A 50,077-nucleotide genomic window follows, 5' to 3' on the forward strand; every position below is an offset into this window, starting at 1 on the left:
TGGCGACATCTCAAAAGAAGAATACCAAACTGCTATTGCAACACCAGTCACTGATGGTTTGCAACCATTGACCGAAACGTCTAGCTATGATGATTACTTGGATAATTACATCAAGGAAGTCATCGAAGAAGTCAAAGACGAAACTGGTCAAGACATTTATTCAGCAGGTTTGAAGGTTTACACAAACGTAGATACCGATGTTCAAAAATACCTCTGGAATGTCTATAATACTGACTATTATGTGTCTTACCCTGACTCTGATTTGCAAGTGGCTTCAACCATTATCGATGTCAATACTGGTAAAGTCATTGCGCAACTTGGTGCACGAAACCAAGACACAACCGTTTCATTGGGAACCAACCAAGCCGTTCTTACCGATAGGGACTGGGGGTCAACCATGAAACCTATTACAGATTATGCCCCAGCTATTGAAGACGGTATTTACACAAGTACTGCTGCCACAACCAGCGATACCAAGTACTACTGGCCTGGCACTTCAACTCAGCTCTACAACTGGGACCGTCAATACTATGGCAACATGACTATTCAAACAGCCATTCAACAATCGCGTAACGTTCCTGCCGTGAGAGCCTTGGAAGCTGTTGGTTTGAATAATGCTAAGAAATTCCTAGAAGGTTTGGGCATTTACTACCCTCAACTTTACTATTCAAACGCCATTTCAAGTTCGACAAGTGACTCGAATGAAAAATACGGCGCAAGCAGTCTGAAAATGGCTGCTGCCTACGCTGCTTTTGCAAATGGTGGAACCTATTACAAACCACAATACGTCAACAAGATTGAATTTAACGATGGAACTAGCCAAACCTTTGAAACATCTGGTACACGTGCCATGAAGGAAACAACAGCCTACATGATGACGTCAATGCTGAAAACCGTTTTGACTTACGGTACTGGTACAACAGCTTCTATCCCTGGTTTATACCAAGCTGGTAAAACAGGAACATCAAACTATTCTGATGAAGAATTAGAAGAAATTGAACAAACAACTGGTATTTACAACAGTGCAGTTGGAACCATGGCACCTGATGAATTATTTGTTGGTTACACAACGCAATATTCGATGGCAGTGTGGACAGGTTACAAAGACCGTATGACTCCAATCTACGGTAGTAGGCTAAACGTTGCGGCCGAAGTTTACAAGGCTATGCAAAGTTACCTCAATGAAAAATACGGTAGCGGTAGCAAGAACTTCACGCAACCAAGTGGCGTTTACACAAGCGGTGGTTATGTTTACCTAAAAGGGGCAAACAATAATTCTTCTGCCTCATCTTCATTGTCATCTGTATATAGTAACCTCTACGGTTCTAATTCAAGTTCTTCAGAAGACCAAACATCAACAGAAGTTTCATCTTCAACAGATAGCTCTGATAACGATGATAATACTAGCGATAGTAATTCAACGAGTAACAATCCTTCTGTAAGCACCCCTGATGCAATAACAGATGCCAACAATAGCTATAACAATAACAACAGCTATACAACACCTAATAACAATACGACCAGCGATGCTAATAGCACAACAACAGATGTTGACAATGGTGCCAGAGCGCGTAGCAATAGCACGACAAGCCAAAACAACTCTGATAACACAGCGACAACTGGTCAATAATACTTATGCAAAAAGCCTGTAACTAAAAATGTTACAGGCTTTTTGATGACTTCAACATTTTGTGATAAAAAACTGGCTTGGAGAAATATCCAACGCCAGTTTTAATATTTTTACAAATCTGTTTGGCTAGCCAAGGCTCCCATTGGGTCCCAAGGTGCTAATACAGTTGGTTCAGCTTCATAAGCAGCAAGTTCCTCATCAGTTAAGAATTCTTTACGAACGACGATTTGGTAGGTAAATTCATCCATCCAAGCGTCTGAAGCAACGAAGTAACCTTTGTCACCAACTTTTTCTCCCCATGAATTTTCAACTTTCCATTTGAGAGGTTCGCCATTTTCAGCCAAATCCACACCAGTCAAGACCATAGCGTGAGTCATCAAGCTTTCGCTGTAATCCAAACGTCCTGCTTTGTCTTGTGTGAAGGAAATGTTCATAGCCGTATCAAAATCGTAAACATTTGTTGCTAAGATACCTTTTTGACGGTCTGAAATTTGACCGACATCAGAGCCAAACCAAACGGTTTCACCAGCTTGCATTTGAGCAATAGCCAATTCTTTGAAACGTGTCATATCAAGGTTGAGGTAACGTACCGCACGACTACCCACAACGTTACCAAGCATATCAACAGTGTAAGATTTGCTATAAGGTTTGTCTGCTGTTGGGGCATTGATAACAGAAACGTAATCTGATAGGTTCAAACCAACGTATTTTTTGAAGAATTCTTGTGGTGTAATGTTTTTATCAGAATGGTAGTTGTTGTCTTTGTCACGGTAAGCAAAGTCAAATGTGCGTGGTGGCAAACCGAGATTAACAGCCAAGAAATTGAAGATTTCTTGAAGTAAAGCTTCTTTTTGAGCTCTGATGCCTTCAGCACCGACACCTGCTGCAACAGCTTCACGCAAAATTTGAGCATCTTGACGCAACAATTTGTTCAAGTATTGGTTCAATTCACGGCTGTTGCTTGATGATACTGATTCTGGGTAAGCTGATTTTGGCACGACACCGTATTTTTCAAAAAGAGCCACCACCATATCCCATTGACCACCGTCTTGTTGGGGAACGTCTAGTAAGAATTTCACTTTACGGCTGCCAAGTTCTTGGTCTGCAGTCGCAATGACTTGTTCTAAGAACCAGTTTGATTTTTCGTATTTGTCCCAGAAGAATGTGTGGGCTTGAGAAAGCTCGAAATTATCCAAGTTAAGGTCTGAAATCAATTTGTGACGAAAGGTATTAAGCGCCGCAAACATCCAGCAACGACCTGATGCTTTTTGGTTAGCTACCTTATCTTTTGTCAAATCAATAGAAAAGACATGGTCGTTTTCCACTTGGCTTTGGCGTGTTTCAAGTGATTTCAACAATCCGTTGTGAGTGACAGCATTTTCAACAGCACGCAATTTGCTATTGTCTTGAAAATCAGCAAATAGTTTGTCTGTAAATGATGATGATAATTCTGACATATTTCCTCCTCCAAAATCAGTCAAGCAAGCACCTAGCCCTACTTAACCAAATTAATCACTATCTATTATAACGCTTAAGAGGCAGAATTCAAGCAATTATAGGGAATTCTGGCTTAAAAGCGGCAAAAAAGACCTTAGCGGTCTTTTTGAATCTGTTTTATTTCCAAAAATCATCAAAAACGGTGATTGGTAAATGGCGTTTGTGTTCGGTTTTACGCCACCAGTTTTCAATGGTTTCTTTGGCTTTTGGTGACACTTCTTTGCCTTCAAGGTAATCATCAATATCGTTGTAAGTCACACCAAGAGCCACTTCGTCAGCAATACCTGGGCGATTTTCTTCCAAATCAGCGGTTGGAATTTTTTCATAAATGGCTGGGTTAGCCCCTAATTCTGCCAATAATTGTTTGCCCTGGCGTTTGTTGAGGCGATAAAGCGGGATAACGTCAGCACCACCATCACCGAATTTGGTAAAGAATCCTGTGATGTTTTCTGCAGCGTGGTCTGTTCCGATAACCGCTCCGCTATTGGCACCAGCCACGGCATATTGGGTAATCATGCGTTGGCGAGCCTTGATATTTCCCTTATTAAAATCAGAAACTTCAATACCCGCTTCTTCAAGGGCTGCAACTTGCCCATCAACACCTGCTTTGATGTTCACTGCAATGCTGACGTCTGGCTTGATAAAAGCAAGGGCACGTTGGGCATCCTCTTCGTCTGCTTGCACGCCATATGGCAAACGCACTGCGATAAAGCGATAACTGTCGTCACCTGTTTCAGCACGGAGTTCTTCTACTGCGATTTGTGCCAAACGTCCTGCCAAACTAGAATCTTGCCCACCTGAAATTCCTAGCACATAGCTTTTTAAGAAACTATGCTTTTTCAAATAGTCTTTAAGAAAATCAACCGATACACGAATTTCTTCTTTTGGGTCAATGCTTGGTTTTACTTTTAATTCTGCAATAATCTCATCTTGTAAACTCACTTCACTTCTCCTTTTTGTTGGGCTTCCTTACGAATACGGTCAATCAAGTTCATCTTGTTTTCCCAGACATCTAATGACAAATCCACTGGGTAATCTTGCGGATTTAAGATACGTTTGTACTCATCCCACAATTTGTCAAATTCTTGGCGGGCATAGGTTTGAATATCTGAAAGATTAGGCAAGTCATACACCAATTTACCCTTGTCAAATACATCAACCAAAAGTGGCACTGCTTCAAAGTCTTTTACTGTTTTATTGATGTAAGTATAGGTTGGGTGGAACATGTAGATTTCATCCAAAGCATTCACATCTGTATCAGTAAAGGTGATGTAGTCCCCTTCGGTTTTTCCTTTTTCACGGCTGGTAATACGCCAAACTTGCTTCTTACCTGGGGTTGATACTTTTTCAGCGTTATTAGACAGTTTGATAGTGTCTTGCATCTCGCCGTTATCGTCTTCAATAGATACGATTTTGTAAACGGCCCCCATAGCTGGCTGGTCATAAGCCGTGATAAGCTTAGTACCAACTCCCCAAACATCAATTTTAGCTTTTTGCATTTTGAGGTTGAGGATGGTATTTTCATCCAAATCATTAGACGCGTAGATTTTGGCATCAGGATAACCAGCGTCATCTAGCTGTTCACGGACTTTCTTAGACAAATAAGCCATGTCCCCTGAGTCAATGCGAACACCTAGGAAATTAATCTTGTCACCCAGTTCATTGGCCACACGAATAGCAGCAGGAACACCAAGGCGAAGGGTATCGTAAGTATCTACAAGGAAAACACAATCCTTGTGCGTGCCAGCATAGGCCATGAAGGCTTCGTAATCATCTCCGTAAGCCTGCACCAAAGAATGCGCGTGCGTTCCTGAAACAGGAATGTCAAACAATTTACCAGCACGAACATTTGAAGTAGCATTGGCACCACCGATAACAGCTGCGCGGGTTCCCCAAATGGCAGCATCCATTTCTTGGGCACGACGCGTTCCAAATTCAAGCAAAGGTTCATCGTCAATCACCGAACGAATGCGAGAAGCCTTGGTCGCAATGAGGGTCTGAAAATTCACGATATTAAGCAAGGCTGTTTCTACTAATTGGCATTGTGCCAGTGGACCTTCCACCTGAACAATCGGCTCATTAGCAAAGACCAAATCCCCTTCTTGAGCCGAACGAATGCTCAATTCCAGCTTGAGATTTCTCAAATAATCAATGAAATCCGCAGCGTAACTCAAGCTTTCCAAATAAGCAATGTCGGTGTCGCTAAAGTGCAAGTTATTCAAGTATTCCACCATGCGTTGTAGCCCCGCAAAAACAGCGTAGCCACTAGCAAAAGGTTCTTTTCTAAAATAAATCTCAAAGACTGCATTTTTATTATGGATGCCCTTATCGAAATACACTTGCATCATGTTAATCTGATACAAGTCGGTATGGAGTGTTAAACTATCGTCTTGATACATCTGACTTTCCTCGCTTTTATTTTTGTTTGGACTCAGAAGGCTAAAAACCATCGCAGCTGCCAAAACAGTTAGTAATCTCTCATATTATAGCACAAATACAAGGGACTTGCTAAAATCTTTGTGAGTTTTCCTTCAAAGAATATTAAAAAGGATAGCCAAAAGCCATCCCTTTGTCAAATCTTAAGACATATTTTCAATGTACTGGTAAACACCTTGCCCAGCAATGGCACCATCACCAACAGCTGTGGCAATCTGACGCAAGTCTTTTTGGCGCACATCTCCAATGGCAAAAATACCAGGAATGCTTGTTCTCATGTGCTCATCTGTCAGCACCCAACCTGCTTCATCAGTAATGCCCAAGTCAGCCACCATGTGTGACACAGGGTCAACACCCACATAGATGAAAATACCGCCAAAATCATGTTCACTGATTTCGCCCGTTTTGACGTTTTCAATAGTCACGCCTGATACCTTCACGTCTGTTCCTTTGATTTCTTTCACAACCGAATCCCAAATAAAATGAACCTTGTCATTAGAAAAGGCACGGTCTTGCAAAATCTTTTGGGCACGCAAAGCATCACGACGATGAATAATGGTCACTGATTTGGCAAATTGAGTCAAGTAAACCGCTTCTTCAACGGCAGAATCACCGCCACCAACAACCAACAAATCTTGGTTGCGGAAAAAAGCACCGTCACACACCGCACAGTAAGAAACGCCGCGACTAGTGTATTCTTCCTCACCAGTCACACCAAGCGTGCGATGTTTGGCTCCTGTGGCTAAAATAACCGTCTTGGCTTCGTAGGTATTGTCATCCGTCACCACGCGCTTGACAGCACCAGCATCTTCCACACGTTGCACAATCCCGTAGATATTTTCCACTTCAAATTTTTCAAGCGGTGTGTACATGTTCATGGCTAATTCAGGCCCTGAAATGCGGTCATAACCTGGGTAGTTCTCAATGTCTGAGGTATTGTTCATCTGACCACCAGGTGCTCCTTGTTCGATAATACCAACTTTTATGTTAGACCTTGCGGCATAAAGCGCAGCTGTCATCCCAGCTGGTCCTGATCCGATAATGAGTGTATCATACATGCTTATACTCTCCTCAACTGTTTTCGTTTTTTCATTATATCAGTCAAGCAAGCCAATTTCAATCATTAGGCTCGCAACATTAAAATAATCGCCATAAACGCAAACGACAAAACGGGTACCGTCATTAAAATGATGGTCACCAAGTCATACAAAAAGGCTTGACGTTCTTTGGCTGTCTTATCCAAATGGCGAAAAACGCGCCACAAGGTCCATAAAATAGCCGCAACAATCGCAAAGACAAGCCCTGATAATAGTCCTTGTAGGTAAAAACCTAATATTTCTAAAAACATATCTTATCCTATCATTGTTTTCATTTGATAAAAAGAGCCAAAAGACTTCTGGCTCTCATTATAACAAAATTTAGGCTTTAAATGTACGTTTTTTGGTAGTTTGCGAAAAATTCTTTGGTGCGTTCTTCTTTAGGGTGTTTAAAGAGTTCCTCAGGTGTGCCTGATTCGATGATATGTCCCTTATCCAAGAAAAGCACATAATCAGCGACTTGATAGACAAAATTCATATCGTGACTGACCAAAATCATGGTTTGCCCATCCTTAGCCGCATTGGCAATGGATTTTTCCACTTCACCAACCAATTCTGGGTCCAAGGCTGATGTTGGTTCGTCCAGCAACAAGACATCAGGTTTCATGGCAAGTGCACGCGCCAAGCCAACCCGTTGTTTTTGCCCCCCTGATAATTGTTTGGGGTAATGGTTTTCACGGTCTGATAACCCAACCTTAGCCAGCTCTTCCTTGGCAATTTTGGTGGCTTGGTCATCAGGCATTTTCTTAACAATTTTAAGCCCTTCTTTGACGTTATCAAGTGCTGTGCGACGCTCAAAAAGGTTGAATTGTTGGAAAACCATCGCTAATTTGCGACGTAGGGTCAAGATTTCTTCTGTGCTAATCGTTTGAAAGTCAACCTTAAAATCATCGATTTGAATTGTGCCACTATCAGGCTTTTCTAGATAATTTAGGCTGCGTAAAAAGGTTGATTTTCCTGCTCCTGATGCTCCGACAATGGCAATCACCTCACCTTTTTGAATGGTGACATCAATACCATCTAAAACCTTTTGCCCTGAAAAAGTTTTGGTTAAATGACTGATTTTAATCATTAGCAATCACCTCTTGCGTTTCTAAACTGGTCTTAGGAGGCTCAATTGATAATTTCTTTTCAATAAGACGTCCTGTTTGTTCAATGATAATGCTGACTGCCCAGTAAACCAAAGCTACCGCAATATAGCGTTCAAAATAACGATAGTCCGAACCACCCAAGATTTGAGCTTGGGCAAACATTTCAATAATCCCAACGTTAAAAGCCAAAGATGTTTCTTTTGTCAAACCAATCAAGCTATTGATAAGGGTTGGTGTGGCAATCACGGCTGCATTAGGGATAATCACACGGCGGTAGACTTGAAGATTGGTCATCCCCAAACTCTTAGCCGCCTCAATTTCACCTGCATTAACCGCCTGAATGGCAGCACGAATGGTTTCGCTGGCATAGGCTGCATTATTTAAGGCAAAAGCCGTAATGGCAAAAACCGACGCTGGAATGGCATTGATATTCCAATCAAAACCGTACTTTTGATTTAAAAATTTCAAAAACAAGGGAATCCCATAATAACTCAACATCAATTGAACCAAGATAGGCGTCCCACGTAGGAAACTCACAACAACGGACTGAATGGGATACAAGATTTTGGTTTGATTGATTTTGACAATCGCAAAAAGCAAAGCGAGCAAAATACCAAAAACCGCACCGCCCAAGGTCAAGCCCAGCATGACTGGAACACGTTCAATGATAGATGGCATGGCATCAAAAACCGCACGCCAACTAAAGAGATGACCTTCTGGAATGTGTTCGAGTAAACGGTCATACCAAGATAAACCTGAAGCAAGTATCGTAAATGACATAACATTCTCCTTTCCATATCGTCATCAAAGCTTATCTTTTCTTAATGGATGAAAGCCTAGGTACTAATCAAGCCCTGACACATAGTCCCCACCAAAGTAAGTTTCGCTCAAGCTAGCCAAAGTCCCATCTTTTTTCAAAGTTTTAAGGCGTTTATTGACAAAGCTTTGGAGTTCTTTTCCTTCTTTGGTGTCCGCAAAGACAAGGTATTCTAAACCGTCTGTCTTGTCCCCAACTTGGTCGCTGAGTTTGGTCACCGTCACATCAAACCCTTGGTCCTTGGCAATGTACTCAGCTGAAATGGCATCGTATAAAATAAAGTCAATATTGCCATTTTCAACGCGTTGGACACGTGTGGTCACCCCAGTTGAGCTAGACACATAATTGATTTGAATAGGGGTTTTGTCAGGGTGATCAGTGTTCCATTTTTCAAGGATTTGCGCATAATTGGTTCCTGAAATGACTTCTGTGCTTTTACCTGATAAGTCGTCCAAACTGCTGTATTGTGTGCCTTTTTGACTGACAATAGCCGCATTTGAGCGAGAAATAGGGTCAGAGAACAGGTATTTTTGGGCACGTTGTTCATTGTAGTTAAAATCATTGGCCGCAATTTGGTAACGTCCCGCATCAATTCCTGTCAAAATGGAATCAAAAGGCGTTGTGACAAATTCGACTTGGTAGTCCTTTGAATCCTTGAAAATGGCCTTGACCACGTCAATATCGTAGCCTTTGTAGGTCTTTCCATCTTTGTAGGTAAAAGGAGCCGTATCAGAATCTGTTGCGACCTTAATCACCGTTTTACCGTCAGACTGGTTTTGTGATTGAGTTGAACAAGCCGACAAAACGGCTAGGAAAATTAGGGCTAGGGTGCTTAACAGCGTAACAGATTTCTTTTTCATAAGGCGTCCTCTTTTCTTTTAATCTGTTACAGTCTATCAAACTTAGAGCAACTTTCCCAATACATATTTTTTATAGCACTGATAAGAAAAAACTATCAAAACCATAAGCACAAAAATTGACAAAAAAAGACCTGAAACAAGCGTCGCAGATCTCTTTGAGGATTATATAATCATCGCAACAGATGATAGAGAATCATTTAGCTGGGAACAAGGTTTGGTTCCACCACATATCTTAGAAAGTTTGTTTTTTGGCTTTACGTTCTGCACGTCCTTTGGTACGGTTAGCCGCACGACGCTCACGTTTACGTTTTTCTTCAACTTTCCATTGGATTTTTTTCTTATAACCCGGTTTGATTTTTTTCTTTTTCTTCTTAACCAAACCAATCATTTCAGTATCTAATTTTTGATACGATTTTTCACGATTGGCACGGCGGTCTCGGTCATAGGTGTCTTGGAATTCGCCATTTTTAAGGACTTTTGGCACAAAGGTAATTCCCATTTTTTCCAATTCACGAATGTCTGAATCATCGCTTGGTTGGTAAAGGGTAATTGCAACGCCGCTTAGACCATTACGACCTGTACGCCCAACACGGTGCACAAAGAAGGACAAATCTTGCGGAATGGCATCATTGATAACATGACTAACCCCTTCAATATCAATACCACGCGCAGCCAAGTCAGTCGCCACCACATATTCATAAGCCATGTTTTTGATTTGGTTCATGGTACGCTTGCGTTCTCTTGGCGGAATGCCACCGTGGATTTTAGCCACTTTCAAACCATTTGATGCAAGATAGCTGTGCAACTCATCAACACGTTCCTTGGTATTGGCAAAAATCATCGCAATATAAGGACGAATGGCCTTGGTAATTGCCAAAATTTGCTCATTTTTAGCACGGCCCTTCGTTGAAATCAACCAGTTGTCAATGGTATCTGAAATCACCGTATGCGTTACGATTTTTTCCATCACAGGATTGGTCAAGTATTTCTTCAAAAATGGCTGTAATTTTTGCGGAATGGTCGCTGAAAAGACCAGAATTTGAACGTCTTTTGGCAAAGTCCCAGCAATCTTATCAACTGTATCCAAGAATCCCATGTCTAAGGTCATATCAGCCTCGTCGACAACAAAAGTGCGGGCCTTGTAGATTTTCAAATCGCCGGATTTAACCAAATCATAAATACGGCCTGGCGTTCCGATGACGATATGGGGTTGGCTGGTCTTGAGTCGCTCGATTTGTCTAGCCTTATCTGTCCCTCCAACATAGTTTGCCAAACGAACTGGTACCTCAGAATGCTTAGCAATTTGTTTAGCAGCTTGGTAAATTTGCGTGGCCAATTCACGGCTTGGGGCTGTAATAACTGCCTGAACGTCCTTACTTGTCGCATCTAATTGCTCAAAAATTGGCAATAAAAAGGTGTGGGTTTTCCCAGAACCTGTTTTTGATTCTCCCACCAAATCACGACCTAAGCGCACAACAGGAATTAACTTTTGTTGCACGGGTGTTGGGTTTTGAAAGGCTAATTCTTGAAGCGCCTCTCGAATAAAAGGTTTAAAATTAAAGTCGTTAAAAGACATTGCTACCTCGATTCTCCTTATTTCTTTTATCGTACATTCTTTTGGGCAAGCTGCTGAGCTATTCGCTCAAAAAGCACCGCCTCTATTTTCGTGAGTAAACACATGGACACCTTTTTATTATATCATTAAATGGCATATTAAGGCAAAATGACTCACTGGGATACAAAAAAGCCAAGAAAATATCTTGACTCAACTATTTTTAAAAGAGATAAAGGAAGGCTAGGGTGAGCAAGCTGCCGATAGCCCCAACGCTCCAAAGGAAGGCATCCACTCGCCATTCAGACCAGCGCTCCGCTTTTCCTGTCAATCCTCCCAATTCCAAATGGTGGTGGAAAGGCGTCATGCGGAAAATACGGCGACCTTCTCCATATTTTCGTTTGGTGTATTTGAAATAAGCCACTTGCAACATAACAGAGCTAGTTTCAAAGACATAGACAATACCAATAAGTAACAAAGTCCATTCTTGGCGAAGGGCAATGGAAATTGCTGCTAACATCGCTCCTAAAGCCAGACTTCCCACATCACCCATGAAAATTTTGGCTGGTTTGTGGTTAAAGACAAAGAAACCAAACAAAGCTCCAATCATGGTAATGATAATCAACAACACGTCAAATTGTTTTTGCACCACGGCAATCACACCGTAAGCTGCCAAACTAATGGCAACGGAAATAGAGGCCAAGCCATCAATACCATCAGTCAAATTAACCGCATTTGAAAAACCGACAATCCAAAAGAGAACAAAGAAAATGTAAAACCAACCAAGGTGAACATCAAACCCAAAGACATTCAGGTCATCGATACCACTTGAGCGAACGTGAACAAAATAGAAAATCAAACCACCGATGATTTGCAGGCTCATCTTTTGCCACGGAGTTAGTCCCTCATTGATTTGTCGAAAGATTTTGAGGAAATCATCAAGAAAACCGATAATTCCATAAATCAGAATGACCAGCAAAATCCCCGCCGTTGTCCACATGGCTGTACCAGATTCTTTTGCTACAAAAAAGCTAAAGAAGACAGTCACTAAAAGGGCAACGGTTAGAAAGACAGTTCCTCCCATAGTTGGGGTACCAGCTTTTGCCAAATGTTGCTTAACATCTTCGTGCATTTGCTGACCACCAATTTTTTTCAATTGGTAGAAACGAATGAAAGAAGGCATGGCAAGTATCGTTAAGACAAAGGATAGGATACCTGCGACAAAACTTAAAAACATCTTAATCTCCTAGAGTAATAGTAATTTTTTTAACACCTTTAATGTCGGTTTCTGAGGCGACACTTTGTTTGACGACCGTTCCAGAATCAGAGCCCTTAAACTTAATCTTGATACCTGACCAGTTCGAGAATTGTTCCACATTTTCTTTTGTCCAGCCGTACATATCAGGAACTTCTTTGAGGCTTCCTGTCCACAGTAAGATTTGTTCATTTTCAGATAAATTGCTGCCGACAGCTTTAGACATTTTCTTGATTTCGCTGCCAGTTCCCACAACAACTGGGTGAACAAGATTGTCACGGAGTTCTTGGGCGGTATCACCTGGGCTCTTGCCAATATAATCTTTGAGTTTATAAGTGGTTTCTGAGCTAGCACCTGTGACAGCTGTAGTCGTCAAGGTATCCTTCATCATCATGGCTCTTTCCAAAACAGGATTAACCACATCTTGCCAATAAAGGGCATTGAAGGCTTCTGACGGTTGTTGAAGGGTCACGTACATGATAAAATCAGGGTCTTCTGAAGGCACCATAGCAACAACAGAGTAGAGGTTGTCATTTGAGCCAGTCAAATACCCTCCACCTTCTTCAGCGGATGCTGCAATCTCAGCCGTTCCTGATTTAACCGCCACAGAATAATTCCCCACTTGGATAATTGGGCCACCAAGAGCTGCGCTATACAAGGTACCAAATTTCGGGTCTGTTCCGACGGTCACCATATAACCAAGTGTTTGATTGGCCGCATCTTCTGATACAGGATTTCCCACAACCTCAGTCGATGCCACACGGGCTGAATTATTATTTGGGTCATAAATTTGGCTGATGAATTTTGGCTCCAACATGACCCCATTGTTAGAAATCGCTGTGAAAGCACGTAACATTTGCACCTGTGTCACACCAATCCCTTGACCAAAGGCACTCATAGCAATTGTTACTTCATTGTCAGATGGTAAAATACCGCTAACCTCGTTGAGCATTCCAAAGCGAGTTGGGTAACCAAATCTAAAGCGAGTAAGATAAGTCAACCATTTGTCATTGCCCATTTTTTGTTCAAGACTAGTCATCGCAACGTTACTTGACCAAGCGAACCCTTGTGCATAGGTCAAGTATTGTACTGATGTATTTCCTTCATTGACGTTCCAGTCGTTGATAGTCGTATCGGCAATGGTAATCCCGTTGATGGTTGAAATCACTTCATTTGGTGAAAAGACCCCTTCATCAATGGCAGATGCCAAAGTCATTACTTTGATGGTTGAACCTGGCTCATAGTAGGTTTGATATAGGAGGTTGTTCCACGTTTTGAGGTTATCCACATTGTAGCCTTCAAGCGTTTGGGCATTGTAAGTTGGGCGTTGCGTTGTCGCTAAAATTTCACCTGTCTTGGCATTGACAACGGTTGCACTAGCATATTTCCCTTTGGCGTGTTCTTGGAAAATATCCATTTGCGATTCCAAATAAGATTGCAATGGCTCCGATAAAGTAGTATAAACGTCTTTCCCGTCAACCGCTTTTTTCACTTCTTTTTCCGTACCAAGAAGGAGGTTACCGTTTTTGTCTTTTTGGTAAATCACACTACCATCTGTCCCTGACAAAATGTTATTTAACGAAGCTTCAATACCAGACGTACCCACCAAACTAGAGGTTTTTCCGTCTTTATTTTCTTTTAATTGGGTCAAACCAATAAATTGAGAGGCAAAAACACCGTTTGGATAGAGGCGACCTGGCGTTGAATCAAAACCAATTCCCTTGATACCAGCTTCTTCCATGGCTTGAGCAATGGCTGACTTCTTGCTGTAAGTCAGGCCTGAGCCTGAACTACCAAAAGATACCTGGAACAAGCCTTTTTGGTTTAATTGTTCTAAGATTTTATCTTTATCAATGCCTAACTGCTCATTTAAAATCTCAGCTACCTTGTTGTACTGCGATTTTTTTACATAGAGCTTTTCACCTGTTGAAGACACATAAGATTTTGAAATAATCGCATAAACGCTATAAGTCGTTGAATCCTCAGCTAAGGCAACACCGTTGCGGTCATAAATGGTCCCACGCTTGGCTTGAACCGTGACTTCTTGCTGATAGACCTCAGAAGCTTCCTTGGATAAATTATGCCCAAACCGTGTGTCTGCTCCGATAATGATGGCGAAATTAATGATAAATATAAAAAAGAGAAAGATGGCCAGAAGCATCAGATTCTGCCCAACGTGCTCTCGATTTTTATTAGGCGTTCGTCTATCTCTTAGCACATAGCCTAAAAAACGATTTTTTAAGTTTCTCATAGACTACTCCACCTGCTTAATGTTATTTTGTTGGCTACTTAAACCTTCTTGCCCAGCAATTTTTTGAATGCGGTCGCGACTGGTCAATTCATTCACTTCCTGCTTGGCGTTGTTGTACTCCGTTTGAACATCACTAATCTGGCTGTTGAGATTGGTGATTTCCTGCTGCACTTCTAAATTGCGACTTTGTAGGTAAACAATACTAATCGCCATGATAATCGCAGTCAGGATAACAGTCCCGTAAAAGACTTTTTCGATGCGATTGAAGGTTCTCATTCGCTTTCTTAGAGCATTGGAGATCGCTATATTTCGATTATTGTTCGTCATGATTTTTGTGAACCTTTCTAGCCACTCTTAGTTTGGCTGAATGGGAGCGGTTGTTAGCTTGTAATTCTTCCTCACTTGGCAGGATTGGTTTGCGATTTACCAAAGCCAAAGTGGGCTGCATATCCTCAGGAATAAAAGGCAATCCTTTGGGAACTTCCACCGTTGAGGCTTCTTTGAACAATTGTTTGGTCAAGCGGTCCTCTAGCGAATGGAAGGTAATCACAGATATCCGACCGTCAACAGCCAACAAATCAATCGCTTGTTGAATGGATTCATCCGCCGCGCCTAGTTCGTCGTTTACTTCGATACGAATGGCTTGGAAAATTTGTTTGGCAGGATGTCCTTTTTTCTTCAATGCCTTAGCTGGTTTGGCTGACTTGATAATCTCTGCCAATTCAGTCGTTGTTTCAATCGGCTTCACTTGCCTTGCTTGCTCAATCTTACGGGCAATTTGTTTTGAAAATTTGTCTTCGCCATACTTAAAAAAAATACGAACTAAATCATGATAATCATAGGTATTGACCACATCATAAGCTGAGAGGTCTTGATCACGATTCATACGCATATCGAGCGGAGCATCTTTTTTATAAGAAAATCCACGTTGGCGTTCATCAAGCTGAGGGCTAGATACCCCTAAATCATATAAAATCCCATCAATTTCACTAACACCATGAGCGGCCAGCTGAGATTTTAAATGCCTAAAGTTGTCCTTGATGAAGGTCACTTGTCCTTTGTCAATATATGGTTTTAAACGAATGTGTGCATTATCAATAGCCGTTTGGTCTTGGTCAAACGCATAGAGGTGCCCTTTGGGACCTAGTTTTGAAAGCAAGTATTCACTATGTCCAGCACCACCCAGCGTGGCATCTACATAGATACCATCTGGCTTGACATCAAGCATATCAACGGTTTCGTGTAGAAGTACTGTTATATGATGAAAATCTTTTGTCATACCTTCCATTATAGCATAAAAAATGAAATGTCGATATAACAAGTTCCACCCTCGGGTATCCAACTGATGGGACAAACAAATAAGAGAAAACCAAACTGGCTTTCTCTTATTTCTTTCATTGTCTGATTTGCCCTTGACCGTTGATATAAAATTTGGTGCTGGTTAGGGCTTCTAGTCCCATTGGACCACGCGCATGCATTTTTTGGGTTGAAATACCAATTTCTGCTCCCAAGCCAAAGACAAAGCCATCAGTGAAACGGGTTGATGCATTGACATAAACGGCAGCTGCATCAACTTCGTCTTGGAAACGTTCCGCGTGCTCAAGGTCTTTTGTGATAATGGCTTCTGAGTGATGCGTCGTGTAGCGATTAACCCAATCAATGGCCTCATCAAGCGAGCCCACAACCTTGACAGACATCACATAATCCAAGAATTCTGTGGCATAGTCCTCTTCTGAAGCGGCTTCTGCATTTTGGAAAATGGCTAGTGCTTTGTCGTCAGCTCGGAAGGTCACAGGATGCACTTTGGCAATTTCCCTTTCCAATTGCGGCAAGAATTGATCGGCCACGGCTTCATGAACCAACAGACTTTCAGCGGCATTGCACACGCTTGGACGCTGGGTTTTCGCATTGATGACAATCTTAGTCGCCATATCAAGATCTGCCCAATCATCCACGTAAATGTGGACATTACCGACACCTGTTTCAATGACAGGCACTTTTGATTTTTCCTTAACCGTTTGAATGAGGCGAACCCCTCCACGTGGAATAAGCACGTCAATATAATCGACAGCCTGCATCAATTCCTCCGCAACAGCGTGACTGGTATCCTCAACCAACTGAACAGCATTAGCATCCACACCTGCTTGCGCTAGCGCTTTACGGATAACCGTAACAAGTGCTGTATTCGAATGAATGGCATCACGTCCACCGCGTAAAATAATGGCATTGCTGGTTTTAAAAGCTAGGCTAAACGCATCCACCGAAACATTTGGACGGCTTTCAAAAATCATCGCAATGACGCCCAAAGGCACGCGTTTTTGAACGATTTTCAAGCCATCAAGATTGGTGTAGCCACGGACCACCTGACCAATTGGGTCGGGTAGGTCAGCCACCTGACGAACCCCTTCAACAATCCCTTCAATGCGTTTGACATCCAGACGCAGACGGTCAACCATGACTGGCGAAATGCCATTGTCCTTGGCTTTGGCAACATCACGAACATTTTCAGCCAAAATAGCATCCGTTTCTGCTAACAAGGCATCTGCCACCTGACCCAAAATCTGATTTTTTTGCGCCGTACCAAGTTTTGCCAAACTTTGGCTAGCTACCTTTGCTTGTTGTCCCAATTCATCAATGTATCCCATCAAGCTCCTCCTTTACTTGACTTGTGAAAACCAGGTTCCTATCTGAGCCCCTTCTAGAACTTTCAAAATATCACGCGGATTTTCACCATTCATTAAAATCATTTGACTGTTTGCATCAAAAATCATTTGCGCACTCTTAATCTTGCTGAGCATTCCACCTGTTCCAAAACGGCTACCTGCACCACCTGCAGATTTGATAATCTCATCCGTGATTTCTGTCACTTGCTTACGAAGTTGTGCGTCATCATAGATATTTGGGTTTTTGTCGTACAAGCCGTCAATGTCTGACAACATAATCAACAAATCAGCCTTTGTCACCTTAGCAACGATAGCTGATAGACGGTCATTATCCCCAAATTTTGTTGTATGGTCCATCTCGTCCACACTGATGGCATCATTTTCATTCACAATCGGCACAATGCCCATGCTTAACAGCGTTTCAAAAGCATTGGTGAAATTCGCCAAACTTTCAGGATATTCCACCACATCACGCGTAATCAAGAGCTGACTCACTTTAGTCTGATAGTGTGCAAAAATCTGTGAATACAGACTCATCATCGCGACCTGACCAACACTTGATACAGCTTGTTGGCGAGCAATTACCGTCGGTCGTTTGTCCATGTTTAACACATTTAGTCCAAATCCCATGGCACCTGATGACACCAAAATCACATCTTTGCCCTTGTTCATCAAGCTTGAAATCACAAAGGCCAACTGGTCAAGCTTTTCCAGATTGATTTTGCCATTTGGCATGACAAGTGAACTTGTCCCAATTTTTATCACAATTCGATTAACAGTTTCAAAATTTCGTTTCATATGCCTTATTATACACTAAAAAAACAGTCCGAGGAACTGTTTTTTTTTCAGACGATAATACAAATCCGCTTAGAATATTACAAAAATGACGATTGGTTAGAGAGGGGGTCCCAAAAGAGGCGATAAATTATGAATTGATTAATGATACCTATAGCCAGTAAGAAAAGTGTCACGAGGCTATTTGCTAGAAACACATTGTTTAACAGTTGTCCGAGGTAAAGCGTAGCAGCAAACACAAGCATTCCCACAATCAGCGTCACAAAAACACTCACCATGGTCAGCCATTGCCCATAACGTCGGTTAAATAATTGCGTCACGTCCTGCCATTTTAAGTCTAACAGACGCACATCTCTTCGATAAAACCACTGTCCTTGTAGGAAAATGACTGCAAGCATTCCCACCAAAAGGCAAGCGTCAAAACAAGAGGCAATTTCAAGACAAAAAGGGAAATGACCAAGTAAGCAAGGGCAGGCACACTCGCTTGCAAGCTGACTAAAACAAGGTATTTCTGAACCAAAAAGCCTTTGAGATTGATAGGCAATGATTTGATAAAAATCAAGTCACTTCTTTCCAAAGACACGCCCACGCCGACAAAGGTATTTGCCGTGCAGGACAATCCCCCGAACATGGCACCAACCACTAAGGCCACACCAAAATAGTCACTGGAGAGCTGGGTAAAACTCACCCCACTGGTCAGAACAGGCGTGATAAAAATGGCTACATAAAATAAAGGCATGAGGTAGGTTTGTACCAAAAGCGTCGCACTTTGTAGCGTTGACAAGTGGTGGCGAACCATGACAGACGGCAAAGACCGATGCTTAATCCTTGTCTCTTTCTTTTTAGCAGAAGGCTTAGGAGCGTAAATAACTTCCCTAAAATAACTAGGTATCAGATAAGTCACAACTCCTACTGCTAAAAGCAGCATGATCAGCAAAGGCAACCAAAAATGCAAGAGAGCGAGTGTCTGAAAAGGTGCCTGAACCACATCATAAAACCCCCTAAAATACGGTAAGGATAGACGGTCTGATAAGATTCCTCCTTGCATAGTGTCTTGCGTATTAACCACGTTCATGTATAGGATAACACCCACACTTGCCACGGTTGAGATAGACATTAAAATGGTTGAAATTAGCTTGCGGTGGCGACTTCTGACAATGATTTTCCCAACCAAAGCATTCAAGTATAAGGTCAAAATGGTCGTCGATAAAAATAAAATGCTAAACATGAGTACAGTCAAGGGAATCGCCCAGATTATCCCCCTCAGTTGCTTGTAAGCGATAAATAACAAGGAAATGAGCGGGGTCAAAAAGACAGCCGTCATGCCAAAACTCGAAATGACCTTTGCCACATATAGCTCACTGGATTTTATCGGCAAGGGAGCATAAATCTTAGTGTCGTTACTTTCATAAAAAATACCGTAAAGGGCTGAAAAGCCGCTAAATAAAGACACGATCATGAAAATACCAATATAAGCCGAAAAATAACCAGGATAATGCCGAAAATCAATACCTGTGTAGAGGTAAATGTAAATGGCTGAAAACACCAAACATAAAATTCCTTGTTGCTGCATTAAGCTCTTATAGGCTGAAAAGTGCTTATTGGCACGACGTTCTTTTTTGCGTTTGGCTGCCGTAACCGACTGTGGATTAGAATAGAGGATATTGATTTTAATCAATTCCCAAATCGTTGACCAGTTCATAACCTCACCTCTATTCTTTTATCTGATGTCCTGCTAATTCAAGGTAAATGGTTTCCAAATCCTTGTTGGGATACTTAGCTTTTAAGTCTGCTAAACTCCCTATAAAAATCAATTGCCCGTGCTTTAAGATGCCAATGCGGTCACACAATTGCTCTGCCACAGCAAGAACGTGGGTCGAAAAGAGGACAATATTGCCCTCACGCGCGTGCGCCTGCATCATTTCCTTTAAATCAAAAGAAGCTTGGGGGTCTAGACCTGTCAATGGCTCATCAAGCACCCAAAGGTCAGGATTAGAGATAAGTGCCCCAATAACCACCACTTTTTGGCGCATTCCGTGCGAAAAACTGTCAATCAAGTCATCCGCTTGCTGAGCAATGTCAAACAATTGGGCCAAGTGTGCTATCCGCTCATCCGCAACAGACAGCTCAACCCCATATACCTTTGCCAAAAAGTACCAATATTCCCGCGCCGTCAAATTCAAAAAGATATCGGGCGAATCTGGCACATAACCGATGCGTTTTTTAATGGCATCACGATTTTCTGACAGAGGCAAGCCATCCACTTAAATCTCACCACGACTGGCATCAATAATGGACGTCAAAATACTGATTGCCGTCCATTATTGATGCTAGCTGGTCAATTGTATATCGGTCATTTATGATTTTCCTTTCCTTATCAAAATAGCAAAAAAAGGAAATGAGCACGAAACCACCCTTCAATGATTTCTTGACCCATTCCCTCATGATTTATCGCATTTAACCTTATGTCTATCTTAAAAAGATTCGTAAAGGCTCACAGCGTTGTCCACAGTAAAGCCATATTCTTCAAAAATCTTAGCACCTGGTGCTGATGCTCCCCAAGTATCGATAGTCAATGTTTTTCCGTTAAGACCAACATATTTGCCCCAACCAAAGCTTGAGCCAGCTTCGATTGCCAAACGTTTTGTAACAGCAGCTGGAAGAATGCTTTCTTTGTAAGCAGCATCTTGTTCGTCAAAGAGATTTTGTGCTGGCATTGAAACCACGCGCACATGAACCCCTTTGTCTGCCAAAGCAGCTTGCGCATCAAGCGCCAATTTCACTTCTGAACCTGTTGCGATAAGAATACCGTCAAGGTCACCTTTTGCTTCAGAAATGATGTAAGCTCCCTTGTTGACACCTTCTTCAGCCATTTCCTTAGTGCCTTCAAGGACAGGAAGGTTTTGACGTGTCAAGACAAGCATTGTTGGACGGTCTGTTTCTGCCAAAGCACGTTTCCAAGCAGCGTTAGTTTCATTACCATCAGCTGGACGGATAACGTTCAAGTTTGGCATTGAGCGGACACTTGCCAATTGTTCAACGGGCTCGTGTGTTGGACCATCTTCACCAACCGCAATAGAATCGTGGGTCATCACGTAGATGGTTGGCAATTGTTGAAGAGCTGCCATGCGGACGGCTGGAAGCAAGTAGTTTGAAAAGACGAAGAATGTTCCGCCATAAACACGTGTTCCACCGTGCAAGGCAATCCCGTTCATAGCAGCAGCCATGGCAAATTCACGAACCCCAAACCAGATGTTGCGACCGATGTAATTATCAGGTTGGAAATCTGTTTCCTTAGCAACCATGGTATTGTTTGAAGCCGAGAGGTCAGCTGAACCACCCCAGAATGATGGCACTTGGGCAGAAATTTGTTGGATTGCTTGTTGGCTAGACACACGGCTAGCTTGGTTAGAATCCAAGTTAAAGGCTTTAAGATCAACGTTTACAGGTTGGTTGGCAAAGGCTTTTTTGTATTCAGCTGCTAATTCTGGATAAGCCATTTCGTATTCACGGAATTTGGTTTGCCAAGCATTTTCAGCAGCTTCTCCGCGGAATTTAATACCAACTTCAAAGCGTTTTGCGACTTCTTCAGGAACGGTGAATTCAGGGTAATCCCAGCCGTAAGCTTTTTTAGCGTAAGCAATACCTTCAGCGCCAAGTGGAGCGCCGTGAACAGCTGATGTCCCTTGTTTTTCAGCACCGTAACCGATGATGGTTTTCACTTCAATGATAGATGGTTTTTCAGTTTCAGCTTTTGCATCTGCCAAGGCTTTAGCAATAGCTTCCAAATCGTTACCATCTTTCACCAAGATATGTTGCCAACCAAAAGATTCAAATTTTTCTTTGATGTCTTCTGTGAAGGCTTTTGACGTTGAACCATCTAGTGAAATGTCATTTGAATCGTAAAGAAGGATCAATTTGCCTAGTTTCAAATGCCCAGCAAGGCTAGCAGCTTCTTGGCTGACCCCTTCCATAAGACACCCATCACCATTTAATGCGTATGTATAATGATCAACGATATTAAATCCTGGTTTGTTAAATTTAGCGGCTAAATGCACTTCTGCCATAGCCATTCCGACAGCATTTGCAATCCCTTGTCCAAGAGGTCCAGTCGTTGCTTCAACACCATCTGTATGGTTGACTTCTGGGTGACCTGGTGTTTTTGAGCCCCACTGACGGAAGTTTTTCAAGTCATCCATGCTAACCTTGTAGCCTGATAGATGAAGAAGACTATATAAAAGGGCAGAACCATGTCCTGCAGAGAGCACAAAACGATCGCGGTTAGACCAAGAACGGCTAGTCTTTGGATTAACATTCATTACATGATTCCAAAGGACATAAGCCATCGGAGCAGCTCCCATTGGAAGGCCTGGGTGACCTGAATTAGCTGCTTGAATAGCATCAATCGAAAGCGTACGGACAGTGTTGACTGCCAACTGATCAATAGCATCAAATGTCATGAGTGAAACCTTTCTTTTTTAAGGACTTAAACTATAATTGTTCGGATTCTATTATATCATATCTCTTGAAAATTTTTAACTAGTAGTCTTAAAAAGCTCAGTTATTTCAAAATAACCAAGCTTCCTTTTTATGAATTTGGGTCGTCAAGGCTTCTGCCGTGCAAGCCACGTTCACGTTGCAATTGACGGAGTTTTTCAGGTGTCACGTCGTTTCCTTCCTCGTCAACTAATTTGATACCAGAGATGTGGTGAAGGAGTGAGCGGCGGTAACCTTCGATGTATTCTTTACGCAATTCAGCTTGTTCAACTTTTTCTTCACCAGTCAAACCAACTGTTTTTTTCTTGCGTGCGAGTTCATTGATACGTTCAATTTTCTTTTCAAGCATGAGTTCATTCCCAAACGTATCCTGCTAGAAAGATACGTTTTCCTTTCTATTTTGATATCTTAGCTATTTCAAGATAGCAGTAAAATCTACTCAATGAGTAGATTTTACTAGCTTATTTCGTGTTTAATTTGTTAAAGGCAGCCACGCGGCTAGCTTTAGAGCTTAATTGCGATAAAATAGCTAGACGATTATTTTTAACAGCTTCATTATCCACCATAACCATGGTATTGTCAAAGAATTTGTCAATAACTGGGCTCAAAGCAAAGAGTTGTGCCAATTTGTCGCTAGCTGTACCTGACAAGGTCAAGTCTTGTGTGGCCTTGTCCAAGGCTTTTTCATCATCATTTTCAAACAAGCTAGCGTCAACGCTCACACCTGTTGGAGCTTTTTCAGCTAGGTTAAAGACGCGTGATAAGCTTTCTACTGCTGCTTTGTAGCCTTCTGTTTGACTAGCTGCCACCAAAGCATCTACTGTTTCAAGCATTTCAGGCACGATAAGATTAGTGCTTGCTAACACAGCTTCACGAATGTCTTTTGGTGTTTTAGCTGGCATCATTTTTTCCACACGCGCACGGATAAAGTCCATCACTTCTGCTTTGTGCTCGTATGTCAAGCTATCAAATGACAAGGCATAAAGGTCGTCGAGCAATTCATCCATTGGGATAGTTAATCCAAAAACATCCATAATACGCACCACACCTGCTGTTGCACGACGTAGGGCATATGGGTCATTTGAACCTGATGGAATCAAGCCAACTGAGAAGAATGACAAGATAGTATCCAATTTATCAGCAAGGGCTAATAGAGCACCTACTTTAGTTTCTGGAAGATCACCATCAGCAGCATTTGGCAAATAATGTTCGCGAATTGCTGTGGCTACGCCTGGTTCTTCGCCTGCAAGAAGGGCATATTTTTCACCCATAATCCCTTGCAATTCATCAAACTCACCGACCATACCTGTCAATAGGTCGAATTTGTAGATTTCAGCTGCACGGGCAAGGGCTGCTTTTTCAGTTTCAGTAGCGCCAGCTTTTTCAGCAAGGTAAGCGGCAATCACTTTGCTGCGTTTCATGTGTTCTGAAAGCGAACCGATTTTTTCGTGGAAAGTCACGTTATCTAGTTTTGCGACAAGGTCCGCAATCTTAAGTTTTTGGTCTTCACGCCAGAAGAATTCACCGTCTTCCAAACGCGCCACAAGCACTTTTTCATTTCCTTTGATGACATTGTCAAGGTATTGGTCGTTACCATTACGCACGGAAATGAAGTTTGGCATCAACTTGCCGTCTTGGTCACGAACAACAAAGTAACGTTGGTGGTTTTTCATTGATGTAACAAGCACTTCTTCTGGAACGTCAAGGTATTTAGTGTCAAAACTTCCCATAAAGGCAGTTGGGTATTCGACCAAGTTCAAAACTTCGTTAAGCAAGTCGTCATCAATTTCCACTTGTACATTTTGGGCTTTTTCAATGGCTTTGATTTGGTTAACAATCATGTCTTGGCGTTCTTTGGCATCTGCAATGACAAAGACTTGACGCAAATCATCTTCATAAGAATCTGCATTTGCGATTTCAACTTCATGACCAAGGAAACGATGTCCACGGCTCACACGACCTGAATGAATATCCAAGAAATCAAGGTCAAGGTCTTCATCGTCTAATAGAACAGTCAATGTATGAACGGGACGAATGTATTCAAAGGTATTGTTTGCCCAGTGCATATTAACTGGGAAAGTCATAGCAGCTAGGATTTCTGGCAAATCTTTCAATACTTCTTCGGCAGATTTTCCAGCTTCGTGTTTGGTAACGTAAACGTATTCTTCACCTTTCACTTCGCGGAATTCAATATCGTCTGTTGTCAAACCTTTTCCACGCACAAATCCTTGAGCAGCTTTGGTGAACTGACCATCAGCATCCAAGGCGATTTTTTTAGAAGGCCCTTTGAAATCTTCTGTCAAATCAGTTTGTGCATCCGCTAAACCAGTCACACGAACCGCCAAACGACGTGGAGTTGAGAAGGTTTGGATGCTATCAAATGCCAAACGTTTGTCGTTCAAAAAGGCTGCCATACGTTTACCCAATTGTTTTTCACTTGGTGTCACGACATAAGCTGGCAATTCTTCCAAACCAAGTTCTACAAGTAAATTTTTAGTCATTATTCAGCATCCTCCTTCAATAATTGTTCACGTGTGGCTTCATCAAGAAGTGGGTAACCAAGGCGTTTGCGTTCTGCCACAAAGGTTTTAGCGACTTCACGCGCCAAATTACGAATGCGGGCAATGTAGCCAGCACGCTCTGTTACTGAAACCGCACCACGAGCATCCAGCAAATTAAAGGTATGTGAGCATTTCAAAACATAGTCATACGCTGGGTGTACCAAGTGCTCTGCCAAGCAACGTTTAGCTTCTTTTTCGTATTTTTCAAAGTTTTCAAGAAGCATGTCTTGATCTGAAATTTCAAATGAATATTTTGAATGTTCAAATTCAGGTTGTAAGAAAATTTCCCCGTATTTAACACCTGGAGCCCATTCAATATCATAGACAGAATCCACTTCTTGGATGTATGATGCCAAACGTTCCAAACCATAAGTCACTTCTGATGTCACAGGGCCTGTTTGCAAACCACCAACTTGTTGGAAATAAGTGAACTGAGTGATTTCCATACCGTCAAGCCAAACTTCCCAACCAAGACCAGCAGAACCCGTTGATGGGTTTTCCCAGTTGTCCTCAACAAAACGAATATCGTGTTCAAGTGGGTTGATGCCCAATTTTTCCAAAGATTGCAAGTACAATTCTTGAATATTGCTTGGGCTTGGTTTCATAACCACTTGGAATTGGTGGTGTTGGTAAAGACGGTTTGGGTTTTCCCCGTAACGTCCATCGGCAGGACGACGTGATGGTTCCACATAAGCTGCGTTCCATGGTTCTGGACCGATTGCACGAAGGAAGGTATAAGGGCTCATAGTACCCGCACCTTTTTCATTGTCATATGCTTGCATGAGCATGCAACCTTGGTCATTCCAAAATTGTTGCAAGGTTAGAATAATTTCTTGAAATGTTAACTTTTTCGCCATCATCTTCTCCTTAAACATTATTTCTGGTGACGCATCACAAGTGCATTTTAGCCAAAGAAAAAACCGCTAAAACACTCCCATGATACCTCATAAGGGGCGTTTAAACGCGGTTCCACCCTATTTTATTACTTCATTTTATCTGTGTCTAAACTTAGCCTTAGCTAAGCGAAAGCGCCAGTTACTCACAGCATTGTCATCCGACTCCCACCAACTCGGACTCGCTAGGGAAACGCCATAAGACCCTCTCTCTTTAGACAGTATTTTAGCACAAAAGCAAATCCCTGTCTAGGTAAAAATACTAGACAGGGAAAAAGTAGGTCACTAAATGATCTACTCTTCCCAAGCTTTTCTTCCGCCGAGGTAAGTGGCTTGTAGGTTCAAGTCTTTGTCTAGGACGATAAAGTCGGCGTGATGGCCTTTTTTGATTTGGCCACATTCGTTATCAAGTCCTACGGAAATGGCTGGGATTAAGGTTGCCATGCGAATAGCTTCGGCTTTAGACACCAAGCCCCAGTCCACAACGTGTTGCACGGCATCTTTTAGTTGGAGAATAGACCCTGCCAAGGCGCCGTTTGATTTGAGGCGTGCGGTTCCTTTTTCGACAATAACAGGAAATTCACCCAACATATAATCCCCGTCTTTTAATCCGCCAGCGCTCATGCAGTCGGTAATCAAAGCCACGTGGTCAGGGCCTTTTTGGTGGAGCAACATATCACAAGCTGATGGGTGAACATGGTGCCCATCGCAAATCAATTCGGCATAGGTATTTGGCATTTCGTAAACGGCACCAACCATACCAGGCTCACGGTGATTGAGTCCTCGCATACCATTGTAGGCGTGCACCCAAACAGAAGCACCAGCTTCAACAGCTTTGATGGCTTGGTCAAAGGTCGCATCAGAATGTCCTAAAGCCACGGTCACACCTTTGTCAGTCGCATAGTTGATAAAGTCCTCAACGTCCTCACGTTCAGGCGCTAGAGCAATCTTACGCAACAAGCCCTTAGAACTAGCCAACCATTGGTCTAACTCGCTAATAGAAGGATTACGCATATAAGAAGGGTTTTGGGCACCTTTGTATTTTTCAGTAAAGTAAGGGCCTTCGAAAAAGAGGCCTTTGATACGGGCACCGCTTTCTTGCCCTGCAAAAGCTGCTGTTGTTTGGCAAATAGCATTCAAAGTTTCAAATGATGCGGTCAAACCTGTTGGTAAAAAGCTGGTCACACCAGCTCCCAAAAGGGCACGGCTCATTGTTTCTAGTGATTCTTGGCTATTGTCCATCACATCGGCGCCCGCAAAACCATGAATATGCGTGTCCACTAGACCAGGCGCAATGCTATAACCTGTCCAATCCACAATAGTCGTATTTTCTGGCACGCTTTCTTGCCAATCTCCAAAACAATCGCCTTCGATCGCCAGGTAACCACTCGGTTTCACTTGATAAGGGTAATAAAATGCATCTGCTTTGATATAGGTTGTCATGTTGAATACCTCCGTCACTTTCTATTATAAGCAAAAGTCCTTTTTTTGTAAATGGTATATACCAAAAAAATCCTGTACAAAAAAACTTTTAAACCCAAGGTCTAAAAGCCGTTTAATCTTATATTTGTTTCTGAATCACTTTTTCCACTAGGTTGAGCGCGTGATCGGTGATGCGAGTACACGGCGAAATCAAATCAATAAAATTGATCCCAGCCAAAGGCGTGCATTCGCCAATGTTAATGCGCTGGATATGATTTTTACGAATCTGACGAGCTGACTGAGCCAATTCGCGGTGGCGTTCGACAACTTCTCCTGCCAAGACCGTGTCATTGTCAATAATCACCTTGAGGGCATCAAGGACCATGCGGTGCGTGTTGCTATAAAGTTGGTTAACTTCCTTTATCGCAGCTGGCGAAAAGAGAACGCCTTTAGACTGGTTGTAAGTCATCAAATGAACCAAGTTCACGCTGTGGTCGCCAATTCGCTCCAAATCGCGCGTGGCATCCAAAAGGCTAGAAAGCACTTCTCCCTCATGCTGAGTCAAGGATTCACTCGACAATTCAACCAAATACTTCGTCAATTCCTCGTCCACACGATTGACGGTGTCTTCTAGAAGTTCCGTTTTCTCAGCGTAGCTGTTGTCAGCTGTATCAAAAAAGAGAAAGGCAGCTTCAAAACTCTGTGTCGCATAAGCGCCCAAGTGAATCAACTCTTTCTTGGCATTTCCAAGGGCAATAGCTGGCGCTTGTTTCAACAAAAGGCGGTCAAGGTAAACCGTTTCGTATGGCACCACCTCATCATCTCCTGGGATGAGTTTAGTAACCAGATAAGCCAAGGTTCCAATGAAAGGAAAGAGCAAAACGGTATTGGTGATATTGAAGGTTCCATGGGCAAAAGCAATTGTCATAGCGTGCGTCAAATGCAACTCTCCTTGCAGCCACTCCATAAAATATATAAATGGCGAAAGCACAATCATAAACAAGATGGTTCCAATGACGTTAAACAAGACATGGGCACCAGCAACACGTTTGGCAGACACATTAGCTCCCAGAGCTGCTAGAACTGCGGTGATACAGGTTCCGATATTGCTTCCCAAAAGAATCGGAATAGCCCCATGCAAATCGATTAAATTACCCGTGTACAGGCTCTGCAAAATCCCAATAATGGCTGCTGAAGATTGAATAATCATAGTCAAAACCGTTCCAATCACCACTCCCATAATCGGTCTATCCCCAAGTGTCGTCAGGTAATCCTGAAAGGCTGGAATGGATTTGAGAGGCTCCATAGCACCACTCATAATATTGAAGGCAAAGAAGATACCACCAACCCCGAAAATAATCCGACCAAGATTGTTCAAGGTCCGATTTGAAGTGAAAAAGAGCAGGGCCGAACCGACAAAAATCATTGGCAGGCCATAATCACCTAAGTTAAATCCGATCAAAAAAGAAGTGATGGTTGTTCCAATATTTGCTCCCATGATAATACCAATGGCTTGTCTTAGGGTCAACAGTCCCGCCGACACCAAGCTAACAGTAATTACCGTCACCCCTGAACTAGACTGGATAAGCGCTGACATGGCGATTCCCACAAGAACGCCTAAAAAGGGATTACTGGTGTATTTGTCAATGTAATAACGCAAACGGTCACCAGCTGATTGTTGGAGAGCATCTCCCATATACTTGATGCTAAATAGGAAAAGCCCCAAACCACCAAAAAAACTAAAAGCAATCTCTTGCCAATTTATTGACACAGTGTTATCCTCAAATATTATATTTTTTTCGTAAAAAAGACGATATGTCCACTTTAATGTATTCCAGACAAACAGACAATACTTTACTGTATTTTTACACGTTTGTAAAAAAACTGATTTTTCTAACAACTCGTTTTCTAAAAGAAACCTTAAAAAGTTAGAGGATTTTTTTAAAAAGGGAATCCCTGTCTATTTCTGTGGTATAATGATATAAAATGGTCTGTTTATGACAGACGTTTTAGCGTGTTAGCTTAGTAAGATAACAGCATATTTTATTATTAAATTCTCAAAGGAGTTGTCATGAAACGCTCAAAAAGTGAAGTCACTTATCTTATTCTTAGTATCATTTTAGTTGCTCTTGCGGCTGGTATTTACTTAATTTTCGGCAATAGCCAGACCAAAGCGTCAAGCACAGAACCAACAAGCTCTTCTGTTGCCTCTTCTTCAACAACCAGCGAAGAAGAATTGGAAGAAAAAGCAAAAGCTTCTCTAGCCGAAGCCCAAGACAAACGCACATCAGAAGCGATTACCAATGCTCAAGCTGCGATTAACAAATTGTCTGACGAAGCTAAGAAAACCGATTTGCAATCGCAATTGGACGCTATTTCAGCTGAAATCAACAATGAAAGCAATGCCGAAAGTGCCGTTGCAGCTGCCGAAGCAGAACAAACCTCTGCTAATGTCACTGCCGCACAAGATGCTGTTGACACCGTAACTAATCAAGATGTTAAAGACCAATTGCAAACGCGTATCGATGCTGTTGCCAATGCTATCTCTGCTCGTTCAGCAAGTGTTGCAACACAAACAACACCAAGCTCAGCGACGACAACACACGCTTCAACGGCTGACGATACAACAACTTACAACAACAATTACAGCAGCAGTCAAACCTACGGTTACAATACCTACTCAGATTCTACTGCGACAAGCAGCAGCCAAACTTACTACGGCTACTAAAATGCACATGACAAAAGGTCTAGGAGTTAAACTCCTAGACCTTTTAATGGGTTTCATATCCTAGTAACAAACCGCCTCTTTCACTGTAAAAACTACATAAACCAGAAGCATTGACAAATTGGATATCTGCTTTTGGAAACAAATCACGAAGCTTGTCACGCAATTGTTGGCAGGCTTTTTCATTGCCTGCGTGGGTAATCATGACCTTGTCTCCTTGGTAACCAGCTGCCAGCATCTCGTTAACAGTGGCCTGAATGGCTTTTTTCTGACCTCTTGCCTTGTGCAACAAATCAAGCGTTCCTTCGGGGCTGGCTTGCCCAACCATGCGGATATTGAGCAAACCGACAACCTTACCGACCAATTTATTCAAACGGCCGTTATTGACCAGATTATCCACATGTTCTAGGATGAAAAGCAGTCTTGTTTTGGCTTGGTAACGTTCGAATGCCTCGAGCACTTGGTCAAAAGAAAGTCCTGATAAAATCAAACGTTTTAACTCCAAGACCAGCAAATCGATTTCACCACCAGCTGACAAGGAATCAATCACATGGATATTGACGTTGGGATGCTCTTCTAATAACATTTGCTTGGCAATCTGAGCACTATTGTGACTACCTGATAAAGCCCCTGTAATGGTGATAACAATGATATTATCAGCACCTTGGTAAGCTCGTAAGAAAGCGTCTGGGCTAGGACAGCTCGACTTTGACGGCACGGATTTTTCATATAAGGTGTCCATCATAGCCTCAACATCCAAGCCTTCATCGTCCACAAAAAGTTCTGAACCAATTTGTAAGGTCAGGGGGACATTTTGAAAGGCTAAATCTTTTTCGGGTACACCAATGTCCTTAAAATCACAACCCGAATCTGTCACAATTTTCCAACTCATCTCTATTTCCTCGTTTCCTTGCATCATATACTTTGATTACCAAAGTATTTCTTTCTCAATTATATCATTAAAAGCTTACGGAAACTATAAAAAGCTCGTGTTCTTAAAAAAGTCTTGCTCCACAAAAACTTTGGAACAAGACTTTGCTGTTAATCTTTTAAAACGTAATCGTAAATAGCTTTGGCAACACCTGCTTGGTCGTTTACCGTGGTTTGGTAACGGCAGATTTCTTTGACCTCATCAGTCGCATTGCCCATGGCAACACTATGAGTAGCAAATTGCAACATTTCCAAATCATTTGCCGCATCGCCAATCGCCATGACGTCATCAGGGCTAAAGCCTAGTTTTTCTGACAAAGCTTTTAAGGCCGTCGCCTTGGTGTAGCCTTTTGGCATGGCTTCAAAGATATAAGGCTGGCTACGTACCACGCTAAAATCTGCTGCCAAATCCACTTCCTTGGCTGCTTGGAAAGGATTTAAAACAGGTGCTTTTGCCATGTACATGGCTTGGAAAATGATTTCTGAGCTGTCTTTGATTGCCTCAAGGCTGATGGCTTTGGCTGTGTCAAAGACCAAGCCAGCGTCGTACTGCACCAATTCTGGGACGACATCACCGACAGCATAATAATGCTTTTCACCTGTCAAGGTCAAGTAAACCTCTGGAAAATCACGCACAGCCGCTTGTAATTGGTCCAGCTCCTCATTGGTGATTTGGGCATAACTCATCAATTCCCAATTTTTTGTGTTGTAAATGCTGCAGCCATTGTTCATGATGATGTATTCTTCATCAGTCAGCCCCAATTGTTCAAAATAAGGCACAATGCCAGATTTTGGGCGTCCTGTGCAGAGCACGATTTTTACGCCTGCTTGTGCTGCCGCTTGAATGGCTGAGATGTTTTCTTTGGGAATTTTTTTCTCTGAATTTAGCAAAGTGCCGTCTAAATCAATTGCGATGAGTTTAATCATGTGGTGTCACCTTTCCTTTTATTTTTGGTAAATGCCATTGACGTTTGTAACCTATCATGCGAAGAATAACCAAGACCAGCACCAGGGCATAGTAGCCCGTGTCACTTGTCACAATGCCAAAATAAAGAACAAATGCCGCTAAAATAGACCAGCCCGCATAGACCTCACTACGCAAGATACCAGGTTTTCGCCCTGCTAAGACATCTCGGACCACACCGCCACCAGCTCCTGTTAGAACTGCTGCGACAATCACCGCGCTTAAAGGCTGCTGCAATTTCATGGCATACATGGCACCTTGGACGCTAAAAGAGGCTAAACCAATCGCATCTGTCAAGACTTCTGCTTTTAGCCAACCCTTTGTCACAACATTTGGAAACAACATAATCAGCAACATAGCCGCCAAAGCAAAATAAAACGCATCCCCTTGCGACCACAGCGTTCCAATTGGCAAGCCAATCAGCAAATTGCGGATAGCACCACCGCCAAAAGCCGTGACAAAGCCCAAGATGAACATGCCTAAAATATCAAAATCTTCTTCCATTGCCACAATAGCCCCTGATACGGCAAAGGCAATGGTACCAATAATGGTCAATAAATCCCAAACGTCTATCGTCATACCAATCCAAACCTATTTTTCTTACGCAACTAGTGTATCATTTTTAAGGCCATAAAAAAACATTTTTCAGTATTTAATTAGCCTTTATCTCTTTACCAAGGGCGTACTTGGTGCCTTTTAAAGCACGTTGAAGTGAGAATTTAAATGGTCTGCCTGTGATAGTGGCTTGTTTTTTATCCAAATCCACGACCACTTTTTCCACACCATGAACGGCTGATAATTTTTCAGTGACGGTTTTGGCGCAACCATCGCATTTCATTCCAGTAACTTCATATGTTCTTTCCATCAGAATACCTCCTGTTTTTTAGCAATCTAAGTTAATTTAATGTATTTCAAACGAAGGGCGTTAAGCACAACAGATACTGAACTAAAGCCCATAGCCAAACCAGCAATCATTGGGTTGAGTAGGGGACCACTAAAGAGGTAGAGGACACCCATGGCAACTGGGATAGCCAAGATATTGTAAATGAAAGCCCAGAATAGATTTTCCTTGATGACCCTAATGGTCAAACGGCTAATAGACAAAGCTTTCAAGACATCTGAGATACTTGCTTTCATCAAGATAATATCGGCAGATTCAATGGCAATATCTGCACCTGAACCAATGGCAATACCAATATCAGCTACTGCTAAGGCAGGGGCATCGTTGATACCATCACCAACCATGGCAACTTTCTTACCTTGAGCTTGCAAATCCTTAATCACACGAGATTTTTGGTCTGGCAAAACATCACTAATAACCGTTGTAATGCCAACTTGTTTGGCAATGGCCTTGGCCGTTTGTTCATTATCACCAGTTAACATCACCACATCCAAACCAGCAGCTTGCAACTTGGCAACTGTTTCTTTACTATCTGATTTAATCAAATCAGCAACGGTAATAACACCCAATAAATGCTTCTTATCTGCCACATAAATAGGGGTTTGACCTTTTTGCGTGGCTTGTTTGACTGCATCTTCTGCTTGGGTAAGGTTGATTTGATGGTTTGCCATCAATTTATGATTACCGACGTACAAGGTTTGACCGTCACAGTCAGCCTGCAAGCCCAGACCTGTCAAAGACTCGAAATTATCCACAGCGACTAAAGACAAGTCTGATTCGTCAGCTTTTTCCACAATGGCTTGGCTCAAAGGGTGTTCAGAGAATTTTTCAATCGAAGCCACTTGGCTAAGCAAACGGTCCTTATCACCTTGATAGGCAAAGATATCCACAACTTGCGGTTTCCCTTGGGTAATGGTACCTGTCTTATCAAAGACGATGGCATTTAAATGGTGGGCATTTTCAAGATTATCGCCTCGTTTGTAAAGAATACCATTTTCAGCACCACGACCAGTACCGACCATGATAGCGGTCGGAGTTGCCAATCCCAAGGCACAAGGACAAGCAATAACCAAGATGGCAATGGCAACTTGAAGGGCGAAAACAAAGCTCTTGCCCATGAGCAAATACCAAAAGAGGAAGGTCACAATTGCGATAACCATAACCGTTGGGACAAAGACACCAGCCACACGGTCAGCAATCTTGGCAATAGGTGCTTTGGTTTGTTGGGCATCTTCAACCAATTTGATGATTTGAGATAACAAGGTATCGCCACCGACTTTTTCGGCACGAATGGTCAAGGCACCTTGTCCATTGATTGAAGCACCGTAAACCTTATCATCCACAACTTTTTCAACAGGGATACTTTCACCCGTCAACATGGATTCATCGATGGCACTATGTCCTGATACCACAACCCCATCCACAGGGACCTTTTCACCTGGTTTTACCAAAAGCATATCTCCGACCACCACATCTTCTATGGGGATAGAGATTTCCTTGCCGTCACGGATAACAGTGGCTTCCTTAGCAGATAAGGTCATCAATTTCTTAATGGCACCTGAGGTCCGACCTTTAGACAAGGTTTCAAAATATTTACCTAAGGTAATCAAGGTCAAGATAACCGCCACAGATTCAAAGTAAAGCATATGAACAGCATGAAGGTGACCAGCGAAAATTTGGCACATGCTGTAAATACTATAAACAAAGGCGGCACTTGTTGCTAGAGCAACCAGGGCATCCATATTAGGGTGACCCTTGCTCAATGATTTAAAACCACTAATGTAAAAGCGGCGACCAAAGTACATGACGGGTAAAGTCAAAAGCAATTCTATCACGGCATGCACCATGGGATGAGCTGACATTGACATGAATTGTGGCACCCAAAGCCCCATCATGCTCCCCATTGAAATGTAAAGCAAAGGCACGGTAAAGACAGCAGACCAGACGAACTTACGCCACATATTTTGGGTTTCTTCGTCTTGACGCTCTGCTTGGCTCTTTGATGTTTTAGGGTCAAAAACAGAGGCACTGTACCCTGCGTCTGACACTGCCTTTTCAATCATGCTTTCAGTGACAACATCAGGGTCATACTCAACCGTCATTTTTTCAGTTGTGAGGTTGACAACAACGGACTGCACATGGTCTAACTTTTTGACAGTCTCTTCAATCGTTACCGCACAGGACGCACACGTCATCCCATCAATCACAAAAACTTCTTTTTTTGACATGGCTAAACCTCTTCTCGTATGTGTGTTTTGCTACTCTAAAGTCAAGTGTTCCTTGCAACGGCATTGCCCATCAACACAATCACAAGGCACTTCTTCCAAGACATTTTCTTTCCTAGCTAAAAGCGTTTCGTCTAATAAGGTCACATCTGCCTCCGTCATCGGCATGGATTCTAGGAGATGCTTAACGATTTCCACATGCTTTCGCTGGCAAAACTTATTAAAGAAATCCGTTGTTTCTTGCTTCATGACTTCATTTTCTGAAATCAAAGCCGAATAACGAAAAGACTTTCCAACCTTTTGCGTGCTCAGATAACCCTTATCCACAAGACGTTTCAACAAAGTCTTAACCGTCGAAGCCGTCCAATCGGTCTTATCTTCAAGAATGTCTAAAATCTCACTGCTCGTCGTTTCTTCCTTGGTCCAAACAACCCGCATGATTTCCCATTCTGCATTTGAAATAGCCATCTGCTCTCCTTTCTCATTTCTTATCGTCTACATTTGTAATCTTATTATAAGTCTATCGTTTGCGTTTGTCAACAGTATAAAACAAAAAAATAAAACACATTGCCAAAATCAAAGCAATCTGTTTCATCTAGCGTATTATTCTTTAATATAATGGCATCCTCCCCCTGCTACTAGCCAAGAAGTTTCAAATCTAGCTCTCATTTCTGATAACTACTGATAACTTCTTCTAAGGCTTGCAGACTATCGACAAAGAGAACCTTGTCACGGTCAGCTGTCGTTAAAAATCCCGCACTGACCATCTGGTCAAATTGGATTTTGAGGCTATCATAATAACCATTAGCATTAAAAAGCAAGCAAGGCTTGTCGTGTTGTCCCACGCGCGCCCAAGAAATCGCCTGACTAATCTCTTCAAGCGTTCCAGGACCACCTGGAAAGGCAACCAAAACATCACCCATTTCCATTAACAGACGCTTACGCTCATCCATATCAGCTACAATACGCAGCTGCGTCAAACCTTGGTGGACTTCCTCACGTTTTTGAAGAAAATCTGGCATAATGCCGTAAACCTTTCCACCATGAGCCAAGACCCGATCTGCCAAAAGTCCCATCAACCCAGTCTGACTCCCGCCATAAACCAAATCATATCCCTTTTGCGCCATCCAATCGCCAAAAGCCTCCACACTGTCACGGTAGATCGGATTGCCCATACTTGACGCTAAATACACTGTGATTTTCATTTTATTGCCTTCCTCATTTCAAAAAACACCTCCATTATAGCATAAAAAGAACCCACTTGTTAGTGAGCTCTTCAATCGTTTAGTTTTTACTCTCCAAATCACGAAGCATTTGGTCAATTTTATTACCGTATTCGATAGATTCGTCCTTGATGAAGGTCAAATCAGGAATTTTATACATGGTCAAGTTACGACCCAACTCACGTTTGATGGTTCCTGTTGCCTTTTCAAGACCAATTTGTGCCTTTTGATTATCTGAGGCAAGATCAGAGTGAATGGTGTAATAAACTTTTGCCATTGACAAATCCCCAAGCATTTGAACATCTGTGATAGTCACATCTTGAACACGAGGGTCACGCACTTTTTTATGCAAAATCTCATTCACTTCCCGTTTGATTTCCATACCAACACGGTCAATACGATGATTAGCCATAATCTTTGTCCTTTCTATTGTTTTGAAAAAGCTAGGCTAAGCAAACCTAGCTTTTATTCATTTCTCACATGTAACTATGTAACGTTTAGGCAATGCACCATAGTGCTTGCCGTATTCCCATTAGAGGCATTTGCCTCAATGGGAATTAACGTTTCACTTCTTCCATAATGTAAGCTTCGATAACGTCATCCACTTTGATGTCGTTGAAGTTTTCAATCATCAAACCACCTTCTTGGGCGTTTCCGACTTCTTTAACGTCATCTTTGAAGTGTTTCAAGCTGGCAAGTTTGCCATCAAAGATAACGACACCGTCACGGATAACACGGGCACTAGCGTCACGTGTGATTTTACCACTTGTAACCATAAATCCTCCGATAGTACCCACTTTAGAGACTTTGAAGATTTCACGGATAATAGCTTCCCCGATAACTTTTTCTTTGAATTCAGGGTCAAGCATACCTTTCATGGCATCTTCTACTTCTTCAATAACTTTGTAGATAATTGAGTGAAGGCGAATATCCACTTCATCTTCTTCTGCTTGTTGACGCGCTTGTGGAGTAGGGCGGACGTTAAATCCAATGATAAAGGCATTTGATGCTTCTGCCAAGGTCACGTCAGATTCGTTGATTGCACCGACAGCAGAGTGAACAACGCTCACTTTAACGCCTTCAACATCGATTTTAAGAAGTGAGGCAGCAAGGGCTTCAACAGAACCTTGTACATCGGCTTTGATAATCACGTTAACGGTCTTAACTTCACCAGCTTTAAGCGTATCAAAGAGATTTTCAAGGCTGACACGTTGAGTGGCTTGACGTTGTTTCATCAAGGTACGTTTGGCACGTTCTTCACCAGCTGCACGCGCTGCTTTTTCATCCTCGTAAACAGCAAAATGGTCACCTGCCATTGGGGCTTCGTTTAGACCTGTGATTGAAACAGGGGTTGATGGTTCTGCTGTTTTCACGCGACGACCAAGGTCATTGGTCATGGCACGCACACGTCCAAAGGTATTTCCGACAACAATAGGATCTTGCACATGAAGGGTACCTTGTTGAACAAGAAGAGTTGCCACAGCACCTTTTCCTTTATCAAGACGCGCTTCAATAACTGTACCAATCGCACGAACGGTTGGGTCTGCTTTCAATTCTTCCATTTCAGCTACAAGAAGAACGGTTTCAAGCAATTCATCGATGTTCTTACCAAATTTGGCAGAAATTTCAACGAATTCACAATCCCCACCCCAAGCTGTTGAGATGATACCGTGTTCTGCCAATTCACCAATAACACGTTCTGGGTTGGCACCTGGTTTATCAATTTTGTTGATTGCAACGATGATTGGGACACCAGCAGCTTTAGAGTGGTTAATGGCTTCGACCGTTTGAGGCATAACACCGTCATCAGCAGCAACAATCAAGATTGTAATATCTGTGATTGACGCACCACGCGCACGCATTGATGTAAAGGCCGCGTGTCCTGGCGTATCAAGGAAAGTGATTTTCTTGCCACCTTCAACAATTTGGTAAGCCCCGATGTGTTGTGTGATACCACCAGCTTCGCCTGTAGCGACACGTGAATTACGAAGGGTATCAAGAAGGGTTGTTTTACCATGGTCAACGTGTCCCATGATGGTAACAACAGGCGCGCGCTCAACCATTTTATCTGGATTGAGGTAGTTTTCATCTTCAAAGAAACGATCAATATCGGCATTGTCCACTTCCACTTTTTTGTGGGCTTCAATACCGTAATCCACCATCAACAATTCAATGGTATCACCGTCAAGAGATTGGTTTTGAGTGGCCATAACGCCCATCATAAAGAGTTTTTTAACAATCTCAGCTGGTTCACGTTTGATACGTTTTGCGATTTCTGCAACAGTCATCCCTTCAGTATATTCAAATTCCTTAGGCAATTCGTGGAATTTGCGTTCTGTGACTGGTTTTGGTGCTTGGTTGCGATTGTGTTTGCCTTTTTTGTTTTTATTACTGTTCCAATTACTATTTTTTTGATTTCTCACTTGATTTTGACTATTCCGGTTTTTTCTAGTTTTGCGTGGACCGTCCTCATTATCATGATTATAATCTCGTGGTTTTTCAGGACGAGCCTGTTTTTTACGACGTTTATCAATTGCTTGAGAAGCAGGTTCTGCTGCTGCAACTGGTGATAAAGGTATTTCTTTATTAGTCACCTTTTTTGTTTCCTCAGCTTTCTGTTTTGCTTCTAAGCGAGCCTCCTGTTCTTTTTCTCGCGTCTGTTTTGCACGACGTTTGGCTTCTTCTTGCTCATGGAAACGTGTTTCACTTTGGCGTGAGTACTCTGCATTTTGTTCAGCTTTCAGGGCTGCCGCACGCGCTTTAAAGTCAATACGTGGCTTCTGAGCTTGTGACGGTTGAGCAGAACGGTTTATTCTAGTCTGCTGACGGTTAGCTTGATGCCCTCTTTGAGCATCTTTGCCATACCTTGCTGACTTAGCAGGCTGTTGTGAACGGTGGTTGCCGTCTTGCTCTTGATGACGTTTTTTACCACCTTTATTCGCATTCGCACGTTTTTCAGCTTGTGCTTTCGCACGAGCCTCACGTTCGGCTTTAAAATTGCGGCTTTTTGGTTTCGCTGTCGTTAGTTTTGCAGCAGAAGCTTCAGGAGTCTTAGCGGCTAGCTGTTCTGCTGATTTTGCTGACGGAGGCGTCTGTTTTGATTCTGACAATTTTGCAACAATACGCTTTACATCAGCTTCTTCTACGCTAGAAGAATGGCTTTTAACCGCAATACCAAGTTGTTGTGCATATTCGACAACTTCCTTACTTGGACGGCCCATTTCTTTAGCAATTTCATACAATCTTTTCTTTGACAATAGTGATGTCCTCCTATTCTTTTAGTTCATAAGAGTCCTCATTTTCTTTGAAAATCCAGCGTCTGCGATAGCAATGACCTTACGAGGCTTACCAAGGGCAGCACTTAATTCCAGTGTACTAAACACTGTGGAGACTTCTACGTTATAATAATGACTTTTATCAGTTGTTTTCTTGGTTAAATTGACACCAGCATCATTGGCTAGGAAAATAAATTGTGCTTTACCCGTTTGAATTGCCTTAATGACTAACTCTTCACCTGAAATCACTTTTCCTGCACGCTGTGCTAAACCAATTAAATGAGATAATTTTTCGCGATTATTCAAGGCCCAACTCTCTTCTTTTCACTTTGTGATCAACATAAGCAATCAATTCATCGTAAAAGGCTTCTGGAACATCCATTGAAAAGCTACGATTAAAGACCTTTTTAGCTTTGGCTTGAATGGCTTCGTTAATATCTAATTTGATGTAGGCACCACGACCGTTTTTCTTACCAGTTGGATCGATAAAAATCTCGCCTTCTTTATTTTTCACAATGCGAAGCAAATCACGTTTATCAATGACTTCTCCTGAAACAACTGATTTTCTTAAAGGTATTTTACGTGTTTTAGCCATCAAACACCTCTATCTTTCTTATTCTGTATCGTCGTCTGACAGAAGATCTGATTTAGTCGTATCCTCGACTTCAACGGTTTCATCAACGATAGCTGATGTTACAGCCTCTTCAATAGCTTCATCCACCATAGCTGATGCAACGCTATCTTCGACAACTTCTTCAACAAGTTCAGTTTGCGCTTCACGTTCTGCTTCAAGGGCTTCATACTCAGAAGCTGACTTGATATCAATGCGATAGCCTGTCAAATGTGCAGCCAAACGAACATTTTGACCACGGCGACCGATAGCTAGCGACAATTTGTTGTCTGGCACAACAACTGTTGCGCGTTTGCTATCTGCTTCGTCAAACAAGACCATATCAACTTCAGCGGGTGCAATAGCATTGTAGATGAACTCTGCTGGGTCTTCTACCCATTGAATCACATCGATGTTTTCTTCAACAGGTACTTCCACACCTGCTTTAGCATCGTAGCGTTTTGGATGGAATTTGCTAATCACACGTTTGATGTTGCTTCCACCACGTCCGACAATCGTTCCGATAGCATCCACGTTTGGATTGTGGCTACGAACAGCCACTTTGGTACGGTCACCAGCTTCACGTGAAACGTTCATGATTTCAACTGTTCCATCAAACACTTCGGGAATTTCTTGTTCCATGATGCGTTTGATAAATTGTGGGTGGCTACGGCTAACAAAGACATTCACACCTTTTGGATTGTTTTCCACTTTGTAAACGTAAACTTCGATACGGTCGTGTGATTTGAAGGTTTCACCAGGAATTTGGTCTTGGTGTGACAATTGAGCTTCTAATGAACCAAGATTCACATAAATGAAACGTTGGTCGAAACGCTCAACTGTCCCTGTCATGATTTCACCTTCGTGTTGTTTGTACTCATTATAAGTCACTTCACGAATTTGGCGACGCATTTTTTCCATGATGGTTTGTTTTGCTGATTGCGCCGCAACACGACCAAATTCAGCCACTGATTCTTCAAAGCGAATCTTGTCCCCAAGCTCATAAGCTGAACTAATTTTCAACGCATCGGATAAGCTGATTTCTAAACGGCTATCAAAAACCTCTTCAACAACTTCACGCACTGTATAAACTTTAAAATCAGCAGTTTTTTCATCAAATTCAATCACACATGATTCTGATTGGCCGTAGCGGCGTTTATAAGCTGATTTCAAAGATTCTTTGACAGCATCAATGATGTCTTCTTTGTTAATATGTTTTTCTTCTTCCAAAATACGGAAGGCTTCCAGCATTTCTTTGCTCATTTTTTTCATAGCCCTATCACAAGTAGAGCCTTATCCTTTCGTTTTAAATCTATTCTCACATTAAAAAGCAAAAAACGTTAGTGACATTTCCTTTGACTACAACTTCACTGCCAAGCGAGCTTTAGCAACTGTTGCATATGGAATGTCTACTGTTTTTTTCTTGGTTTTATCCAAATATTCCATGGTCAATACCTCACCATCAAAAGCGACAAGGTCACCTTGAAATACTTTCACTTTGTCAATTGCCTTGTAAAGGCTGACATTGATGTAAGAGCCGACAGCTTTTTCCAAAGCTTCCTTTGTTTTTAAAGGACGCTCTAAACCAGGGCTAGCCACTTCCAACATGTATTGGTCTGGAAATGGGTCTGGCTGAATATTATCTAATAAAGGGCTAATAATCTCAGTCAAATCAGCGGTGTCATTAACCGTAATCCCACCAGGCTTATCCACTAAGACACTAAGAACATAGTCACTTCCCATTTTTCCGTACTCAACATCCACCAATTCAAATGGGTCTTGAATGGCAGGTGCGATAACTTCTGTGACACGTTCAATAATCACATTAGCATTTGCGATGACAATCCCCTCCTTCGTTTGACAAAATACCAGTAAAAACCACTTAAAAAGCAGATTTTACCGCCTACTAACATCTCTCACTGCCATTATACAACGGATTAAAAGGACTTGCAGAGCCAAAGGTTTAGCCGTTTGTGGCAGGAGTCACACATAAGAGGCGAAGTTACAAACTCCGCCTCCTCTTATGTATTTGTTACTATCATATCATACTCTTTTAAAAATGACAAGGCAGCAGCACAAGAGACCAAAATCCTATTCTTTTAGATTGGCTAACAGGTCGGCTGTCTTGTGAAATCCTGGTTTATAAGTCTTACCAAATAACTTCTTAGTCATGGCATTAAAACTATAATGGTCATCTAAGATAAGCACCTCGTCATAAGATTTTAAAATGTATAAAAAGGTTGAATCGCTAAGGTCAAAATCCTCTCTACCATCGACATTGACATTCCAAAGGTAATAACGTGCCGCTCGGATAAGATAGTAGTTGTCAATTTTTTCTTTGTCTGAGCTGACAAGCAGGATTTTCGTCTTAGATGGTGTCATGCGATTGCCTGTCAAATGGCGTAATTCTTCCAAGGACTGTACTCTTTCGTACTCATTACTGTGTCTGATTTCATTGATTTCTGATAAGAGCATAAAGACAGAAAAACCAATCAAGGCTAAGCTTGTGTACTGGTACAATCGCTTGGTGCCTAGGTTTTTAAAGGAACGCAGGTTGCGTTTCTCAAATGTTTTTTCATACAAAGAGCGGTCCGTTTCTCTGGCTAAAAGCATAACCATCAAACCAAAGGCCATAATAACCATACTAGATGCATAACGATCAAAACCAGCTAGTTCCAAGGCTTCGTCCGTTGGCATAGCCGTCAAATACATCAACAAAATCCCAACGTAATAGGCCACAATCATTACATCTAGCAATACCCAAGTGGCCAATAAACGTCTGAATCGATGAGCAAAAAGACCAAAACCAATCACAGCAACTAGCATGACAAGGTTTAGCCCGATAATGCCACGCGTTGCCAGACTACCAAATTGAAAGACTTCTTTTGTGAAATGGGTTATGATTTCTTGTGCCACATCATCCATATGCCCTGCCAGTATTGGTCAATTTCTGAAAAAGACACCGCGTGCTTAGCTTTAGACACATTGGTAAAGTTGAGGCTCATGTGTATTTGCCAAAGGAGATAAGGAAGAAAACTAAGTCCTGCAGTCAACAAAGCTGGAAATAGGTTCCACCATCTGATGATTTTGCGCCGTATCAAGCGAGCCACAAAAAACAAATAGACAAACAAGGCAATGGCCACAAAGAAAAGTCCACTCACCTTAACAATGCTCAAAAGACCTAAAACCACCAAGGTGTGCAAGGACATCCGCCAAAATTGATTGCGGTAAGCAAAGCAGCCTGCGATTGCTGCTAAAGCCAGCACAGGCAAGAGAAAATCCACCAAAAGATTGTTCAAACGAATGGCAATATTAAAAACATTGAACACAGCAAAAGTGGCAAAAATCATTGCTGAGGGCAAGGCGCGGCGTTCATCACGCAAGGCAGCAAACATGGCATACGAGCCTGACAAGATAAGAACCAATTGCCCTACCAACATGACACCTTCTGAAAATCCGACAACCTTGGTAAAGAAGTAAATAAATAAAGAACTTCCCACAGGATACGTGTAAAAATCAATGATAGTATCTTGTTGCGTTGGTAGGCTATCATTGATAAATAAAAATTTGACGATACTGCCCCAATGGGTGAAATTATCAAAGTGAAGCAATGGCGATTGCAATAAAACTGCACCAAAAAGCAAGAGATAGAGCAACATAGCAAGAGCTGTAAAATCAAGCCCTCTGATGCTATCTTTCTTGGTCATATATCGCCAGATCTGATACATGCTCAAAATAGCACCTAGTCCACAAATACCATAAACAGCACCCAGTAAAATATTTAATAAACTCGCAACATATAATATCAAGGTAATCGCTGAGAAGGTAAACACCCAAGTCAAACGGCGGTTCATCTTCAAACGATTACGGAAAAAGGCAGTATAGCCGCCCGTCAAAAAGACAAATAAACTTAATCTTAAAATGGTCATATCGTTCCTTTCCAATAGCAATAAAAGGGATAATGCCTCACATCATCTCTCTTACCATAAAAGCAAACAACTCCTTTCATTCTTTCGATTGTGCCGCTAACATTGTAGCGGTTTGATACAAGCCTGGCTCGTAAGTTTTGCCAAATACTTTCTTAGTCATGGCATTAAAGGTGTGGTGGTTATCTAGCAACAATACCTCATCATAAGACGCTAAGATTTGAGTAAATTCTTGGTCATCTAGCAGGAAGTTTTCCCTTGCATCCACATGCACATTCCAGAGATAATAGCGAGCAGCGTAGGTGATAAAGTAACTATCCACAATTTCCTTATCTGCCGTAACCAATAAGACTTTTTGCTCAGATGGGGTCATGCGATTGCCTGTGATTTGCTGAAGAGCCGTCAAGGACGGGGTTTGATGCTTCTTATTAGTATAGGTGATGCTATTTTTTCAGACAACAGCAAAGCAGTCGATACAATCAGTAAGCCCAAACTTGTGTACTGGTACAAACGCTTGGTGCCTAAGTTTTTAAAAGAACGAGAATCCCGCTTTTTAAAAGTCTTTTCAAATAAAGCATGGTCAATTTCCCTTGCTAAAACCATTGCCAGCAAACCATAAGCCATGATGACCATACTAGAGGTGTAGCGTTCAAATCCAGCTAATTCCAAAGCTTCATCGGTCGGCATGGCAGTCAGATACATCAGCAAAATGCCAATATAGTAAGCCACAATCATCACATCAACCAAGAACCAAGCAGTTATGAAGCGGCGCGAATGCTTTCTCAACAGCACAAAAGCTAACACCACGACCAACATCACAACATTTAAAGCGATGATACCACGCGTTGCCAATTGACTGAGGTCCAAAGATTGGCTAGTAAAAGCATCTATAATCTCACGCGCCACGCCCCCAATTTTCCCAGTCATAATGTGACCTAATTCTGAGAAAGAGACGGCATGTTTTGCTTCAGATGCATTGGTGAAATGCAGAGCTATGTGCCTTTGCCACAACAGATAAGGTGAAAAATTAAGGCCAATGGTCGCGAGGCTTGGAAAAATTGCCCACCACCTGACACGTCTGCGACGAAAGAGCCTTACCACACAGCTCACATACAAAATCAAAGCAATGGCCACAAAGAAAAGTCCGCTAACCTTGACAATACTTAAAGTGCCAAGAACCACCACCATATGAACAGACAAACGCCAAAAATGATTGCGATAGGCATAACAAGCCGAAATAGCCGCCAAAGCTAGCACTGGCAAGAGAAAATCCACCAAAAGATTGTTCAAACGAATGGCAATATTGAACGTATTAAACAAAGCAAAACTGCCAAAAATCAAGGCTGACGGCAAGGCACGACGCTCATCACGCAAGGATCCAAACAAGGCATACAAGCCCGACAAGGTCAAGAGCAATTGCCCAACTAACATGGTGCCTTCTGAAAAACCAACGATTTTTGTAACAAAATAGATAAACATCGAACTACCAACAGGATAAGTATAATAACTGATAATCGCATCCTGCTGGGTCGGCAAGCTATCATTCGAGTACAAAAACTTCACAATCGTAGCCCAATAGGTAAAATTGTCATAATGCAATAACGGTGATTTGAACAAAACCGAACCAAAAGCCAAGAGATAGAGCAGCATACCAAGCGCAATAAAATCAGGAACTCTAAAGGTATCTTTCTTGGTCACATATCGTACCAGCTGATAAACACTCAAAATCGCCCCCAAACCACAAATGCCATAAACCGCTGGCAGCAAAGCATTGAACAAAGCCGCAAGATAAAGCACTAAGGTAATCGCTGAAAAAGTGAATACCCAAGTCAAACGACGGTTCATCTTGAAACGATTGCGAAAAAGATCGGCATAACCAACCATAAAAAAAAGAAAGCAAATCTGACTATCATGCTACCTGACCTTTCCACTCACTCGCCAACTGTTTAAACTGAGGTGTTTTCGCCAAACTAGCTAAATTCGTCACTTGATAAAGGGACTTATTGGCCTCTTTGTCATAAGATACAAAATCCAGTTTCACATCCATGCCTTTATAATCAAAGGTCAATTCCTGCTCCTCATCTGTATCTTGCTTTAACTTACCTACAAAAGTCATGTAATAATAATTGCTATATTGTAATTTGTAAGCCTCCTTACCAATATGCACTGTTTCATTGACATTTACTTTAGGGAGAGTCATGCGATCGTAAGGTGTCGCCTCGCGTCTTTCCACCGGCAAACGTCGCAAAATATTTTCCAACAAATCATCCCAAACAGACATCCAAGTATCTTGAACCTGTGGGAGATTGTAGTTGATACGGTCATAGATGTATTGGTAAAACTCGCGTTTTTCTGATTCTGGCACAGACACGAAATGCAAGCCATAAAGCCATTCATTTTCGTCGCTAATAACTCTAACCACTCTCCCCTTAGCTTTGGCTTTATAATCCTGAGATTTCAAGTACAGCGTGATGTCTTTGTCCTTTGGCAAATACAAGGCCAAATCTGTCTTGAAAGAAATCCCCGTTTCTGAAATATCAGCCACATGGACTTGGTAAGCCCAACCGTCCACTTTAATATTGATGGTTTCATCCACTGGAAAACGCACAAAAGCGCGATAAGAAGGACGACCCACGGCACAGAAAATAGCAAAAGTTAAATTGATGATATGATGAATGAGCCAAAAACTAATGACACTACCATAAAACAACTCCGAGCCAAATTTACCATAGTTAAAACGAATGAGCCCATAAACCGATAAGCTCCACAAAATGATATAAGGTAAGGCATACAAGCGCAAGGTCCAAGAATTATCCGAAACTTTTTTAGTCACCTTAAACTTCTTCTCGCTAATTCCAAAAGCCTCTAAGAGAAAAGGGATGGTTAAATAAGGTGCAAAAATCGTTTCCACAATTTCTCCCCAAATCTGTGTGCGGTATTCTTTTGACACATCACGCATCGCCAAACGCGTCAAGCCACTTGCCATTGGCGCATCAGTCGAATAATTGACATAGCCCTCGATATTCATGCGTGCTCCAAGCTCAAAGTCCTCAGTAATGGTATCTGTTGGAAATCCGCCCGCATCATCAATAGCCTTGCGATAAAGCACGGTATTTGACCCCGTGTAAAAGGCTGAGCCACAGGCGCTATTAAAGTTGTTAATCCCTTTTGAAAAGAAATCTTGTTCATTAGGCAAGGTACCCTCTGAAAAAAGATGGTATTGGAAGATATCCTCATTGTAAAAGCTTTGCGGGGTTTGAATCAAACCAATCGGTGCTTTGTCCAACTCTTCGTCATTCGCATCTGCCTCGACTTGTTCCACAAAATAAGGCACCGTTTCCAGCAAAAACTCACTATATGGAATCATGTCTGCATCAAAAGTCGCTACCAAAGGTGATGAGGTTTGATTTAAGGCATTGTTGTAATTCCCAGATTTGGCATCTTTGTTGTCCGACAAGCCAAAATAACCTACGCCCAATTCCTTTGCCAAGGCAGCCACTTCAGGACGGTCCGTGTCATCGCAAACGTAAATATGCACCTTAGATTTGTCAGGGTAATGCATATAAGTACAAGCGTTCACCCTTTTGTAAAGCAAATCAGGGTCCTCATTGTGGGTAGCAATGAGAACATCCACATCAGGATAACGCTCTGGAGCAATCTCTGGTTTTTCCAGCTTAAAATCCTTGTGTTTATTGGAAATGATGATAAAAGCCGTGATAGACGATACCAACTCACTTCCCCAAAGTAATACCCCAAAAATCAAAGCAAACCACGAATCATGCCAAGGAATGGTCATGATTAAACGCCAAGACAGATAAAAAAGACTCGTTACAAAAGCTCCTAAATATAATAATTTTTGACTAATTTTCATTGTTCCTAAAAATAAATCTCTTTTGCACAAAATAACTAACAAAGAATAAGACGCTATCCACAATGATTTTCACCACTGAAATTGGAATAGCTTGCCACAATTGCCCAAAGAAAGTCACCAAATAACTTGACAACATAATCTGAACCACCACTAGGATAAAGTATTTGACAGCACTGCTAGGACGACCTTGTTGGAAAACAAGGTTGCGATTTAAGGTGAAATTAACAATAGACGACACTATCCGAGCCAGTACAGATGCTATCACAACTGTCCCAAAATTCAAGCCTTTAAAGACCATCATTAAGACGGTAAAGATACCAATATCCACCAAAAATGACAACAGTGAAGCAAAAATGTACTTGAAAAAGACCTTGTAGATACGGATAGAATCACGAACCACATCAAAATGGGATGATTCGTTCTCATTGATATAAATAGTTGCTATGAGCACCTCACGAATTGGAATATGGTCCTCCTTAGCTTGTAGGAGCATATTCATCTCAAATTCATATCGCTCACCTTCAACCTCCAACAAACAAGGAAGCCAAGCCATAGGAATCACTCGAAGCCCTGTCTGCGTGTCTGACACCTTCATACCTGTGAAAACATCTAAAATATCACGGGTCAAGACATTTCCAAAACGACTTCGCAAGGGCACGGATTCTTCAAAGGTCCGAACACCCAAAATCAAACTGTCTGGGTATTGCAAAAAGGCTTGGATACATTTTAGCGTATCCTCATAGGTGTGTTGCCCATCAGAATCAATGGTCACTATTCCTTTAGCTTCAGGAAGCGTTTTCAAAATAGCCAAAATAGCGGTCTTTAAAGCCCGTCCCTTCCCTTTATTAACCTCGTGGGTCAACAAACGGCAATGATAAGTAGTCTGAGCTTCTTTAAAAATATCTTTGTAATCGTCACCACTTCCGTCATCAACTAAAATAATATGAAAAGGCCTGGCCTTACGTGTTCAAATATCCTGCAAAAGTTCTAATAAACGGATATCTGGTTCATAAGCAGGGATGACAACAACAACCGACTGCTCATTCATTTTCAACTAAACTCCTTTTATTCTTTTTATTTCGATACATTCTTCGGTCAGCAATCATATAAAAGTCCACAAAGGACTTGTGTGAGGCGTAAGAATCGGTATGAAAACCATAAGACGCCGTAATACCTATATCTTCAAACAAGGCTAATCTTGCCACATTGATTAAAAATTCGGTCTGCTTGCGGGAAACACCTGGCAATAACACCACAAATTCATCTCCCCCCAAACGGGCCACAACGGCATTATCAGGCATGATATCTTCCAAAATTCTGCTATAACGCACCAAAAGATTATCACCGTAAATGTGCCCTTTGGTATCGTTGTAATGCTTAAAGTCATTCAGATCTGACAAGATCAAGGTGACCGTTTCCATCTTGTTAAACATACATTCGTTAAAGGCCGATTCAACGTAACTGCGGTTGTAAAGTTTGGTGAGAAAATCTTTTGAAATCATTTCATTGATCTTTTCTTCACGCGTCTTTTGCCACGTCACGTCTAAGATAAAGCACAAAACACCAATAGTTTTCCCACTATGGTCATAAATAGGCGAATAAATCATTTCTAAATAGAGTGGCGTTTTTTGCCCACGACTAATTCTACTGACAGTTGTAAAAGCTTCGCCACGTTTGGCACGATTGAGATTTGATTTAAACTTCAAAGCGTTTTCTTTACTGATATGATTAAAAGGGCTCTCTCCCACCCTTGGTCTAAAATGAAATAATCGGACTACAACGTCATTATATTCGTTATCAACTAGCATAAAGCAATCATTCATATCAAAAGCATGCAGATGCAGGTAACTCACACTATCCAAAATCAAACTAGGTAAGACAAAACGCCTACTATCGATATGGACAACGATACTGTAAGCAAATAGCATTAACAGTAAGATCCCTAAAACATACGGACTTTTTAAGTCAAAAAACTCCTTACGTGCTAGGATATAAATAAATAATATCACAGCCGTAGCAATGATAAAAAAGGAAATCCGGCTCTATAATTTCTGTAGTGGGTAAATCCACCATGGAAATTATGGAGCCTTTTTGAGTATATACAAAAAGT

43 protein-coding genes and 3 pseudogenes are annotated in these 50,077 nt (G+C 41.9%); 2 read left to right on the forward strand and 44 right to left on the reverse strand.

The features are described 5' to 3' along the window. Positions 1-1,630, forward strand: a 1,630-nt coding sequence (locus ACFORE_RS02005) for a penicillin-binding transpeptidase domain-containing protein (protein WP_380434931.1), incomplete at its 5' end; no start/stop codon positions are given. A 110-nt stretch (positions 1,631-1,740) separates the two neighbouring features. Here the strand turns inward: ACFORE_RS02005 and pepC are convergent. From pepC to ACFORE_RS02120, 23 genes and pseudogenes are all read right to left on the reverse strand, one after another. Further along, on the reverse strand, positions 1,741-3,087 hold the full coding sequence (pepC, locus tag ACFORE_RS02010) for an aminopeptidase C (RefSeq protein WP_154454653.1): 1,347 nt from the start codon (positions 3,085-3,087) through the stop codon (positions 1,741-1,743). Positions 3,088-3,244: 157 nt separating this feature from the next. Then, complete coding sequence (gene nadE, locus ACFORE_RS02015; protein ID WP_167829269.1) at positions 3,245-4,069, reverse strand: ammonia-dependent NAD(+) synthetase; 825 nt, start codon at positions 4,067-4,069, stop codon at positions 3,245-3,247. Further along, positions 4,066-5,526, reverse strand: coding sequence for a nicotinate phosphoribosyltransferase (locus ACFORE_RS02020; protein ID WP_154454654.1), 1,461 nt, complete (start codon positions 5,524-5,526; stop codon positions 4,066-4,068). Before ACFORE_RS02020 ends, nadE begins: the two co-directional genes overlap by 4 nt. Before the next feature lie 180 nt (positions 5,527-5,706). After that, a complete protein-coding gene (trxB, locus tag ACFORE_RS02025) occupies positions 5,707-6,621 on the reverse strand; it encodes a thioredoxin-disulfide reductase (RefSeq protein ID WP_154454655.1) in 915 nt (304 codons plus the stop codon). Positions 6,622-6,686: 65 nt separating this feature from the next. Continuing rightward, positions 6,687-6,911, reverse strand: coding sequence for a DUF4059 family protein (locus ACFORE_RS02030; protein WP_154454656.1), 225 nt, complete (start codon positions 6,909-6,911; stop codon positions 6,687-6,689). Between the two features lie 77 nt (positions 6,912-6,988). Further along, on the reverse strand, positions 6,989-7,732 hold the full coding sequence (locus ACFORE_RS02035) for an amino acid ABC transporter ATP-binding protein (RefSeq protein WP_154454657.1): 744 nt from the start codon (positions 7,730-7,732) through the stop codon (positions 6,989-6,991). Next, positions 7,725-8,531 (reverse strand): amino acid ABC transporter permease, encoded by an 807-nt coding sequence (locus ACFORE_RS02040; protein WP_154454658.1) that lies wholly within the window; start codon positions 8,529-8,531, stop codon positions 7,725-7,727. Before ACFORE_RS02040 ends, ACFORE_RS02035 begins: the two co-directional genes overlap by 8 nt. 63 nt (positions 8,532-8,594) lie before the next feature. After that, on the reverse strand, positions 8,595-9,428 hold the full coding sequence (locus ACFORE_RS02045; protein WP_235280491.1) for a transporter substrate-binding domain-containing protein: 834 nt from the start codon (positions 9,426-9,428) through the stop codon (positions 8,595-8,597). Positions 9,429-9,660: 232 nt separating this feature from the next. Further along, positions 9,661-11,004 (reverse strand): DEAD/DEAH box helicase, encoded by a 1,344-nt coding sequence (locus tag ACFORE_RS02050; protein ID WP_235280489.1) that lies wholly within the window; start codon positions 11,002-11,004, stop codon positions 9,661-9,663. A gap of 199 nt (positions 11,005-11,203) precedes the next feature. Then, a complete protein-coding gene (gene mraY / locus ACFORE_RS02055; protein WP_154454661.1) occupies positions 11,204-12,217 on the reverse strand; it encodes a phospho-N-acetylmuramoyl-pentapeptide-transferase in 1,014 nt (337 codons plus the stop codon). 1 nt (position 12,218) lies between these two features. Beyond that, positions 12,219-14,486, reverse strand: coding sequence for a penicillin-binding protein PBP2X (gene pbp2x / locus ACFORE_RS02060; RefSeq protein ID WP_380434932.1), 2,268 nt, complete (start codon positions 14,484-14,486; stop codon positions 12,219-12,221). Positions 14,487-14,489: 3 nt separating this feature from the next. After that, positions 14,490-14,813: a cell division protein FtsL gene (gene ftsL, locus ACFORE_RS02065; RefSeq protein WP_235280484.1), complete on the reverse strand. Its 324-nt coding sequence runs from the start codon at positions 14,811-14,813 to the stop codon at positions 14,490-14,492. Then, positions 14,800-15,765: a 16S rRNA (cytosine(1402)-N(4))-methyltransferase RsmH gene (gene rsmH, locus ACFORE_RS02070; protein WP_293651014.1), complete on the reverse strand. Its 966-nt coding sequence runs from the start codon at positions 15,763-15,765 to the stop codon at positions 14,800-14,802. Before rsmH ends, ftsL begins: the two co-directional genes overlap by 14 nt. A gap of 115 nt (positions 15,766-15,880) precedes the next feature. Beyond that, positions 15,881-17,131, reverse strand: a complete 1,251-nt coding sequence (locus ACFORE_RS02075; RefSeq protein ID WP_235280479.1) for a glutamate-5-semialdehyde dehydrogenase — start codon at positions 17,129-17,131, stop codon at positions 15,881-15,883. A 12-nt stretch (positions 17,132-17,143) separates the two neighbouring features. Beyond that, complete coding sequence (proB, locus tag ACFORE_RS02080; protein ID WP_154454666.1) at positions 17,144-17,947, reverse strand: glutamate 5-kinase; 804 nt, start codon at positions 17,945-17,947, stop codon at positions 17,144-17,146. 334 nt (positions 17,948-18,281) lie between these two features. After that, positions 18,282-19,646, reverse strand: a complete 1,365-nt coding sequence (locus ACFORE_RS02085; RefSeq protein ID WP_264879673.1) for an ABC transporter permease — start codon at positions 19,644-19,646, stop codon at positions 18,282-18,284. 10 nt (positions 19,647-19,656) lie between these two features. Beyond that, positions 19,657-20,262 (reverse strand): annotated as a pseudogene (locus tag ACFORE_RS02090) (ABC transporter ATP-binding protein); the annotation flags it as partial. Between the two features lie 156 nt (positions 20,263-20,418). Next, positions 20,419-22,404 (reverse strand): transketolase, encoded by a 1,986-nt coding sequence (tkt, locus tag ACFORE_RS02095; protein ID WP_154454667.1) that lies wholly within the window; start codon positions 22,402-22,404, stop codon positions 20,419-20,421. 128 nt (positions 22,405-22,532) lie between these two features. After that, positions 22,533-22,790, reverse strand: coding sequence for a DUF896 family protein (locus ACFORE_RS02100; protein WP_154454668.1), 258 nt, complete (start codon positions 22,788-22,790; stop codon positions 22,533-22,535). Between the two features lie 112 nt (positions 22,791-22,902). Next, on the reverse strand, positions 22,903-24,942 hold the full coding sequence (glyS, locus tag ACFORE_RS02105) for a glycine--tRNA ligase subunit beta (protein ID WP_154454669.1): 2,040 nt from the start codon (positions 24,940-24,942) through the stop codon (positions 22,903-22,905). Further along, positions 24,942-25,859, reverse strand: coding sequence for a glycine--tRNA ligase subunit alpha (gene glyQ, locus ACFORE_RS02110; RefSeq protein ID WP_154454670.1), 918 nt, complete (start codon positions 25,857-25,859; stop codon positions 24,942-24,944). The genes glyS and glyQ overlap by 1 nt, the downstream gene beginning before the upstream one ends. Before the next feature lie 330 nt (positions 25,860-26,189). Further along, on the reverse strand, positions 26,190-27,338 hold the full coding sequence (gene nagA, locus ACFORE_RS02115; RefSeq protein WP_294422530.1) for an N-acetylglucosamine-6-phosphate deacetylase: 1,149 nt from the start codon (positions 27,336-27,338) through the stop codon (positions 26,190-26,192). A 118-nt stretch (positions 27,339-27,456) separates the two neighbouring features. Beyond that, a complete protein-coding gene (locus ACFORE_RS02120; protein ID WP_380434933.1) occupies positions 27,457-29,088 on the reverse strand; it encodes a Na/Pi cotransporter family protein in 1,632 nt (543 codons plus the stop codon). A 300-nt stretch (positions 29,089-29,388) separates the two neighbouring features. Here ACFORE_RS02120 and ACFORE_RS02125 point away from each other — a divergent pair, with 300 nt between their 5' ends. Next, on the forward strand, positions 29,389-30,045 hold the full coding sequence (locus tag ACFORE_RS02125) for a peptidase (protein WP_154455246.1): 657 nt from the start codon (positions 29,389-29,391) through the stop codon (positions 30,043-30,045). Positions 30,046-30,088: 43 nt separating this feature from the next. Here the strand turns inward: ACFORE_RS02125 and ACFORE_RS02130 are convergent, their stop codons facing one another. From ACFORE_RS02130 to ACFORE_RS02230, 21 genes and pseudogenes are all read right to left on the reverse strand, one after another. Further along, positions 30,089-30,934, reverse strand: a complete 846-nt coding sequence (locus tag ACFORE_RS02130) for a DegV family protein (RefSeq protein WP_380434934.1) — start codon at positions 30,932-30,934, stop codon at positions 30,089-30,091. 149 nt (positions 30,935-31,083) lie between these two features. After that, positions 31,084-31,899, reverse strand: coding sequence for a Cof-type HAD-IIB family hydrolase (locus tag ACFORE_RS02135; RefSeq protein ID WP_264879816.1), 816 nt, complete (start codon positions 31,897-31,899; stop codon positions 31,084-31,086). Then, a complete protein-coding gene (locus tag ACFORE_RS02140) occupies positions 31,892-32,515 on the reverse strand; it encodes a trimeric intracellular cation channel family protein (protein WP_380434935.1) in 624 nt (207 codons plus the stop codon). The genes ACFORE_RS02135 and ACFORE_RS02140 overlap by 8 nt, the downstream gene beginning before the upstream one ends. 73 nt (positions 32,516-32,588) lie before the next feature. Beyond that, positions 32,589-32,801, reverse strand: coding sequence for a heavy-metal-associated domain-containing protein (locus tag ACFORE_RS02145; RefSeq protein WP_154455242.1), 213 nt, complete (start codon positions 32,799-32,801; stop codon positions 32,589-32,591). A gap of 26 nt (positions 32,802-32,827) precedes the next feature. Beyond that, entirely contained in the window at positions 32,828-35,065 is a 2,238-nt protein-coding gene (locus ACFORE_RS02150; protein ID WP_380434936.1) for a heavy metal translocating P-type ATPase, read from the reverse strand. Between the two features lie 30 nt (positions 35,066-35,095). After that, positions 35,096-35,530, reverse strand: coding sequence for a CopY/TcrY family copper transport repressor (locus ACFORE_RS02155; protein WP_154455240.1), 435 nt, complete (start codon positions 35,528-35,530; stop codon positions 35,096-35,098). 197 nt (positions 35,531-35,727) lie between these two features. Beyond that, complete coding sequence (locus ACFORE_RS02160) at positions 35,728-36,267, reverse strand: LOG family protein (protein ID WP_235281115.1); 540 nt, start codon at positions 36,265-36,267, stop codon at positions 35,728-35,730. Positions 36,268-36,346: 79 nt separating this feature from the next. Beyond that, the gene (rbfA, locus tag ACFORE_RS02165) at positions 36,347-36,697 is read right to left on the reverse strand and encodes a 30S ribosome-binding factor RbfA (RefSeq protein ID WP_154455238.1); all 351 of its coding nucleotides are present in this window, start codon (positions 36,695-36,697) and stop codon (positions 36,347-36,349) included. 145 nt (positions 36,698-36,842) lie between these two features. Beyond that, a pseudogene (infB, locus tag ACFORE_RS02170) lies at positions 36,843-39,074 on the reverse strand (translation initiation factor IF-2); the annotation flags it as partial. Positions 39,075-39,221: 147 nt separating this feature from the next. Then, positions 39,222-39,542, reverse strand: a pseudogene (locus ACFORE_RS02175) (translation initiation factor IF-2 N-terminal domain-containing protein); the annotation flags it as partial. 21 nt (positions 39,543-39,563) lie between these two features. Then, positions 39,564-39,866, reverse strand: a complete 303-nt coding sequence (locus ACFORE_RS02180) for a YlxQ-related RNA-binding protein (protein ID WP_154455236.1) — start codon at positions 39,864-39,866, stop codon at positions 39,564-39,566. Then, complete coding sequence (gene rnpM, locus ACFORE_RS02185; protein WP_154455235.1) at positions 39,859-40,155, reverse strand: RNase P modulator RnpM; 297 nt, start codon at positions 40,153-40,155, stop codon at positions 39,859-39,861. Before rnpM ends, ACFORE_RS02180 begins: the two co-directional genes overlap by 8 nt. An 18-nt stretch (positions 40,156-40,173) precedes the next feature. Further along, complete coding sequence (nusA, locus tag ACFORE_RS02190; RefSeq protein ID WP_154455247.1) at positions 40,174-41,433, reverse strand: transcription termination factor NusA; 1,260 nt, start codon at positions 41,431-41,433, stop codon at positions 40,174-40,176. A gap of 96 nt (positions 41,434-41,529) precedes the next feature. Further along, positions 41,530-41,994, reverse strand: coding sequence for a ribosome maturation factor RimP (gene rimP, locus ACFORE_RS02195; RefSeq protein WP_235280988.1), 465 nt, complete (start codon positions 41,992-41,994; stop codon positions 41,530-41,532). Between the two features lie 267 nt (positions 41,995-42,261). Continuing rightward, the gene (locus ACFORE_RS02200) at positions 42,262-43,095 is read right to left on the reverse strand and encodes a hypothetical protein (RefSeq protein WP_294427062.1); all 834 of its coding nucleotides are present in this window, start codon (positions 43,093-43,095) and stop codon (positions 42,262-42,264) included. Next, positions 43,068-44,099: a hypothetical protein gene (locus tag ACFORE_RS02205; RefSeq protein WP_380434937.1), complete on the reverse strand. Its 1,032-nt coding sequence runs from the start codon at positions 44,097-44,099 to the stop codon at positions 43,068-43,070. Before ACFORE_RS02205 ends, ACFORE_RS02200 begins: the two co-directional genes overlap by 28 nt. A 76-nt stretch (positions 44,100-44,175) precedes the next feature. Further along, a complete protein-coding gene (locus ACFORE_RS02210; protein ID WP_380434938.1) occupies positions 44,176-44,502 on the reverse strand; it encodes a hypothetical protein in 327 nt (108 codons plus the stop codon). Continuing rightward, a complete protein-coding gene (locus ACFORE_RS02215) occupies positions 44,499-45,980 on the reverse strand; it encodes a hypothetical protein (protein ID WP_380434939.1) in 1,482 nt (493 codons plus the stop codon). Before ACFORE_RS02215 ends, ACFORE_RS02210 begins: the two co-directional genes overlap by 4 nt. A 25-nt stretch (positions 45,981-46,005) precedes the next feature. Beyond that, the gene (locus tag ACFORE_RS02220) at positions 46,006-47,967 is read right to left on the reverse strand and encodes a PilZ domain-containing protein (RefSeq protein WP_380434940.1); all 1,962 of its coding nucleotides are present in this window, start codon (positions 47,965-47,967) and stop codon (positions 46,006-46,008) included. After that, positions 47,957-48,910: a bifunctional glycosyltransferase family 2/GtrA family protein gene (locus ACFORE_RS02225; protein WP_264879749.1), complete on the reverse strand. Its 954-nt coding sequence runs from the start codon at positions 48,908-48,910 to the stop codon at positions 47,957-47,959. Before ACFORE_RS02225 ends, ACFORE_RS02220 begins: the two co-directional genes overlap by 11 nt. 97 nt (positions 48,911-49,007) lie before the next feature. Then, complete coding sequence (locus ACFORE_RS02230; RefSeq protein ID WP_380434941.1) at positions 49,008-49,895, reverse strand: sensor domain-containing diguanylate cyclase; 888 nt, start codon at positions 49,893-49,895, stop codon at positions 49,008-49,010. Positions 49,896-50,077: the final 182 nt, after the last annotated feature.

The sequence above is a fragment of the Streptococcus alactolyticus genome (assembly GCF_042649785.1).
GTDB lineage: Bacteria > Bacillota > Bacilli > Lactobacillales > Streptococcaceae > Streptococcus > Streptococcus alactolyticus.

Bases quoted from the DNA above. Each gene is read 5' to 3' on its own strand.
- pepC (WP_154454653.1), bottom strand. From the start codon at position 3,087: ATGTCAGAATTATCATCATCATTTACAGACAAACTATTTGCTGATTTT.
- ACFORE_RS02020 (WP_154454654.1), bottom strand. From the start codon at position 5,526: ATGTATCAAGACGATAGTTTAACACTCCATACCGACTTGTATCAGATT.
- trxB (WP_154454655.1), bottom strand. From the start codon at position 6,621: ATGTATGATACACTCATTATCGGATCAGGACCAGCTGGGATGACAGCT.
- ACFORE_RS02030 (WP_154454656.1), bottom strand. From the start codon at position 6,911: ATGTTTTTAGAAATATTAGGTTTTTACCTACAAGGACTATTATCAGGG.
- ACFORE_RS02035 (WP_154454657.1), bottom strand. From the start codon at position 7,732: ATGATTAAAATCAGTCATTTAACCAAAACTTTTTCAGGGCAAAAGGTT.
- ACFORE_RS02040 (WP_154454658.1), bottom strand. From the start codon at position 8,531: ATGTCATTTACGATACTTGCTTCAGGTTTATCTTGGTATGACCGTTTA.
- ACFORE_RS02045 (WP_235280491.1), bottom strand. From the start codon at position 9,428: ATGAAAAAGAAATCTGTTACGCTGTTAAGCACCCTAGCCCTAATTTTC.
- ACFORE_RS02050 (WP_235280489.1), bottom strand. From the start codon at position 11,004: ATGTCTTTTAACGACTTTAATTTTAAACCTTTTATTCGAGAGGCGCTT.
- mraY (WP_154454661.1), bottom strand. From the start codon at position 12,217: ATGTTTTTAAGTTTTGTCGCAGGTATCCTATCCTTTGTCTTAACGATA.
- pbp2x (WP_380434932.1), bottom strand. From the start codon at position 14,486: ATGAGAAACTTAAAAAATCGTTTTTTAGGCTATGTGCTAAGAGATAGA.
- ftsL (WP_235280484.1), bottom strand. From the start codon at position 14,813: ATGACGAACAATAATCGAAATATAGCGATCTCCAATGCTCTAAGAAAG.
- rsmH (WP_293651014.1), bottom strand. From the start codon at position 15,765: ATGACAAAAGATTTTCATCATATAACAGTACTTCTACACGAAACCGTT.
- ACFORE_RS02075 (WP_235280479.1), bottom strand. From the start codon at position 17,131: ATGGGATACATTGATGAATTGGGACAACAAGCAAAGGTAGCTAGCCAA.
- proB (WP_154454666.1), bottom strand. From the start codon at position 17,947: ATGAAACGAAATTTTGAAACTGTTAATCGAATTGTGATAAAAATTGGG.
- ACFORE_RS02085 (WP_264879673.1), bottom strand. From the start codon at position 19,646: ATGAACTGGTCAACGATTTGGGAATTGATTAAAATCAATATCCTCTAT.
- tkt (WP_154454667.1), bottom strand. From the start codon at position 22,404: ATGACATTTGATGCTATTGATCAGTTGGCAGTCAACACTGTCCGTACG.
- ACFORE_RS02100 (WP_154454668.1), bottom strand. From the start codon at position 22,790: ATGCTTGAAAAGAAAATTGAACGTATCAATGAACTCGCACGCAAGAAA.
- glyS (WP_154454669.1), bottom strand. From the start codon at position 24,942: ATGACTAAAAATTTACTTGTAGAACTTGGTTTGGAAGAATTGCCAGCT.
- glyQ (WP_154454670.1), bottom strand. From the start codon at position 25,859: ATGGCGAAAAAGTTAACATTTCAAGAAATTATTCTAACCTTGCAACAA.
- nagA (WP_294422530.1), bottom strand. From the start codon at position 27,338: ATGACAACCTATATCAAAGCAGATGCATTTTATTACCCTTATCAAGTG.
- ACFORE_RS02125 (WP_154455246.1), top strand. From the start codon at position 29,389: ATGAAACGCTCAAAAAGTGAAGTCACTTATCTTATTCTTAGTATCATT.
- ACFORE_RS02130 (WP_380434934.1), bottom strand. From the start codon at position 30,934: ATGAGTTGGAAAATTGTGACAGATTCGGGTTGTGATTTTAAGGACATT.
- ACFORE_RS02135 (WP_264879816.1), bottom strand. From the start codon at position 31,899: ATGATTAAACTCATCGCAATTGATTTAGACGGCACTTTGCTAAATTCA.
- ACFORE_RS02140 (WP_380434935.1), bottom strand. From the start codon at position 32,515: ATGACGATAGACGTTTGGGATTTATTGACCATTATTGGTACCATTGCC.
- ACFORE_RS02145 (WP_154455242.1), bottom strand. From the start codon at position 32,801: ATGGAAAGAACATATGAAGTTACTGGAATGAAATGCGATGGTTGCGCC.
- ACFORE_RS02150 (WP_380434936.1), bottom strand. From the start codon at position 35,065: ATGTCAAAAAAAGAAGTTTTTGTGATTGATGGGATGACGTGTGCGTCC.
- ACFORE_RS02155 (WP_154455240.1), bottom strand. From the start codon at position 35,530: ATGGCTATTTCAAATGCAGAATGGGAAATCATGCGGGTTGTTTGGACC.
- ACFORE_RS02160 (WP_235281115.1), bottom strand. From the start codon at position 36,267: ATGAAAATCACAGTGTATTTAGCGTCAAGTATGGGCAATCCGATCTAC.
- rbfA (WP_154455238.1), bottom strand. From the start codon at position 36,697: ATGGCTAATCATCGTATTGACCGTGTTGGTATGGAAATCAAACGGGAA.
- rnpM (WP_154455235.1), bottom strand. From the start codon at position 40,155: ATGGCTAAAACACGTAAAATACCTTTAAGAAAATCAGTTGTTTCAGGA.
- nusA (WP_154455247.1), bottom strand. From the start codon at position 41,433: ATGAGCAAAGAAATGCTGGAAGCCTTCCGTATTTTGGAAGAAGAAAAA.
- ACFORE_RS02200 (WP_294427062.1), bottom strand. From the start codon at position 43,095: ATGGATGATGTGGCACAAGAAATCATAACCCATTTCACAAAAGAAGTC.
- ACFORE_RS02205 (WP_380434937.1), bottom strand. From the start codon at position 44,099: ATGACCATTTTAAGATTAAGTTTATTTGTCTTTTTGACGGGCGGCTAT.
- ACFORE_RS02215 (WP_380434939.1), bottom strand. From the start codon at position 45,980: ATGGTTGGTTATGCCGATCTTTTTCGCAATCGTTTCAAGATGAACCGT.
- ACFORE_RS02220 (WP_380434940.1), bottom strand. From the start codon at position 47,967: ATGAAAATTAGTCAAAAATTATTATATTTAGGAGCTTTTGTAACGAGT.
- ACFORE_RS02230 (WP_380434941.1), bottom strand. From the start codon at position 49,895: ATGCTATTTGCTTACAGTATCGTTGTCCATATCGATAGTAGGCGTTTT.